The following is a 54,374-nucleotide window of genomic DNA, read 5'->3' as shown; positions in this document are numbered from 1 at the left end:
CGACGACGGCGACGAAGCCGACGACGAACTTCGGGAACGGGCCCCAGAGCCGAGCGAGCGTGCCGCGGTCCTCGCCCGCGCTCTCGACCGGGCGCGTGCTCGCGTACACGCCGGCGTACGCGACCGCGACGAGCCCGATCGCGGCGTTCCGGACGAGCTTCACCAGCACCGCCCACTCGCCCGCCGTCTCCGAGACCGCAAAGCCCGCAGCCGTGACGGGGCCGGTGCTGAACATCGTGAGGCCGGCCCAGATCCCGAAGACGCGGTCCGGTAGCGCGAGCGCGGTCCCCACCGCGGGGTAGGCGACCAGCGTGACCGCGTCGAACAGGAGGATCGTCGTGGCGGCGTACGCGACCGTCGTCTCGTCGGCGTCGATGCTCTCGGCGACGGCAACGACCGCCGAGACGCCACAGACGCCCGACCCCGCCGCGAGCAGCGAGCCCGTCTCGTCGTCGACCCGGAACGCCAGTCTGGCGAGCGACTCGACCAGCAGGACCGTCACGGTCAGCGCCCCGCCCACGAGCACCAGCAGCTTCGGGCCGGCGGCGACCACGCGGTCGAGCGCGACGCTCGCACCCGTGAGGACGATCCCCGTTTTGAGCCAGAGCTTGTGCGTGCCGACGCCGGCCCGGACGGCGTCGGGGACGCCGACGAGGTTCCCGACCGCCAGCCCGAGCAGGATAGCCAGAATCAGGTGGTTCAGCGGGACGAATGCGGCGAGTAGCCGTGCGCCGAGTCCGAGTGCGACGAGCAGCGCGACTCCCGGGAGCAGCGATCGAGACACGGTTACCACGGGACCGTGAGCCCGAGTCGAACCGCGGCGACGAGGAGCAGTCCGAGGAGGACCGCCTGCCACCCCTCACCGAGCTCCATCCAGCGGCGCGCGGCGTCGTCGGCGTCGATCACGTCCGGTCGTGGAGGGTCAGTGATATACGGGTTGTGCTGTCGGCCAGCGGAGCCGGTAGCGGGGTCAGCCGCCGTAGACGGCGTCCCAGCGCATCGCCCGCCGGCGGTTGTCGCAGTCGTTACAGACGAACTCGTCCATCGAGCCGACGCTCACGTCGAGGCTGTCACAGTTCCCGCAGTGCCAGCCGTACTGCTCGCCGCGGTCGTCGTCGAGGTAGGTCGGGTGGAACGGGCCGTCCGATCCGCGTTCGCTCTCGTCGTAGGCGATCACGACCGTCTCCCCGTCCTCGGTTTCGCGGCGTTCGCTGCCCGATCCGGCCCCGCCCGACGAGATCCCGTCGTCGCCGACCAGCGTCAGTTCGGCGACGCGGTCGCCGGCGATCCGCACCTGCCGGGTGTGGTCGTGGTCGTAGCCGTGCTCCTCGTAGAACGCGCGGCCGGCCTCGTTGGCCTCGATCACGCTGGCCTCGATCCGGTCGGCGCCGCGGTCGGCCAGCGCGGACTCGATCCGGTCGAGCAACTGGCTCGCGAGCCCCTCCCCGCGCCGGCCCGGCCGGACGTGGAGCCACTCGATCCGCCCGACTCGGGGGGCGTCGCCGGCGAGGAACGCCTGCGCGAAGCCGAGTATCTCGTCGTCCTCTTCGGCGACGATCACGACCGTCTGGTCGTCCGGGATCTCCTCGGCCAGCGCGCCCGCGGCGGCGCCCTCGGCGCCGTACCACGACTCGACCGCCCGCTGCCGGGTCTCGGCGTCGAGCACGTCGTCGTACGACGCCGCGAGCGAGCGGTTGGCAACGTCCCTGATCCCGGGAACATCGGTCTCTCTGGCGGCTCGAAGGTTCATACCCGTCCGTTGGTCGCGACGCGTGTTCAATCTACGGGCGGAGCGCGTACGCTACGGACGCTCGCCGTCGGCGTCGGCTTTCACGAGTTCGACGACGAACACCGACCCCCGCGGGTCGTTGTCCTCGACCCACACGTCGCCGCCGAACTGCTCGGTGAGCGTGTACACCAAGTAGAGGCCGATCCCCGACCCCGGGCTTTCGAGCCCCTTCTCGCCCTTGCCGAAGACCCGTCGCTTCTGCTCGTCGGGGATCCCGGGGCCGTTGTCGGCGATCCGGATCCGGACGACCTCGTCGGTCTCGACGGCCTCGACGGTGATCTCGGGCGTCTCGCTGTCGTTGTGTCGGACGGCGTTCTCGAAGAGGTTCCGGAACACCGAGGGGAGCATCTCGTTGGCCAGCACGTCCGTCTCCGGGATCTCGCCGTCGACGCGGAACTCCGCCTCGGCGAACGACTCCCGGACCGCCTCCAGTTCGGTCTCGAGGTGGTGGTGGAGGTCGGTCGGCCGCGGCTCGATCGCGTACTCGCCGGAGAGCGACTCGACGAACTCCCGGACCGTCTCGGTGAGTTCGATCACGTGGTCGGACTTCCGGAGCACTCGATCCAGCGCGTCCTGCCCCTCGGCGTCGACGTGGGGCCCGAGCGTCTCGGCCCACCCGCGGATGACGGCCATGTCGTTCCGGATGTCGTGGCGGACGACGCGGTTCAGCGCCTCGAGCTGTTCGGTTCGCTCTTCCAGCTGTCGGCGGTACGCCTCCCGTTCGGTCACGTCGCTGATCGTCATCAGCTGGCCCGTGGTCACGCCGCCGGTAGTGAACGGCGTCGTCGAAATCTGGTAGTACCGGTTCTCCTCGTCCGCCTCGATCTCCAAGATGCCGGGCCCGTCGAGCCGGTCACCGATCGCGGGGACGATGTCGCCGACCGGTTGGCCGATCGAGCCCTCCAGCGACGGGAACAGCGCGGCCGCGGCTTGGTTGTAGTCTCGCACGCGATCGTCCGGATCGAGGAACACGGCCGGTTCGTCGCTGCCGCCGGTGAGCTGGACGGCCTCGAAGCGGTGGACGTAGACGAACAGCGTCCCGACAGCGAAGATCGCGACGCCCGTCGGCTCGTACATCAGCGGCAGGAGCCACGGGACCTGCTCCCCGAACACGGTCGCCGCGGCGGGGACGGCCGTCACGCCGGCCAGCACGACCAGCGGCTGGCTGTCGGTCCCGGTGTGGCGGAACCGCTCGATCAGCATGAAGAAGCCGACGCCGATGACGACGTAGGAGAGTCCCAGCGTGAACCAGTAGAGGACCCCGTGTTGGATCGCGAGATGGGGGAACGGGTCGCTCGCCCACTCGGTCGTGAAGAAGAGGTGGTGGTAGGGGTTGGTGAGCTTGAGGACGACGAACAGGACGAACACCCCGATCATGAGCCGCAGGTACGGCGCCTGCTGTGGCGGGCGGCCCGTGTAGGCGGCACAGAAGTACACCCACGCGGCGACGGCGCCGAACGCGAAGATGAACCCGATCGTGTACGACGCGACCCGGAGCGGATCGGTCGGCGCGATCAGGTAGCCGACGTACCCCAGCGACCAGACCGTGACCGAGACTAGGAGGGCGACCAGCCCCGTCCTGGTACCGGGGTGTTTGATACGTCGTGCCCGCGGAACGGAGAGGAGACACGCGACTGCGGAGACTGCGAACACCCCCACGTGAGCAAGGAGAACGGGGTCCATCAGGTAGGCGTGAGAATGCTTCCCTCGTTCTATAACGTCTTCGGCTCCCCGCCGACGCTGGGCGTCGATAACCGGGTTGTTTCGGTCTGGGCAGTCGGGGACGTCTGGTTGTGGGAGCAGCGCCAACGTTGGCTTCGGTCGTTCACGGTCCGCGACCGGTCGCGGGCCACGACTGGTTTGAACACAGCCGCGGCGTCAAGTTCTGTGGTGCCGACACGGAGGTCGGCACAGGTCACTCGCCGCGGCTGGTTTGAAGGAACAGCTTTAACGACGCCCACGGCGGATTTTCGGCCGATGGGACTCGAGGAGGAGATCGAAGAACTCCGCGAGGAGATCGCCGAGACGCCCTACAACAAGTCCACGGAGGGCCACATCGGGCGGCTGAAGGCGAAGCTCGCGGAGAAGAAGGAGAAGCTGGAGAACCAGTCCTCCTCCGGCGGCGGCCACGGCTACGCGGTCGAGAAGACCGGCGACGCGACCGTCGCCCTCGTCGGCTTCCCCAGCGTCGGCAAGTCGACGCTGATCAACGCGCTCACCAACGCCGAGAGCGAGACCGGCGAGTACGAGTTCACCACGCTGGACGTCAACCCCGGGATGCTCAAACACCGCGGCGCGAACATCCAGATCCTCGACGTGCCGGGGCTGATCGAGGGCGCCGCCAGCGGTCGCGGCGGCGGGCAGGAGGTGCTCTCGGTCGTCAGGACCGCCGACTTGGTGGTGTTCATGCTCTCGGTGTTCGAGATCGACCAGTACGAACGCCTCCGGCACGAGCTCTACCAGAACAAGATCCGACTCGACACCGAGCCCGCCAGCGTCTCGATCACCAAGGGCCACACCGGCGGGCTGCAGGTCACCGTCAGCGACTCGGTGTCGATGGACAAGGAGACGATCAAGGACGTGCTGCGGGAGCACGGCTACGTCAACGCGGAGGTGACGGTCCGGGGCGACCCCTCGATCGACGAACTGATCGACGCGATCATGGACAACCGCGTCTACCTGCCGTCGATCGTCTCGGTCAACAAGGCCGACCTGATCGACCCCGACTACCTCCCGACGGTGAAGGAGGACCTCCGCAGCCACGACATCGACCCCGAGGAGGCCATCTTCATCTCCGCTCAGGAGGAGAAGGGGCTCGACGGGCTGAAAGAGCGCATCTGGGAGGAGCTCGGGCTGATCCGGGTGTACATGGACAAGCCCGGCCGCGGCGTCGACTACGAGGAGCCGCTGGTGCTGCCGCCGGGCTCGACCGTCGAGGACGCCTGTCTGGACATCGGCGGCGACGAGTTCCTGAACCGCTTCCGCTTCGCGCGGGTGAGCGGGCCGTCCGCGAAGCACGACGATCAGCAGGTGGGGAAGGATCACGAGCTGGCGGACGAGGACGAACTCCGGATCATTACGCGGAAGTAGTCGGTTTCTTCGATAGAGTTGCGGTGCGGGAGGTACGCGTGAACGCGGAGACTGGAAGAGTCACCGACAGCAACAGCATCTCGATCGCTGACCACTTGCGACCGCAGTGTGCCGGACACAGGGTCCGGCACAGTCCCGGGTCCCCACCCCTGCCCCCGCGAGCGCCGACCGCTGGCGCTCGCGAGGCGTCCACCGCCACCGTACCGCAGCCGGCTGTGGCGCGCGACGTGAGCAGGGCGAGACCGACGGTCTCGCTGGCAGTGCGAGCGACGCGTGGGTCGCCCGCACGACGCCGACGGCGCGAACGAGCGCGCGAGGGATGAGCGAACGAAGTGAGCGAATCGGTTGGGGAGGTTCGAGGGCTGTGCGGGGCGGCGCGGTCACAAGTGGTCAGGCTCACTCCGCGGTGACGTTCGCGGCTGGGCTGTCGGTCTCGACTTCAACGCAGACTCGGGAGTCCTCGCGCACGGCCACGCGTGCGAGAACGACCACATTTCTCCCGACAACCCATCACCGGCTTCGGTACGCTTTTCGCTCCCACGAACCCAGTTTCGCCCACATGAGCCACGAACTTGACCATGTGATGATGCGGGTCGAGGATCTCGAGGAATCGCTCGACTGGTACACCACCCACCTCGACTACGAGGAGAAGGGGCGCTGGGAGGCCGACACGTTCACGAATGTCTTCCTCGGGCCCGAGGACGTCCACGACGACGGCGCGCTGCTGGAGCTGACGTACAACCACGACGGGCGCTCCTACGAGATGGGCGACGCGTGGGGTCACATCGCCGTCCGCGTCGAGGACGTCGACGAAGCCTACGCCGAGCTGATGGACGAGGGCGTCGAGGACTACCGCCCGCCGGAGGAGAACCCCGGCTACGCGTTCGTCAAGGACCCGGACGGTCACGAGATCGAGATCGTCGAGCGCGACCACGGCGCGCGCTGGAGCCTCGACCACACGATGATCCGCGTCGAGGACGCCGACGCCGCCATCGGCTGGTGGACCCGCAAGATGGGCTACGAGCCGGCTGGCCGCTGGGAGGCCGACACGTTCGCGAACTACTTCCTCGCGCCGGAGGACGCCGCCGAGGAGGCGATGACCGTCGAGCTCACGTACAACTACGACGGGCGCACGTACGAGCTGGGCGACGCGTGGGGCCACCTCGCGGTCGCGTGTGACGACCTCGAAGGCTTCTGGGAGACGCTCCAGACCCGCGAGGCCGAGGACTACCGCGATCCGGAATCGTGTGACTACAACTACGCGTTCACGAAGACGTTCGACGGCCACGAAGTCGAAGTGGTGACGCGGGAGTAGCGTAACTATTCGCTTTCAAGCGATATTTATTCGTCTATAGCCCCGATAATGAGCCATAAGTGAGGGAAACCGCCGGGATCCCGGCGTGGAAAGCGCAGACGACCGGTTTCGATCAACTTCGGTCCGTCGCGGCATCAGCGTCCGACCTGAGGACTACCATGGAGATCGCCGATTATGCGGCCGTTGCAGAGAACATCGTGCGTAACCACTTCGAACGGCCCGTCGAGGTTAACGTACTGCTGCGTGGGTGTGTGCTAGAATCACGTATATGCCTGACCCCTCCGACCCACGTGCTGACTCGATTCGTGAACTGCTCGTTGAGCACCACAACGACGAGCTCGTGCAACTCACGGTGGAGTTGCAGAATCAGGTTGCTGGAGGGCATGCGGAGCAGGAGGTTGACCCCTAGGACGCTCGAGAGCAGGTTACCAGCTCCAAGACGACGTGTCGACTGTCAGCTGACGTGAATGATTGGCTACCAGTCGCAAACCGCTTCGGGATCGTCAAGGAGGCGGTCAGGAACCACACCGCGTATAGTCGCCGGGCAGGCGTACGACTCGGTGGAGGCGTCCTATCGTGCGTTCCAAGTGATTGGACAAGAACTCGAACAGCATTTTGTAGTAATGTCTGCTCTCGAGGTCCCGGAAGGTTTGTACACGAGCGTCGTCGCCGAACCGGATTCGGCAGCCACAGGTGTAGCGGGAGTGACTCTGACAGTCCGGTGGTTCGTAGGCGAGCAGCAGGACGCTGACCCGGAGTTTTTGCGTCACTATAGTGGTCGGACGAGGAATTCGGCCGGCACCACGAGCCCAATTCTTACGTTGAGGGATGAGGGCATTTCCAGCGACGGGAAGAGATGCGTGCAGCTACGAGCTGTACTCGATCGGGTCGATTTCGCCGGTGTGGATGATCTGGGAGGTACTGGCTCGGCTAGGGGTGCGACCCAACGCGTAGGGCGCTGCGGTTCGAGTGTCACGATCGAACACTCGATTACACTGTCGGTGGTTCAGGAGAACCCCGGCGCGAACCGCGACCCGAAGGCCCTGAACGTGAGCAACTCCTCTGACGCGATCACGTTCATCAAGGGCGAGGACACCTACTACCTCGCCATCGACTCGGACAATGCCGAGTGGGAGCAGATGAACGACGATAGCACGCTCGACGGTGAGAGCTAGTCCATCGCGGCTGGCGACGAGTTCAACGCCACCGTGACGGTCGACGACGACCGCCTGTTCAACGGTGACGAGGACGCCAGCGAAGCCGTCTCCACGACGTTCGAAGTACGTCCAGGGCTCGGCTAGCTTCGACAGCACGCCTGTCGAGGTCGCTGCCTCCTCCGCTCAGACGATCACCGGCGAGTCGACGTGGGCGCCGGGCACGGAGTTCACCCTCCGCGTCCGGTCCTCCGGCGACACTGAGCCGCGCTTCTACAAGACGAACGAGAGCGTGACCGTCCAGAACGACGGGACGTGGACGGCAACGTTCAACTTCGCTGAGCAGGCTGCGGGCGACACCTTCACGGTGAGCTCGAACCGCATCAGCCCGGCTCTGAGCGCTGACGGTGAGGTCGTCGAGAGTGTCGGTACCGAGACCGCCACTGCGACGGCAACCGCCACGGCTACTGAGACGGCCACGGCAACGGCCACGGCCACTGAGGCTCCGGACACGGAGACCGAGGCCATGGACACGGAGACCGAGGAGCCTGACACGGAGACCACCACGACGACGACGCCCGGCTTCGGCGTCGCTGTCGCGCTGGTCGCCCTGCTCGCCGCTGCCCTGCTGGCCGGTCGCCGAGAGTAACTGACTCTCGCGACTCCCAGTAGCTAACCGCCGGCTCACGCCGGTCTTCCGCCTTCACTTCTTTCGAACGCTACGCCGGATAGCGACGGCACTGTCACACCGCAGATACCCCACAACGGTAAGGGATTTACCCGCGGGTCGTCTTCTCCCGATATGGCCGGTATCGCGGGCGCCGTTCCGCCGTGGCTTCTCGACGTGACCGACGTGCTGGCGTGGATCGTCGTCGGCGCGTTCGCCCTTGGCGCGGCGCTCGAGATCCTCACGCGACGGGAGAGCGACGACGGAGCGCTGGACGCCGTCGGCGACCCACTCGAGACCGCCCGAACCGTCTCGGCGTCGGCGTGGGGGCTGTTCGCGCTGTTCTGGCTGCTCCTCTTTCCCCACTTCGCGTTCGTCCACAGGAGCTACGTCGAGGGCGTGCTCGCGCTCGTCGCCGTGCCCGCCTGCCTCTACGCGGGCTACCTGCTCTGGACGGGGCGGGACACGCTGTTCCTGCTCTCGCGTGCGACGGCGATCATGGGGCTGATCTACCTCCCCTTCGAGACGATCCCCGCCGTCACCGTCGGCGGGCTGCGCGTCCCCGCGCCGCGGGAGGTGCTGATCGAGATCGTCGCCGCCCAGACGGGCTTTCTGATGAGCCTGTTCGGCTCGAACCCCGAGCTGATCGCGGGCCCGCAGGGGTACCAGAACACCTACGAGTTCGTCGCCAGCGACGGGCAGATCCTCCAGTTCTCCGTCGTGCTCGCGTGTACGGGGCTGGGGAGTATCGCGATCTTCGCGGGGCTGATCGCCGCCGTCCGCGCGCCGCTGGGCCGGAAGCTCCGCGCGTTGGGCGTCGCCGTCCCGATCATCTACGGACTGAACCTCGTCCGGACGACGTTCATCGGGATCGCGTTCGGCGAGCAGCTACTCCACGTGTTCCCGAACCTCGTGTTGACGATGTTCGGCGGCTCGGACCCCTACCGCGTCTCGTGGTACGTCTCCGACCGCATCATCAGCCAGCTGCTCGCGGTGGTCGCGCTGGTCGGCGTCACCTACCTCGTCGTCCGGGAGCTCCCCGAGATCCTCACGATTATCGAGGACGTGCTGTTCATGGTCACCGGCGACGAGTACGACCTCAGCGAGACGCTCGACCTCCCGCGCAGTCAGGCAGCCTCACAGCTGCCCGGCGGCGACGACTGACGACTACTCCTCGACGAGATCTTCCGGCGCGCCCGCCAGCGACGCCAGCGCCTCCGCCTCCAAGTGGTGCGGTTCCGCGGGCACCACCAGCAGGTGGAGCGGGCCGCCGAACGCCCGCTCGGCCAGCGCCGAGAGTCGATCCGCCGCCACGACCGGCTCGGGGCTGCCCGCGCGGGCGACGACGACCGCGAGCTCGTCGCTCCAGTTCTCGGCGAGCAGTTCGGCGGCGTCGTCGCCGGTCATGAACCGTTCGTCGTCGCCCAGCCCTGCTGCGTCGGCGGTCGGATCGTCGACCTTGATGTCCAGATAGACGAGCGTGTGGAGATCGCGTTCGCGGTTGTCCTCGATCGTCTCGATCACGCTGTCGGGCACGTCGCCGCCGCCGTGGGCGCTCGGGAACGGCAGCGTCGTGGCCTTCCCGAAGCGGTAGTTCTGCAGCCCCGTCAGCCCCGCCGCGGCCGACTGCGCGGAGACGCCGTGGATCACGCGCGTCTCGATCCCCCGCTCGTGGGCGCGCAGGCGCAGATCCACGTGCGTGGTCGAGATCATCGTGTCCCCCGCCGTGAGGAAGGCGACGTGCTCGTCTTCGGCGGCGTCGAGGATCGGTCCGGGATCGCGTTCGACCCCCGATCGATCCCGCACGTCGATCTCGGTGTCGTGGTACGTTTCCAGCTCCTCGACGGTCGTGCCGACGAGTCGGCTGGTGTAGAACTCCGCGAACGCGCGGTCGGCGGCGGCCAACGCCTCCCGCCCCTCGACCGTGATCGAGCGCTCGTCGTAGAGCCCCAGTCCGATGAACGTGAGCATGGTGGGAGTCGGCGGTCGCGGCCCATATCGGTGTCCATCGGCGTCGGAGGCGTGCGACGGCGACAAGGACTACGTGGGCTCGGTTCACAGGGGGAGTCATGTCCGAAACGGATCCGGTCGAGGCGTCCGCGGCCGACGACCGCGACCTGTACGACGTGGCGACGTGGGAACCACGGAGCGCCGTCGACCGCGCCGCGGTAGCGGTCCACGGCGCGCTCGCGGGCAACGCTCGCCTGCTGATCGTCCTGTTCGCGGCGCTGGTCTTCCTCGCACAGGTCGGCGGGGTCGTCTGGCTGGCGAGTCGGAACCCCGCGCTGGGTATCGTCGCGCTGCTGTCGGCGGTGCCGGCGTTCGCGCTGGTGGCGTTCGTCTGGCGGCAGGACGTGGTCGAGAAGGAACCGCTGGGCACGCTGGCGGCGACGTTCGTGCTCTCGGTGCTGTTCGCGAGCTTCGCGGCGACGGTCAACACCGCCCTCGGGGGGCTGTTCCGCGCGGTCGGCGTGGGAGGGATGGTGCTGTACTTCTTCCTGATCGTCGGCCCGGGCGAGGAGCTCGTGAAGTGGCTCGCGATCCGGCTGTACGCCTTCGAGCGCTCGGAGTTCGACGCCGTGATCGACGGTGCGGTGTACGGCGCCGTCGCCGGACTGGGGTTCGCGACCATCGAGAACACGCTGTACGTCGTGCAGGGGTTCGTCCGGGCCCAGCAGTCCGGCGCGACGCAGGCGATCGGCGCCGCACTCGGCACCGCGACCTCGCGGGCGCTGGCCGGCCCGGGGCACGTGATCTACTCGGCGTGGGCGGGCTACTACCTCGGGCTCGCGAAGTTCAACCCCGAGAACCGCGGCCCGATCGTCGTCAAGGGGCTGCTGATCGCCGCCCTCATCCACGCGCTGTACAACAGCATCGTCACGGTCGCGCCGCTGGGCGGGCTCTCCCTGCTGGGCTACCTGGGCTTCGTGATCGTCTACGACGGGATCTTCTTCTACCTGCTCTACCGGAAGCTCGCACGCTACCGGGACACCTACGAGGGGATCGTCGACGGCGAGGGGTCGAACGACGACGCCCCCGCCGAGGACGGCGACACCGAGTCGGTGGAGGACGATCGCGAGGAGACTACTGACGAGGCCGAGAGCGAACAGGCGGCCGACGCTACCGACGAGGACGAAAAGCGCCGCTAGCGATCAGACCTCGGGGTCGACTCGCGGGTCGATCACCGAGTAGTACGCCTCTCGCAGTGCGTTCACCGTGGCTACGGCCACGACCGGGAGCAACACCACCGCGAAGATCAGCCCGGGCGCCCGACTCCCCGCGGCGTCGATCGTCAGCGTGCCGAACCCCGGCGTCTGGGTGACCCACTCGACGGCGTACAGCCCAACGAGGACGACGCCGAGCATCTCCGAGGAGAGCAGCGTCAACAGACGGGCGGCCGAGTGGGGGAACACGTGCCGGCAGATCCCCAGCAGGCCGACCCCCTTGGCGCGGGCGGTCTTGACGAACGGCTCGTTGGCGTACTGCTCCAGATCCGTGCCGGCCACCCGGAGCTGTATCGCGAACAGGTACAGCCCCATCGTCGCGCCCGGCCAGATCGCCGCCCGGAGGTTCGTGGGCGAGAACGGCCCCGCCGTGTCGTCGTACCCCATGTCGACGATCTCGCCGGCGGCGTCGATCACGAACACCGGGAGATACACCTGTAGCACGTACGCGACCAGGAACACCGGCACCGAGATCGCGGCCGCGCCGAGCAGCTTCGTCTTCGCGCTCGCGTCGCCGCGCTCGACGGCGACGGCCAGCAGCTGGATCAGCGTTCCGAGCACGACCGCGATCACCATCGCGGGGACGAGGTAGATCAGCGTGACCGTGACCGCCTCGACGACCAGCTCCCGGACGACGGCGGTCCGGTCGCCGAACCCCAGCCGACCCAGATCGAGCGTGAGGACTCGCACGAGCCAGTCGCCGTACTGGGCGAGCAGCGGCTCGCTCCGGGCCGCGAAGCGGGGCTCTCGGTAGAGCCCGGCGAACAGTCGCGGCGCGTAGGCCGGCCTGAGCCTGTGCGGGTTCGGCACGTACGCGAGCGCGACGAACACACCGGTGAACGCGAGCCACAGCGTCAGCCCCAGCCGGGCGAGCCGGCTGGCCAACACGGCGAGAGGGCTACGCATCGTCGCCGGGCGGCCGTCGTCGGTTGGAGGGCGTCACAGTCGGACGGGGGATGGACCGTCGCATGGACGAGTAGTGCCACACGGTCACAAACTATTAGGTCTTGCTCACCACTGTTGGTGCTGTCCCCCCGCAATGAGCGAGCCCTCCCCTCCCGAAGCCGGGCGTTTCGCGACGGTCGACTGGAGCGAGTTCGACGCCGAGCAAGCGGCGCCGACGGTGCCGCGCTGGCTCCCGGCCAGCGCCGTCGCCCTGCTCGCGGTGTTCTGCTATGACTACGTCGCGGACCTCCCGGTACTGATGACCGGTCTCGACTGGCTGCTTGTGTTGGGCCTGTACATGTTCGGTTCGATCGGGCTGGCGGCGCTACTCGGCGCGCCGGAGCAGGTCGCACACTACTGGGGGCAGTACCGAACCGACCCCCTCGCAGTCGCGTGTCTGGCGTTCCTGAGCGCGTTCGTCGCCGTCGGGCTGTTCGGGCCGTTCGTGGTCAGCGAGCCCGAGGTTCGCATCCTCTACTCCGCCCAGCCGCCGGTGTGGGGGAGCATCGACACCGTGTTCGTCCCCAACTGCTACGGCCCCGTCGTCGACGGGCGCTGCCACGGCTCGTGGCGGTTCCCGCTCGGCACGACCGCTATCGGCGGGAAGGACCTGCTCGTGTTGCTGGTGTTGGGGACGCGGACGAGCCTGAGCGTCGCCCTCGGCGCCGCGGCGCTGATCGTCCCCGCGGGCGTCGGCGTCGGCGTCGCGGCGGCCACGATCGGCGGTCGCGTCGAGGCGGCGCTGATGTGGCTGGCCGAGTCGCTCCAGTCGATGCCCGCGATCCTGATCTACCTCGTGCTGTTCTACTGGATGGTCGAGGGGCGGCTCCGGCTCCTGATCGGCGCGCTCGGGCTGGTCAGTTGGGGCGGACTGGCCCGGCTGGTGCGCGACGAGCTCAGAGTCCGCGAGAACGAGCAGTACGCACAGGCCGCCCGGATCGGCGGGGTCGGGGACCGACGGCTGCTGAGCCGGCATCTCCTGCCGAACCTGCTGCCGGCGGTGCTGTCGAACGTGGCGCTGCAGATCCCGCTGTTCGTGCTGATCGAGGCGACGGTCTCGTTCATCCAGATCCCGGTGATGCAGGGCGCCTCGACGCTCGGCGACCCCAGCAACTTCTCGTGGGGGCAGCAGATCTACAACTCCCTGTTCACGGTCGGGCTCCCGACGGCGTGGTGGCTCGCCGGGCTACCGCTGTTGCTGCTGGCGCTGACGGTGTTCGCGTTCAACGTCGTCGGCGACGCGATGGTCGAGGCGCTGGAGCCGCGAGGCGGGTAGCGCTTCCGACACGACCTTTCGGCTCCGGCCCGTCGATCACCCATGACCGAACGCATCGAGGCCGAAGCCATCCACGCAGTCGCGCCCGAAGAGTTCGGCGAGCACGATCTCGATCCCGAACTCGAGTCGTTGGCGGGACAGCGCCACGTCGTCGTCTGCCGGCGCGGCGGCCACCCGTCGATCTTCGAGCTCGCGTGGGCGATGCTCCGCCGGAAGCCGATCGAGCCCGTGACGCTGCTCAGCGAGGAGCGCGTCGAGGAGGGCGAGACCGTCGACGTAACAGTCGAGGAGACGTCGATCGCCGGCGTCTACCGCGTCGTGTAGCGCCGGAGCGGCCGGGCGGCGAGCAGCCACGCCGCGAGCACGTACGCCGCCGTCCCGAGCAGGTACGTCCCGCCGCCGACGGTCGGCGCTGCGCCGATCCCCAGCCCCGCGCCGCCCAGCACGCCCGCGAGGCTCGACACCAGCGGCAGCGCACAGCCCGCACAGGAGCCGAGCGCGACCAGCCCGCCGACACCCGCCGAGAACCCCTCCTCGACGACGTTCCGGACCGACAGCGACACCAGATAGCCGAGCGCGAGCACGCCGGCCGCGCGGTAGGGGACGAGTGTGAACGCGACGCCGGCGCCGCTGTAGCGCAGTACGGGCCCCCACCCGGGCGGAAGTAGCACGAGATCCAGCCCGGCCGACCCCATCGCCGGACCGACGGCGCCGATCAGCCACGCGAGGGCGAGCGCGTACGCGGCGCCGACGCCGGCGGCGATCCACCGCGTCGACCGCCGGACGGCCGGGCGTTCGGCGTGGCGGACGGCGACCGCGGCGACGGTGAGCCAGACGAACGGCACCGCGAGCATCGTCGGCGCCGCGAGGCCGGCGTCGGTCGCGAGCAGGTACGCCAGCGCGAGCGCGGACTGGATGCCGAGCGCGAGCACCGCGGTCCGGATCGGCGCGGGGAGCGCCCACGAGCGCGCGGTCGCGACGCGACTCACTCGCGCTCACCCCCGTCGGCGACCGCGGCGGTCCGACGATCGCCGCTCGCCGTCGCCGGCTCCGGGTCGTCGTCCGGCCCGAGCGAGCGCGTCGTGTTCGCGACGACGAGCAGGCTCGACGCCGCCATCGCGACTGCGGCGACCAGCGGCGTGATCACGCCCAGCGCCGCGGCGGGCACCGCGACCGCGTTGTAGCAGAACGCCCACGCGAGGTTCTCCCGGACGCGCCGGCGCGTGGCCGCGAGCGTGTCGAGCGCGCGGTCGACGGCCGCGAGATCCCGCCCCACGAGCACCGCGTCGGCGGCGTCGGCGGCGAGTTCGGTGCCGGAGGCGACCGCGATCCCCAAGTCTGCGGCGGCGAGCGCGGGCGCGTCGTTGCTGCCGTCGCCGACCATCGCGACGGTGCCCTCGCTCCGGAGCCGGCGGACCGTCTCGGTCTTGCCGGCGGGCGGGAGCCCGGCGTACACCTCGTCGATCCCCGGCACCTCGCGGAAGCGGTCGGCCGCGGCCCCCTCGTCGCCCGTGAGGACGACCACGCGGCGGTCCTCGCTCAGGCGCTCGACCGCCTCGCGCCAGCCGGGCCGTGGGTCGTCGCCGGCGACGAGCACGCCCCGAACCGCGCCCGCCCAGCCGACGTACGCGGCGAGGTGGCCCGAACCCTCGGCGTCGGCGTAGCGCTCGCGGAGCGCGTCGGGGATCGTCGCGTCCCCAAATAGCGACTCGTCGCCGACGGTCACCTGCGGCCCGGCGCCGACACGCCCCGAGACGCCGCGGCCGGGGTGGGCCTCGTACTCGGTGACGGTCGAGTCGGCTCCCGTGTCGGTGTCGGCCTCGTCCGCGGCGTCGACCACCGCCTCGGCGACGGGGTGGTCCGAGCGCGCCTCGACGGCGGCCGCGCGGCCGAGCAGCGTCTCTCGGTCGGTCCCGTCGGCGGTTTCGAGCTCCAGCAGCGCCATCTCGCCGGTCGTGAGTGTGCCGGTCTTGTCGAGCGCGACGGTGTCGACCTCGCGGGCCGTCTCGACGGCGCTCCCGTCGGTCAGGACGACGCCGTCCTCCAGCAGCGAGCGCGTACCCGCCGCGATCGCGAGCGGCGTCGCGAGCCCGAGCGCGCAGGGACAGGAGACCACGAGCACCGTCAGCCCGGTCAGGAGTGCGGCGGTCGGGGTGGCGCCGAGCAGCAGGTGGACGACGAACGCGAGCGCGCCGAGTACGAGCACTGCGGGGACGAAGACCGTCGCGAGCGCGTCGGCCAGTCGCTGTGGGGTGCCCTCGCCGCGCACGTCCCAGAGCAGCGACACCACGCGATCGAGCGTTCGTTCGGCGCCGTCGGCCGCGCGGATCACGAGCCGGCCGTCGGAGACGACCGTCCCGCCCCGGACCTCGTCGCCCTCGCCGCGTCGGACGGGCAGGGATTCGCCGGTCATCAGCGACTCGTCGACCGCGGCGGTCCCCTCGATCACCTCGCCGTCGACCGGGACGCGTTCGCCGGAGCGGACGACCAGTTCGTCGCCGCCCTCGACGGCGTCGACGGAGATCGTCTCCGTTCCGTCGTCGGTTCGTAGCCGAGCCTCCGAGACGCGGTCGCGGGTGAGATCAGCGAGCTCGCCGACCGCACGCTGCTTGATCCGCTCCTCGTAGTAGCTCCCGATCGTGACCGCGAGCACGACGACGATCGTCACGTCGAAGTACACCTCGATCCGGCCGGTGAGCACCGCGAGCCCGCTGTAGAGGTAGGCGGTCGTCGCCGCCAGCGTCACGAGCAGGTCCATGTTGGGCTGGCGCGTCCGGACGGCGACGTACGCCCCGCGGAGCAGCGGCGCGCCGGTGTACCCGAGCACGACCGTCGCCGAGAGCCAGACGTTCGCGAGCAGGAACCGCCCAGCGCCGTCGCCAAGATCGAACAGCAGCGCCTCCGGCGGCAGCCCGAAGTAGACGGGGTAGAGGAACAGGACGTACCACAGCATCGCCATCATCCCGAAGAAGCCGCCGACGAGCAGGCGCCCGACCGTCCCGTCGTCGCTGGCCCTCGGCTCGTCGGTCGTCGGCGCGGCCGCGTAGCCGACGCCGGAGACCGTCTCAGCGACCGACTCGGGGTCGGTCGCCTCGGGGTCGTAGTGGACCCGCATCGCCTCCGCCGGGAAGTTCGCGTCCGCCGCGGCGACGCCGTCGTCGGCGGTCGCGCGGCGTTCGAGGAACGCCTCACAGCTGGCGCAGTGCATCCCGTCGACCTGCAGGTACGCGGTCTCGGCGTCGTCCGGGACCGAACTGGACTCCGATCGAACTGCCTCGCGGGCGTCGCCGGCGTCGGCCGCCGCCGGATCGTCGAGGCTCCGCGCGACTTCGAGACAGCCCCGACAGCAGAACGTCCCGTCCACGTCGTCGTCGGTCAGTGGGGCGTCGGGCGTTTCGAGCCCACAGAGGGTGCACTCAGTCGCGCTCACGGCGTCGGCACCTCCGCGTAGTGGGGCAGATGAATCTCGGGGACCGGGACGCCGAGCAGTCCGAGCCCGTGCAGCAGCGGGAGCAGCCCGAGCAGCAGGAACGCGCCGCCGAGCGCGCGGTGGAGCCGCGAACGGACCGGCGCCGGCACCGCGCCGAGCACCGTGGCCGAACCCACCATCGCCGGCGCGGTGCCGACGCCCAGCGCGCCGAGCGCGAGCGCGCCCGCCAGCGGCGAGCCGCGGGCGAACGCGTAGAGGTACGCCGGGTACAGCAGCGGACACGGCAGCAGCGCGTGGATCGAACCCAGCAGCGCGATCCGCGGCCCCTCGGCCCACGTGCGCGCTCGCTCGACCGCGACCGTGGAGAGGCGTTCGAACACTCTCGAGACGCCGGGGATCGGAGCTCTCCCGGGGTCGATCGGCCGGCCGCGGAGGTAGCCCGCGCCGACGACGAGCACGAGCGTGCCGGCGACGACGCCGAAGATCCCGCGGACCACGTCGACGCCGGCGAACAGGCTGCCGCCGGCGACGGTCGCGCCCCCGAGCGCGCCCAGCACTGCGCCCACGAGCGCGTACGTCCCCACGCGGCCGAGCGTCAGGAGCCCCTGCTGGCGCACGTCCCACAGCGTGACCCGGCCCTGTTGGCTGCCGGCGTCACCCGCGTACGCCGTCACGAGCGGGCCACACATCCCGAGACAGTGGGCGCCGCCGAGCAGCCCGACGAGCAGGAACGCCCCGAGCTCGACGCCGGCGCCGACTCCGGACATGGCTCAGACGCCGCCGGCGACGGGATCCTCCTCGTCGTGCGGGCCGAACATGACGTAGAGCCCGCCGACGACCAGCAACACGCAGGTGGTCGACGCCAGTGCGACAGTGACCCCGCCGCTCACCTGTAGAGCGTACAGCCACACCGGGACGAGCGCCGCGAGCCCGATGGCGGCCAACCGTCGTGCGGATACGGACATACACCCCCGTTCGATCCCGTTCGAGTAGGCACCTCCGCCGATTCCTATCGGCTGGGAACTAGCGGGGTGGGTTAATCAATCGGGAAACAAGGCGCCCCTATGGCACCGAACGCGGATAGACAGCCACGGCCCACACGGCGAGGGCTCCTCGCCGCCGGCGGTGCGGCCGCGACCGGCGCGCTGCTCGGCGCGACCGCCCCCGCGGCGGCCCAGTCGTCGTTTGACGGCTGGTTCGACGGCGTGAGCAACTACGACGGCGTCGTCGACCGGACCGGCCAGTCGGAGGTGACCGTCGAAGTCGGCGTCGACAACGGCGGGCAGCCGTACGGGTTCGGCCCGGCGGCGGTCCGGGTCGACCCCGGCACGACGGTCGTCTGGGAGTGGACCGGCCGCGGCGGCTCGCACAACGTGGTCGAACAGGACGGCACTTTCGAGTCCGACCTCTCCTCGGAGGAGGGGCACACCTTCAGCCACACGTTCGAGAGCGAAGGGACGTTCAAGTACGTCTGTACCCCCCACCAGTCGCTCGGGATGAAGGGGGCCGTCGTCGTCGGCTCCGGCGGGGGCGGCGTCTCCGAGCCGAACTACGACGGCTGGTTCGACGGCGTGAGCAACTACGACGAGACCGTCGACGAGCGCGGCAGCTCGGAAGTCACGGTCGACGTGGGCGTCGACAACGGCGGGCAGCCGTACGGGTTCGGCCCGGCGGCGGTCCGGGTCGACCCCGGCACGACGGTCGTCTGGGAGTGGACCGGCCGTGGCGGCTCGCACAACGTCGTCGCGGAGGACGGCTCCTTCGAGTCAGACCTCTCCTCGGAGGAGGGGCACACGTTCAGCCACACCTTCGAGGAGGAGGGCGTCTACCGCTACGTCTGTACCCCTCACCAGTCCCTCGGGATGAAGGGGGCGATCGTCGTGGGGAACGTCAGCGGTGGCGGCGGCGACGGCGGTGACGGCGGCGGCGAGGGCGACGGTGAGGCCGCGGGCGGCGGCTTCTCGATCCCGATGCCCTCTGACTTCGTCGGCTGGCTGGCGCTGCTGTTCGGCGCCGGCGGCGGGCTCGCGGTGACGATGGTGCTCGGCGCGGAGTCGTACGCGGCCTACCGCGAGCACTCGAAGGCCGAGCAGGCGTACGTCGGCGAGCAGTCGACCGAGGCCGCCGAGACCGAGCCCGTCGAGGAGATCGGCGAGGAGTACGACCCGGTCGGGACGGCGGCGCTGGTCGCGGGCTACTTCGTCCTGATCGCGCTACTGTGGGTGTTCATGTACTTCGTCGAGTTCATCGGTGGACCGACGATCACGGGGTGATTTATGCACGTACATCGATTCGAGAAACTCTGGTTCGGCGCATCGCTCGTCCTGATCGTCGCGTTCATCGGGACCATCATCTACGGCGCGGTCGGTCCCGGCGTCGCGATGGTCGACGACAGCGGCGGAACGGTCGAGCCGTCGGTCATCGCCGACGGGAACTACGAGCAGGTGGAGAACTTCCGGGAGCCGGGGGTGTACGACACCGACGACGGCGTGAACGTGTACGTCGTCGCCCGGCAGTACCTGTTCCAGCCCGGCAGCTCGGAGCCGATCGAGGTGCCCGCGGGCGAACCCGTGACGTTCCACGTCACCACGCCCGACGTGACACACGGGTTCAACCTCGCCGGGACGAACGTGAACTCGATGGTGATCCCCGGGCAGATCGCGGAGTTCACCGTCACGTTCGACGAGACGGGCGAGTACGGCATCGTCTGCCACGAGTACTGTGGCAGCGGCCACCACACGATGGAGGGGCAGGTCGTCGTCGTGGAGCAGTCGGAGTTCGACGGAGGTGACAGCTGATGGCTACTGAACACGGCAGCGAGACGGGGTTCGAGACCGAGCAGGAGTACGTGGAGAGCGACGACGGCACGCGCCGCCGGCTGGCGTTCGTCGACCGCTTCCCCGAGGCGGCCCGGACCGCCCGGATCTGTCTCTGGGTCGCGTTCGCCTCCTTCGGCGTCGGCGCGCTGTTCGGGCTGATTCAGGCGCTGCACCGCACGAACACGCTGCGGATCATCCCGTCGGCGGACTACTACACGATCCTCACCGGCCACGGCGTGCTGCTGGGGCTGGTGTTCACGACGTTCGGCATCACCGGGCTGTTCCACTGGGCGAACACCCGGAGTCTGGGCGTCGCGCCCACCAGCAAGCGGCTGTCGCAGGCCTGGGTCGGCACGATGACGCTCGGGACCGTGCTCGCCGCGGCGACGATCCTCGCGGGGCTGTTCGACGCGATCCCCGCCAGCGCGGACGTGCTGTACACGTTCTACGCGCCGCTCGAGGCTCACCCGCTGTTCTACGTCGGCGCCGCGCTGCTGATCGTCGGCTCGTGGGGCGCCGGGGTCGACTGGTTCCTCCAGTACCGCGAGTGGCGCGAGTCGAACCCGGACAGCCGCATCCCGCTGCAGTCGTTCATGGTGCTGACGACGATGCTGATGTGGTACCTCTGCTCGCTGGGGGTCGCCATCGAGGTCGTCGTCTTCCTGATCCCGTGGTCGCTGGGGCTGATCAGTCAGGTCGACCCGCTGCTGACCCGGACGCTGTTCTGGTACTTCGGCCACCCCGTGGTGTACTTCTGGCTGCTGCCGGCGTACCTGGTCTGGTACACCGTCCTGCCGAAGCTCGCGGGCGGTCGGCTGTTCAGCGACCCGCTCGCGCGGGTGACGTTCGTGCTGTTCCTGCTGCTGTCGACGCCGGTCGGGTTCCACCACCAGTACACCGACCCCGGGATCGCATCCGGCTACAAGCTGGTCGCGATGACGAACACGTTCTTCCTGCTGTTGCCGTCGTTACTGACGCTCTTTACCGTCGTCGCGAGCATGGAACACGGCGCGCGCCAGCAGGGTGCCGGCGGCCGGCTGGCGTGGCTCAAGGAGCTCCCGTGGGAGCGCCCGGAGTTCTCCGGCGTCGCGCTCGCGGGGATCATGTTCGCGGCCGGCGGCTTCTCCGGCATGATCAACGCCGGGATGAACATCAACTACCTCATCCACAACACCATCTGGGTGCCGGGCCACTTCCACCTCACCGTGGGGACGGCGTACGCGCTGACGCTGATGGCGATCTCCTACTGGCTGATGCCCCAGCTCACCGGCAAGCGGCTGCAGTTCCGCGGGCTGGCGTCGATCCAGCCGTTCGTCTGGTTCGTCGGCATGGTGCTGATGTCGAACGCGATGCACCGCGGCGGCCTCGCGGGCATCCCGCGGCGTACCGCCGAACCCCAGTACGAGCAGGTCAGCTTCGACGCCGTCGTCGGGACGGTCGGCGAGATGCGGATCCAGATCGCGATCGGCGGCACGCTGCTGTTCCTCGGCGCCGTCATGTTCCTCGCGGTGATGTTCGGGACGTGGGCGCTGGGCAAGCCGAACAGCCGGCTCCGGGTCAACGGCTCGATCCCCGAGCCGCTCTCGGGCCCCGAGGAGTCGCCGCGGGTGCTCGACAACCTCAAGCTCTGGACGGCGATCGCGGTCGCGCTGGTGCTGCTGGCCTACGGCGTCCCGCTGTACGACATGGTCGCCGACGGGCTCCTCTGGCCCGGTAGCCTCCCGATCCCGGCGTAGCGCACCCTCCCCGCCCTCCGCCTGACTCATGACTGACGCCGACACACCGACTGACACCGACGCCGACACGCCGGCGGACGACGCCCCGCCGGAGGACGACGAGATCGACCGCCGTCGGCTGATCCGCTGGATCGCCCTGCTCGCGTTCGGCGTCCCGGTCGTCGTCGAGGCGCTCACGTTCGGCAACATCATCGGCGACGAACTGCTCGGCGGCGGGGACGACGCGACGCCGACGGCGGCGGCGACGGAGACTGACCACTCGGACGCGGTCGGCGTCGACGACGAACTGCTCGACGAGACGGCGGCGACGGAGACGATCACCACCTCCGAGGTCCGGCAGAGCGACGGCGGGCGGACGTACGTCCTCGGCGTCGACGTGGAGAACACGACCGACGAGTCGGTCGAACTCCGGACTCGACGCCTCCGGCTTCGCGACGGTGAGCTCGTCGACGGCGTGTCGAGCACGGGCAGCATCGACCCCGGGGAGTCGGGGATGGTCACCGCCGCGTGGGGCATCCCCGACAGCGCGATGCCCGGCGCGGTCGAGGTGACGGCTATCCGTGGCGAGGAGACGGTGTTCGCGGGGTTCGTGCTGGTCGAGCAGCCGGTCGTGAAGGGGTAGTGGGCGGTTTTTCGGTTGACTATCTGCCCGCCGGAGGAGGGATTGTGAACTACGCCCGGACTCGCTTCGCTCGTCCGGTCTCGTTCAAATCCCTCTCGGGGCTCTTCGACTCCGCTTCGCTCCGTCAGAAGAGCCGGAGGAGGGATTTGAACCCTCGACCTATTCCTTACGAAGGAATCGCTCTGCCAGCTGAGCTACTCCGGCGCGTCCATCCCCACGTACCGGCAAGGCGGACATAAGGGTTCCGAAACCCGGCGCAGTCAGTCGATCCGGTCCAGCCGTGCGTCGAGGCAGACGTTCAGTTCGTGGGGCGCGTACGACCGCACGACGCGCTCTTCCAGCGTCGTCACCTCGTACTCGTCGCCGGCCGCGTCTTCGAGCGCACCCCGGGCGCGCTCGAAGGGGGCGTCCTCGTGCTGGATGTCGTAGAGGTGGACCACACAGGAGTCGCCGGCGAACGCGACCGCCGCGTCGGCGAACTCCGCGGCGGTGTGCGGGAGGTTCATCACCAGCCGGTCCGCCCAGTTCTCGTACTCGTCGGTCAGCTCCCGCACGTCGCCGACGTGGGTGGTGATGCGGTCGGCGACGCCGTTGCGCTCGGCGTTCTGTTCGAGATAGCGGATCGCGTCGGGGTTGAGGTCGCAGGCCACGACCGCCGCCCCAGCGTCGGCCATCGGGATCGCGTACGGCCCCACGCCGGCGAACATGTCCAGCGCGTGCTCGCCGGGCTCGACCTGCTCGACGACGCGGTGACGCTCGGTCGCGAGCCGGGGGGAGAAGTACACCTCGGCCACGTCGACGGCGAACTCGTGGCCGTACTCGCGGTGGACCGTCTCCGTCGGTGGGCGCTCGCCCTCGTCGGCCAGCACTTCCCAGTCCCGGACGCGAGTCTCACCTTTCACCTTGGAGTCGCGGTTGAGCACGCTCCGGACCGGGATGTCCGACTCGACGATCGCGTCGGCGATCTCGGCGGCGCGCTCGGGGTCGTCCTCGTCGACGAGCACCACGTCGCCCAGTCGCTCGTACGTCGGCTCGAACCCCAGCAGGTCCGCGGGCGTGCGCTGGGGGGTGCGCGCGGGCACGTCGTGGCGGACGACGGGCAGGTCCGCGGGAACCGCGTCGGGGTCGGTGACGGGGATGAACAGCTCGCCGTCGGCGTGTTCGATGCCGTACTCCTGATCCACGAGGTCCGCCTCGGCGAGACGCTGTCGTGTCGCCTCGCCGTCCTCGCGGGCGACGGCGACGCAGGGCCGCTCCATACTCGGATTGGGCGCCGGACCCGAGTAAGGGTAGCGATGGGTCCCGATCAGGTCAGGCTCTCCAGCAGCTCCGGCGTCGTCGCCGCCACGCCGGCCTCGCCGCCGCGGAGGGCGCGGTAGCGTTCGGCGGCGGCCTGCGAGACCGTCCGTTCCGCCAGCGAGCGCTCCTCGACGGCGTACACCGGCGTCGACAGCTCGCCGAGCCGGTCGAACACGGGGACGAGCCCGTCGGTGAGGTCGACGTCCGCGACGATCACCGCGTCGGCGGCCGCCACGTACTCGGCGGTTCGGTCGAGCGTCGCCGCGTCGAGCTCGCCGAAGGCGTCGAACGCGACGACTTCGATCCCGAGCGCGTCGGCCACGTCGGCGTCGCTGTCGCCCGCGGGAACCGGGCCGACCGTCGCTTCCACGCCGGCGCGGTCCAGACGCGTCAGCAGGGGGCCGGCGCGCCCCCCGCCGGCGACCACGTGGACGCGCTCGACCGGCGGGATGTCCGGGTCGTCGGCGGCCGCGAGATCGTCGGGCAGCGCCGTCACGCGGGGGCGCTGGGTGACGGGGTCGGTCGTCACGACCGCATCCACGTCGAACGCGTGGCCGATCGTCGAGCCGGTGAGCACCGCTTCGGGCGGCCCGTCGGCGACGATCCCGCCGTCGGCGACCACGACGATCCGGTCACAGTACCGCGCCGCGGTGTCGAGGTCGTGGATCGCCGCGACCGCGGCCCGCCCCTCGTCGACCAGCGCCGAGACGGTCTCGAAGGTGCGGAGCCGGTGGTTCGGGTCGAGGCTCGCGGTCGGCTCGTCGAGCAGCAGTAGCGGCGTCTCCTGTGCCAACGCCCGGGCCAGCAGCACGCGCGAGCGCTCGCCGCCGGAGACTTCCGTCACGGGGCGGTCCGCGAACTCGGCGACTTCGGTGCGCTCCATCGCCCGGTCGACGGCCGCGTGGTCGGCCTCGTCCATCGATCCGAACCGCGGGACGTGAGGCGTCCGCCCCATCTCGACGATCTCCCTGACGTCGAAGGAGAACGAGATCGAGGTGTCCTGCGGGACGGTCGCGACCCGGCGGCCGACGGCTTTCGCCGAGAGCCCGTCGGCGGGCTCGCCCGCGATCTGGACGCGGCCCGAATCCGGCGAGAGCGACCCGCGGGCCGCCCGCAGCAGCGTCGTCTTTCCCGCGCCGTTCGGCCCCACGAGCCCCACGAGCTCGCCCCGTTCCACGTCGAGGCTCACGCCCGCGAGCACGTCGGTCTCCCCGAGCGTGACCGAGAGGTCGGCGATCGACAGCACTGGTTCGTCGGTCGCGAAGTCGCCGTCGATCGGTTCCTCGTCGGTCGAATTTGCTCGGCTCATAGCTCGTGAACCCTCCGTTTGCGCAGCAGGAACAGGAAGAACGGCGCGCCGACCGCCGCGGTGACGATCCCCACCGGGAGCTCCTGTGCGCCGCTCCGGGCGACCGTGTCGGCCGCGACGAGGAACGCAGAGCCCGCGAGCGCCGCCGTCGGCAGCAGGATGCGGTGATCCGGGCCGACCACGAGCCGCATCACGTGGGGGACGATCAGGCCGACGAAGCCGATCACGCCCGAGACGGCGACGCCGGCGCCGGTCATCACCGCCGACACCGCGAGCAGGAGGCGCTTGGTTCGCTCGACCTCGATCCCGAGGCCGGCGGCCTCCTCCTCGCCCAGCAGCATGACGTTCAGGTCACGGGCGTAGGCCAGCAGGAGGAGGAAACAGCAGCAGACGAACAGCGGCAGCAGCGGCACGCCCGCCACGGGGACGAAATCCCCCCAGCCGGCGTTGTCGAGGTGGCCCATCAGCCAGTACACCACCTGCTCCATGCTCTCCCCGGAGTGGAGCAGGAGGAACGAGGTGACTGCGCCGAGGAACGTCTGGATCGCCACCCCGGCCAAAAGCAGCGTCGCGACGGGCGTCTGCCCGTTCTCGGTCGCGATCGCGTACACGCCGAAGGCGGTGATCAGCGCGCCCGCGAACGCCGCCGGCTCCAGCCCCAGCCCGAACGGGATCATCGCCGGGACGACGATGGACGCGACGGCGCCGACTGCCGCGCCCGAGGAGACGCCGATGATCGAGGGGTCGGCCATCGGGTTCCGGAAGAACCCCTGCATCACCGTCCCGGCCGCCGAGAGCGCGAAGCCGACCAGCGCGCCGAGCAGGATCCGCGGCAGGCGGATCCGCATCACGATCGCGCGGTTTGACTCCCGCAGCGAGAACTCGAAGGGGCGCCGCCAGCCGAGCTCGCCGCCCGCGAGGCTCGGCACCGCGACCGCCTCGAGCACGGCTTTGACCACCGTCTCGGCGGGGACCGGAACCGGCCCGATCCCCGCACTCAGAACGACGGTAACGCCGAGTGCGGCGGCTAAGGCGGCCGACCAGCCGGTCGCGCGCCTCGCGACGCTCATATACTCAAAGCTGAGTTGCGTTAGACAAATACTTGTTGCACTAGACGCGAGTGGGAGGCGATGCGAACGCGAACAACGCTGTTGATCGTACTGTGTACACTTCTCGTGGGCGTCGCGCCGGCCGGCGCCGTCGGGGCGGCAGGCGCGCCGACGGCCCACGCGAGCGTCGACAACGCCGCGGTCCAGCAGTCGGTACCCGACTGCTCCTATCCGCTCTCTTCGACTGACGCCACGGGTACCGAGGTGACGATCGAGGAGGCGCCCGAGACCGTCACCACGCTGGGGCCGAGCGCGGCCCAGACGATGTGGGAGATCGGCGGCAAGGAACAGGTCGTCGGGCTCGACCAGAACGCCCAGTACCTCGCTGGCGCGGAGAGCCGGACCAACGTCTCCGCGGCCGGCTTCGGCTACAGCACCGAGGCGGTCGTCGGCACCGAGGCCGACCTCGTGCTCGCGGCCAACATCGTGAGCAACGACACCGTCGCCGCGCTGCGGAACGCGGGGATGACGGTGTACAAGTTCGAGTCGGCTACCTCGATCGAGGACGTGGCGAACAAGACCGCGCTCATCGGGCAGCTCACCGGGAACTGTGAGGGGGCCGCGGAGGCCAACGCCTGGATGAACGCGAACGTCGACACCGCGGCCGAGGTCACCGCCGACCTCGACCGGCCGCGCGTGCTCGTCCCGCTCGGCGGCGGCTTCGTCGTCGGCAACGAGACGTTCATCGACGCGATGGTGACCGCGGCGGGCGGCGAGAACGTCGCCGCCGAGCGGTACGGCAGCGGCTACACCGAGGCGTCCGACGAGGTGATCGTCGAGCTCGATCCGGAGATCATCGTGTTCCAGCCGTGGATGGCCAGCTACATCGGGCAGGAGCCGTTCTCGCTGACGACCGCGGGCGAGAACAACGCCAGCGTCGTCGTGAACGCGAACTACCTCAGCCAGCCCGCCCCGCGCTCGGTGGTGTACGCCACCCGGAACCTCACCGAGGGGTTCCACCCTGACGCGGCCGCGAACGCGGAGTGGACTGCACGGGGCGACGTGAGTGTCGCGACTGCGACCCCGACGCCGACGGAGACGGTCGCGATGACCGAGACCGCGACGGCGACCGAAACCGCCACGGAGCAGACCACGACTGAGGGGCCCGGCTTCGGTGCGGGCGCCGCCGTGGCTGCCCTCGGCGCGGGCGCGGCGCTGCTCGCCCGACGCGACTGAGCGCCACCAAAACCGCTTTCCCCGCCGACGGTCTCTTCTCGCACATGATCGAGAACGTCGTCTACCCCGCGTACCTCGACGCGGCGTACAGCCGCTCGGAAGGGCGGCGCGTCCCCGAGGACGAGGCCGTCGAAGAGCCGACGGTCGACGAGATCGCGAAGGCGGTCCAGCAGGTCGGCTACGACGCCGTCATCGAGCGGGACAAGACCTACTCCCGGGAGTACGAGCAGCGCGGGCGCGTACTCGTCCAGGGTGCCGAGGACGCGACGAAGAACGACCTCGTGCAGGCGATCGCGGCGTACGTCGCGATCCTGCGGGACTGATGGAGCGAGTCGGCACGGTCGCCCGGACCGCACAGGGGCTCGCGATCGCGCGCTGTCCGGACGCCGACCACCCCCCGATCGGCCGGTCGGTCGTCGACGAGAACCTCGATACGGTCGGGCGCGTCGTCGACGTGTTCGGGCCCGTCGAACGCCCCTACGTCGCGGTGACGCCGAACGATCGCTCGGGACTCGCCGCGCTCGTGGGACAGAAGCTGTACGCCCGCTGACGCCGCGGGACCACAACGGCCAAACCGCTCCCGGGAGAACGCCCGCCAATGAGTTCTCGTGCGTTCCGCGGGACGGCCTTCGCCGCGTTCGTCTTCCTGCTCGTCCAGCTGGGTGCGCTGGCGTTGGTCCCCTCCTTCGAGGCTAGCGGCTACCAGCAGTTCGAGAACCCACAGGACCCCACGAACAGCCTCGTCTACATCCTGCTGATTCTGGTGATGACGGTGCTGATGCTCGCGGCGTTCAAGTACGACTTCGACTGGGTCGTCCGCGCGTTCGTCGTGTTCACCAGCGGCCTGCTGGCGTGGTACGTGCTGGGCGTGTTCCTCCCCGCGATCGCCGCGATCCCGCTGTCGGCGCTGATCGCGGTCGCGCTGTGGGTGTACCCCGAGTGGTACGTCATCGACGCCGCGGGGGTGGTGATGGGCGCCGGCGCCGCGGGGCTGTTCGGTATCAGCTTCGGCGTCCTGCCGGCGATCGTCCTGCTCGCCGTGCTGGCGGTGTACGACGCCATCTCGGTGTACGGCACCGAGCACATGCTCGAACTCGCGGAGGGCGTGATGGACCTCCGCGTCCCGGTGGTGCTGGTGATCCCGCTCACGCTGGGGTTCTCGATCCTGCCCGAGGACGACGACGAACCTGACACGGCGGCCGACGAGGGTACCGCCACGGACGACGACAGCGAGTCGTCGGTCTCCGACGAGGCTGCCGTCGAGGGCGACGCCCCCGAAGTCGCCGACCGCGACGCCTTCTTCATCGGACTGGGCGACGCGGTGATGCCGACGGTGCTCGTCGCCAGCGCCGCCCACTTCTCGCCCGCCGCGCCGCTCGATCTCGGGATCGACCTCGCGCTGAACCTCCCCGCGCTGACGGCGATGGTCGGGACGTTCCTCGGCCTGTTCGTCCTCCTGCGTATGGTCTTTGCGGGGCGCGCTCACGCCGGCCTCCCGCTGCTCAACGGTGGCGCCATCGGCGGGTATCTCGTGGGCTCGGTCGCCGCCGGCGTGCCGATCTTGACGGCGCTGGGGCTGTAGAGACTTTTTGGAAATTGTGAACTTGGCGCGAAGCGCTCGCGCCTCCGTGCGCGAGCCAGCGCGAGGGACGACTGACCGAGCGAAGCGAGGGAGGGAGTCGGCTGGGGAGGTGTGTGGGCTGTACGGGGGGTGGGACCGAAAGGGGCTGCTGGCTCGACGACGGCGGACGACGCAAGCACCGCAGGCGAGCAACGCGAGCCGAGGAGCGCAGCGAGTCCCCCGAGTCGAGCCAGCAGGGGCTTTCACGGTGTTGCTGACCCAGTAGCGACTCTCGATCTCACAGCCCGAACCGAGCCAAACACAAAAGTCTACGAAGAGGAATCCACGTACTCGTCGACGCCCTCCCGGACCATCACCGCCATCCCCGTCTCGAAGTCGAGCATCTCCGTCGCCGCCAGCTCCGCCCGCCCGACCCCGAGCAGCTCCCCGCTCTCGTGGACCACCAGCACCTCGTCGCCCGCCCGGATCTCCTCGCCGCACCGATCCACGAACTTCGCGAACGTGTTCTCGCCGTCGCGGACGAACGGTTCGGACTCGTCGCCGACGTAGACGCGGTACGCCGGCGCGTCGAGCTGGTCGTGGAGCCGCCGCCCGCCCGCGAAGCCGAGCGTGAAGCGGCCGTCGGTGCCCATCGACGCCAGCCGGCCGTCCGGGGCGTGGATCTGACTCGGTCGGCCGCCGGTGGAGTAGTCGATCTCGAGGTGGGCCTCCGCGGGGAACAGCGCCTCGCCGGCGCCGCGGCCGAACTGGTAGTCGGCGGTGGTCCGCAGGTCCGCACGCGAGGTTTTGGCCATACGTCACGGACGCGGCTGGACGGAAAAAGCGTCCCGGAACGGCCGGGCACTACAGCAGGAACTCCTCCTCCCGCTCGGCCATGTCGTGGAACGCGTCGGCGGCCTCGATCAGCTCCTCGGCGGTCGAACTCTCGAAGCAGAACACCTCGACGCGGACGCCCTCGTGCCGGAGATGGGTACAGAGCCGGGCGAAGTCGCCGTCGCCGCTCGCGAGCACCAGCGTGTCCACCTTCTCCGCCAGCGTCACCGCGTCGAGCACGATTCCCACGTCCCAGTCGGCCTTCTGGGAGCCGTCGCCGAACGTCTTGATCTCCTTGATCTTGCGCTCGAAGCCGATCTCCTCCAGCGCCTCGAAGAACGACTCCTCTTCGGGCGAGTCCGCGCGGATCACGTACGCCAGCGCCCGCACGAGCTCGCGGTCCATCACCGCCTTCTCCAGCAGCCCCGAGTAGTCGATGTTCCGCGAGTAGAGACTCTGGGCCGTGTGATAGAGGTTCTGCGCGTCGGCGAGCACCGCGACGCGCTGGCCCTCGTGGATCTCCGTCATTATCCGTTCGTTGCTCGGCGTTCGTTAAAAAATGCCGTCTCGACGCCGGCCGGAGGCAGAACCGTTATGTGGGTCGCTGCCTCTCTCCCAACTGTGACGCGACTGTCCGGGTTCGACGGCGCCGCCGCCCGCGGAGCCCCGGCTGTCGCAGCCTGCCGCGGTAAACGCAGCAAACGCTGATTTCTCCCGCCTTCGGCCGGCGTAGCGCCCGGTCGCTGGCGGACTCCCGACCGCACCGCGCAGCGACTGCCACACGCGCCGACCCACCACACCAATGACGACACCGTTCAGCGGGGTGTACCCCGCCATGACCACGCCGTTCCGGGAGGACCGAAGCATCGACCACGACCGACTCGCCGCCGACGCGCAGCGGCTCGAAGCCGCCGGCGTCGACGGGCTCGTCCCTGTCGGCTCCACCGGCGAATCCGCGACCCTGACCCACGACGAGCACGCGCAGGTCGTCGAAACCGTCGTCGACGCCGTCGATGACGTGCCCGTGATCGCCGGCGCGGGCTCGAACGCGACCCACGAGGCCGTCAGCCTCGCCGAGGACGCCCAAGAAGCGGGCGCCGACGCGATCCTGCTGATCTCGCCGTACTACAACAAGCCCGAGGCCGCGGGCTACCTCGACCACTACCGCACTATCGCCGACAGCGTCGACCTGCCGGGGATCGTCTACAACGTCCCCTCGCGCACGGGCCGGAACGTCCCCGTCGACGTGGTCGCCGAACTCGCCGAGCACCCCAACGTCCAGGGGTACAAGGCCGCCAGCGGCGATCTCGGCCGCGTCTCCGAAGTGATCGAGCGCACCCGCGACGAGGCGTTCTCGGTGCTCTCGGGCGACGACGGGCTGACGCTCCCCATCTGCGCACTCGGCGGCACGGGGACGATCAGCGTCGTCGCCAACGTCGAGCCCGAGCGCACGGGCGCGATGGTCGGCGCCGCCACCGCCGACGATATGGCTCGCGCCCGCGACCTCCACTACGAGCTCGAACCGCTGATCCGCGAACTGTTCGTCGAGACCAACCCCATCCCGGTGAAGGAGGCCATGGCGATCCGCGAGAACCACCCGCCGTACGTCCGCTCGCCGCTGACGCGGCTCTCCGAGGAGCACCGCGAGCAACTCCGGGAGACGCTCGCCGACCTCGCCGGCGACGAGCCGGAGGTGCCCGCCTGATGGCGGGCGACCCGACCCGGATCGTCGTCACGGGCGCGACCGGCCGGATGGGCGAGGAACTGCTCGACGCCGCGGGCGACCGGACCGACGTGCTGGTCGTCGCCGCCGTCTCGCGAACGCCGGGCTCCGTGACCGCCGAAGCAGCGGTCGGGACCCACCTCGACGCGACGCTGGCCGACGAGGACGACATCGACGCTGTCGTCGACTTCACCGCGCCGGAAGCGACCGCGGAGTACGCCGAGATCGCCGCCGACCACGGCGTCGCGTTCGTGACGGGGACGACCGGGCTGGAGGGCCACGACGCCGACCCGCTGGGCGCGCTCGACGCCGCCAGCGAGTCGGTGCCGGTACTCCACGCCAGCAACTTTTCCCGCGGGATCGCGGCGCTCCGGGGAGCGATCCGGGAGGCCGCGGCCTCCCTGCTGGGGTACGACGTGGAGGTCACCGAGACCCACCACAACGGCAAGCGTGACGCACCCAGCGGCACGGCGCTCACGCTCGTCGAGGACGTGGAGGCCGAGCGGCCGGATCTGACCGACCGCCAGCACGGCCGCGAGGGCGAGCAGCCCCGCGAACCCGACGAGATCGGCGTCCACGCCCGCCGCGCGGGCGACGTGACTGGCGAGCACGAGGTGCTGTTCGCTGGCAACCGCGAGACGCTCTCGCTGTCGCACTCGGCGGGTGACCGAGGGGTCTTCGCGGAGGGCGCGCTCGACGCCGCCGTCGCCCTCGCGGACCGCGATCCGGGCCGCTACGAGTTCACCGAACTGCTGCAGGACTGATCAGCGACACACCCTACCTACCAATGAGCCTCGAAACCGAGATTTCGGACCTGTGGAACCGCTACGACGACGGACTCACCGCGGAAGGCGCCGGCAGCAGCGAACTGGAGACGCTCGACGCGTTCCTCGCCGCGCTGGAGGCCGGCGAGTACCGCGCCGCCGAGAAGGTCGGCCCCGCGGAGTGGGAGGCCGTCCCGTGGGTCAAGCGGGGCGTCCTGCTCAACTTCGGCCTGCGCGAAACCCAACCCCGGACGTACGGCGGCGTCGACTACTACGACGTGCTGCCGCTGCGTTCGACCGACGACCTCGCGGACCGCGGCGCGCGCAACACGCCCGACGGGACGGTCCTCCGCCCCGGCTCCTACCTCGGCGAGGACGTGATCATGATGTCGCCGAGCTTCGTCAACATCGGCGCCCGCGTCGGCGACGACAGCCTCGTCGACTCCAACGACGTGGTGGGCTCCTGTGCCCAGATCGGTGACGGCGTCAAGCTCGGCGCCAACACGCTGATCGGCGGCGTGCTCGAACCGGTCGAAGACGCGCCGGTGGTCGTCGAGGACGGCGTCTCGCTGGGTGCGGGCTGTCGCGTCACCTCGGGGTTCGTCGTCGGGGAGAACAGCGTCGTCGCCGAGGACACCCTGCTCACCCCACGGATCCCCGTCTACGACCTCGTGGAGGAGGAGGTCCACTACGGTCGGCTGCCGCCGGAGCGCCGCGCGTTCCAGCGCTACGTCGAGTCTTCGGTCTCGGAGGAGGAGCTGATCCCCGGGAAGGCGTACAAGCCTGCAGTGGTCGCGACGGGGCTGGAACAGGAGACGCTCGAAGCCACCCAACGGGAAGGAGCGCTCCGGGAATGAGCACGGACGAGCGCCCCGGGGCAGCGAGCGACGCGCCCGACGGCGGCCCCGCGGTCCGACGGCTCGACGACTGGGACCGCGACACGCTGGACGCGCTCGCCGACGAACACGGCACGCCGCTGTACGTGTTCGACCCCGCGCGGGTCCGCGAGAACTGCCGCCGGCTCGGCGCGGCGTTCCCCGACGCCGAGATCCAGTACGCGGCGAAGGCCCACACCGCCCGCGAGACGCTCCGGACCGTCCACGACGAGGGGCTCGCGATCGAGTGCGCCTCTGCGGGCGAGGTCCGGCGCGCACTCGACGCGGGCGTTCCCGGGCGGGACGTGACCTACACCGCGGTCAATCCGCCGGCTCGCGACCTCGACGCCGTCGTCGAGGCGTGGCGGAACGAGCCCGACCTCACGATCACGGCCGGCGCGGCGGACACGGTCGACCGCCTCGCCGAACGCGGGTTCGACGGCCGTCTCCGCCTGCGCGTCAACCCCGGCGTCGGCGCCGGCCACCACGAGAAGGTCGTCACCGGCGGCCACCCCAAGTTCGGGGTCGGGCTCGACCGCGCGCCGGAGCTCGCCGCCCGGATCGACCGGGAGTTCGCGTTCGCGGGGATCCACGCCCACGCAGGCTCCGGTATCTCGGGCGACGACCTCGAGAACCACCGCGAGCTGGTCCGCCGGCTGGGCGAACTCGCCCGCGATCTCGAAGCCGACGGTATCCCCGTCGAAACGGTCGACGTTGGCGGTGGTTTCGGCGTTCCGTACCGCGAGGACGCACCGGCGCTCGACCTCGCGACCGTCGCCGACGCGACCCGCGAGGCACTGGGAGCGATCGAGGGCCGGCTCGCGATCGAGCCCGGGCGCTACGTCGTCGCCGACGCGGGCGTGCTGCTGACCCGGGTGAACACCGTGAAGGACGCCCCCTCGACCGTCGTCGCGGGCGTCGACGCCGGGATGACGACGCTGCTTCGGCCGGCGATGTACGACGCCTACCACGCGGTGCGGGACCTCGGGGCGGAGGGCGGCGAGAACCGCGACACGGTCGGCGTCACCGTCGCCGGCCCGGTCTGTGAGACCGCGGACCTGCTCTGTGAGAACCGCCCGCTTCCCGCACCTGAACGCGGCGACCTGCTCGCGATCGGCAATGCGGGCGCGTACGGCTACGAGATGGCGTCGACGTACAACTCACGCCCCCGGCCGGCGGAGGTGACCGTCGACGGCGAAACCCTCCGGCGGCGCGAGACGCTCGCGGACGTGAGCCGGCTCGACGCGGCGAGGGACTCAAACCGTCGGAACGACGAGGAGGACACATGACGGTCGCGTTCGAGAAGTACGACGGCGCGGGCAACGACTTCGTGGTCGTCGACGCCGACGGCGATCCCGTCGAGGACCGCGCCGCGTTCGCTCGCGTCCACTGCGACCGCGAGGTCGGCGTCGAGGACGAGGCCAGCGCGCGCCACGGCGCCGACGGCGTGCTGTTCCTCTCACTGGACGTGACCGCCACCCCGCCGCGGGTGACGATGACGCTGGTCCAGCCCGACGGCTCGATCGCGGAGATGTGCGGCAACGGCGCCCGCTGTGTGGCCGCGTGGGCCGCCGACCGCACGGACGCGTCGACGTTCGACATCGACACGCCAGCCGGCACTCGCCGCGCGGTCGTGGACGACGAGGTGGCCGTGGAGATGGGGGTGCCGACGGTCGATCCCGCGGAGGTACCACTCGCTGCCGACGAACCGCTCGTCGACACGGTGCTCGACGAACTCGACGGCACGCCCGCCGCGGGGCTGGCCGTCACGGCGGTGAACACCGGCGTTCCACACGCGGTCGTCTTCGTCGACGACGTGGACGCAGTCGAGATCGACGCCGTCGCGCCGCCGATCCGGCACGCCGAGGCGTTCCCGGAGGGGGCGAACGTCACGTTCGCGTCGGCGGACGGCGAGGGGTTCCGCCAGCGCACCTACGAACGCGGCGTCGAGGGGGAGACGCGAGCCTGCGGCACCGGCGCCGTCGCAGTCGCCGCCGCGGCGAAGCGGCTCGGCCGGCTCGACACCGACGACGAGTGGGTCACCGTCTCCCCGCCGGGCGGCGATCTCGCCGTCTCGGTGCCCGACGACGGCCCCGCACGACTGCGTGGCCCCGCGAGGAAGCGCTTCGAGGGGGCGCTGCCCGTCCCCGAGGACGACCGCATCGCGGGCGTCACCGGCGAGGCCGCGCTGGGCGCGGACCGGCTCGACGACACCCCGGCCGGAGGACGCGACCAGTGAGTTTCGACCCCGTTGCGTTCCTCGAACGCGCCGTCCGGGACGACAGCACCGAAGCGGTGGCCGGCACTCGCGAACTGTTGCTCGACGCGCTTCGGGCGGCTGGTCACGAACCGCGCGTCGACGCGGCCGGCAACGTCCGCGCCAGCCGGGGGTCGGGCTCTCCCCACCTCGTGTTCAACACCCACATCGACACCGTCGCGCCGCACGTCCCCTTCGAGCGTGAGGGGGAGACGATCCGCGGCCGCGGCGCCTGCGACGCGAAGGGACCGCTGGCCGCGCTGCTGTCGGCGTTTCTCGACGCCGAGATCGAGCGCGGGACGCTCACGCTCGCGGTCACGCCCGACGAGGAGACGCTCTCGACCGGCGCGCACGCGCTGATGACCGGCGAAGTGGCGCCCGGCGGCCCGGGCGAGACGGGTGCGAGCGTCGAGCCGCTCTCCGCGTCCGATCCCGAGCCCGACGCCTTCGTCGTCGGCGAGCCGACCGGGCTCGACGTCTGCACCGCTGCCCGCGGGCGATTCGAGGGGACGATCGTCGTCGACGGCGTCGCGGCCCACGCCGCCAGCCCCGCGTCCGGCGTCAACGCCGTCTCGGCCGCGGGCAGACTGCTGAGCGCGCTAGACTCGTTCGACAACGTCGACGCCCACCCGCAGTTGGGCGATGCGACCCTCGTACCGACGGGGATCGAGGGCGGCGAGTCGACGAACCAGGTGCCCGCCCGCTGTGCGATCACCGTCGACCGCCGGAGCGTGCCGCCCGAGACGGCCGAAGGATTCCGTACGGCGCTCGAAACGCATCTCCGGTCGGAACTGGACGGCGAGGACGCGACGGTCTCGTTCTCGCTGACCGAACGGGAGACGCCGTTCCTCGAGGCGTTCGCGACCGACACCGACGACGCGATCGTCGGCGCGCTCGCGGCCGCGGCGCGGAGCGCGAGCGAGGCGTCGGGACTGGGCGAGCGCGGCGAGATCAGGCCGTTCGGTGCGGCGACGGAGGCGTCGTACTTCGCGCCGGCGCCGACGGTCGTGTTCGGCCCGGGCCACCTCGCGGACGACGAGGGTGCGGTCGCCCACGCCGAGCGGGAGTACGTCGACGTGGCGGCGGTGCGGGCGGCGGCGACGGCGGTCCGCGATGCGACCGAGCGGCTGCTGGCCGGCGACGGCACGCGCTGACGGTCGGAGCCGGCGTCACACGCGGATTTTTGTCCGAGCCCGCCGTTCTCACCTGGACATGGCAGGCTCCGTCGACGGCGCCCGGCTGGGCCGACTCCTCGCGCTGGTGCTCGGCTCGACGCTCGCGTTGACCGCGAGCTTCGTGGGGATCGTCGCGCTCGCCCGCGGCGAGGCCGGGGGGGATCGGGGAGCGCCTGCCGATCTACGCGGCGGCGGCCGCGGTCGTGTTCGTCGGCCGAATCGCGTGGTCCGGCGGCGACGGCCGGGAGGAGCGGTCGCTCGGCGCGGCGATCGCGGGAGCGTTCGCCGTGTTGCTCGCCGTCGGCCTCGGCGCGGAGGGGGTCGTCTACGCGTGGGCACACCCCGCGGCGGTGTTCGAACTCCAGCTGCTGGGCTACCTGCTGTCGGCGGCGTTGATGGGCACCGGCGTCGGCGTCTGGGCGGTGCGGCGCCTCGACGCCCTCCGGGCTGGCGATTTCCGCGACGCGCTGTGAGGCTCGAACAGCCGAGAATTGGCGGAAATTGTGGCTTGCGCCGGTCGTGGAGGAATTACTGCGGGCCGCTTATGTGGATGGGAGCAGACGGTTGGAGCATGGGTGAGGATGGGACCCCCGGCGGTCGACCAGTGTTGGGGACGCTGCTCGACCCCGCGGGGGACACACAGGCACGCGAGCTCTCCTTCGCGTTGGCGCGGGAAGCCGGCGCGCCGGTTCGCCTGCTCGCCCCACAGCGTGCGCCCGACGCGCAAGCCGCGTCGATGCCGGCGATGTCGGCCGACGGCCCGCCGGTCCAGTTCACGTGCGCCGAGAGCGCGGCCGGCACCGGGCGCTCGCCGGCCGACACGGTCGTCGAGGAGGCGGCCGACGTCGACGCCGACGTGGTCGTGCTCGAACGGCCGGCGTCGGAGTCCTCCGGCGCCGGGATCCGTCGGGGGACGACCGACCGTATCGTCGCGAACAGCCCGACCGACACGGTGCTCGCCAACGGCACCGGGGAGCTGACGGATCTCGCGTCGATCCTCGTGCCGGTCACCGGCGGGCCGAACACCGAACTCTCGGTCCGGGTGGCGCGCGCGCTGGCCGAACACGAGAACGCGTGGATCGAGCTGTTCACCGTCGTCCCGGCGGACGCCGACGCCGAGCAGCGTTCCGAGGGCGCGGAGCATCTCGCGGAGGCGCGGCGCTACCTCGGCGAGTTCGAGGAGTTCGACACGTGGCTGTACGAGGCCGACGACCCGACCGCGGCGATCGCCGAGCAGTCGGCGTACTACGACGCCGTCGTGATCGGCGCGCCGACGGAGAGCCGTCTCGAACGCGTGCTGTTCGGCTCAATGCCGGACAGCGTCGACGAGCGCGTCGATATCCCCGTCGTGATGGCGGCCTCGAAGTAGCTACCCGAGGAACAGGTCGACCATGTTCCCGGAGCTCGTCCCCTTGTACAGCTCGGAGTAGCCGCAGTTCGCACAGGTCACCACCTTGAAGCTGCGGTTCTGTACGTCGAACATCTTCGAGAGCCCGGTGCCGCTGGTCGCGATCTCGTCGATCTCTGTCTCGCCGTGGCCACATTTGGGGCAGCCACTCTCGTCACTGTCGCCGAAATCGTCGGTCGGAGGGCACATGCGGCCGGGCGTTCGACCGACGCCAGCAAAAAGCTACCGCGGGCGGCGAAACCTCTAACGGCCCCGCGGCCCGTCGCTCGGGTATGGCCGCCGTCGGAGCGCTGTTCGCCCTCCTGTTCGCCGCGACGATCGCCGGCACGATCGGCCTCTGGTACGCGATCGACCGCGAGACCGACGATCCGCCCCGGATGGATCGGGCCGACGCCGAACACGCCGCTCGACAGGACACCGACCAGCGTGACGAGAGCGCCACCGGGGATCGGTCCACGGAGGACGGTGACGACTGGGGGACCGACGCGGAGTGGGGCGTCGAGGAGGATCGACGGTAGCGTTCGCGGCTACTCCAGCTCGTCGACCAGTTCGTCGGCGACGCCGGTGTAGCCCGCGGGCGTGAGCGCCCGGAGCTCCTCGCGGACCGACTCGTCCACGTCGAGCTCGTCGAACAGGTCGCGGAAGTCTTCGAGCGTCACCCGGCGACCGCGCGTGAGCTCCTTCACGCGCTCGTACGCCTCGGTGTCGCCCTCGCGGCGGAGGATCGTCTGGACCGCTTCGCCGACGATCTCGGGGGTGTCTTCCAGCGCCTCGCGCATCACCTGCTCGTTGGGAACGACCTTCTCCAGCCCCGCCGCGGTCTTCCGGTAGCCGATCAGACAGTGGGCGAACGCGGCGCCGACGTTGCGCTTGACCGTCGAGTCCGAGAGGTCGCGCTGCAGCCGCGAGGTGGTGACGTAGTCCCGGAGGAACGTGAGGTCGGCGTTGGCCTTCGAGAGGTTCCCCTCGCTGTTCTCGAAGTCGATGGGGTTGACCTTGTGAGGCATCGTCGACGAGCCCGTCTCCGAGTCGTCGCTCTCCTGCCCGAGGTAGCGATCCGAGACGTAGCGCCACACGTCCCGGTCGAGGTCGAGCAGGACGTTGTTCACGCCGGCGAGCGCGTCGAACAGCGCCGCGAGATCGTCACAGGGGTTGATCTGGGTCGAGAGTGGCGTGTGGTCGAGGCCGAGGTCGTCGACGAACGCCGCCGAGAACGCGCGCCAGTCGATCTCGGGGTAGGCGGCGACGTGGGCGGCGTACGTGCCCGAGGCGCCGGCGAGCTTCCCCGAGAGCGCCTCGCTCGCCTCGCGGACGCGCGCCTCCGTGCGGCCGAGCCGGGCGGCGAAGACGGCCAACTCCTTGCCGAACGTCGTCGGCGTCGCGGGCTGGCCGTGGGTGCGCGCGAGCATCGGCACGTCGCGGTGCTCGCGGGCCATCGCAGTCAGCGATTCACGGACGTCCTCGATCGCGGGCAACAGCACGTCTTGGACGGCGCCTTTCGCATTCAGTCGGTGCGCGAGGTTGTTCACGTCCTCGCTGGTGAGCCCGAAGTGGATCCACGGGTGGAGGCGATCGGGCGTCTCCGTCCGGAGGAAGTACTCGACGGCTTTCACGTCGTGGTTGGTGGCCGCGAACTCCTCGGTCCCCTCGGTCTCGATCCGTTTGACGAGCGCGGCGTCGTCGGCGTCGAACTCGTCGACGACCGCGCGGAGGTGGGCGTGCTCCTCCGCGGTGACCTCGCAGTCGACGCCGTCGTGGGCCGCGAGCGCGAGCAGGTACTCGACCTCGACGCGCAGACGGGCCTCGATCAGCGCGGCCTCGCTGGCGTACGGCACCAGATCCGCGGTCCTGCCGGCGTACCGGCCGTCGAGCGGCGAGACGGCCGCGAGCGCCGACTCCCGGGACAGCTCCTTCATGTCGAACGCTCGCCCGGGCAGTCACAAAACCCTGCCGGAGCGCCGCCGCGCGCATCGCACTACCGTGCATACGTGTGCCGCTCTATTCGTGAACTACCCCGGTATCTATGCTCGAACGTGCGTATCGGCGCTCACACGATCGCAACGCTCTTTGCGCGTTCGGCCCCGGGAACGCACATGAAGATCGCCGGCATCGCGGGCAACCGCGGTCGAAACCTTCTGCACATTGCGGACATCGCGCCCGGCGGCGCCGAGCTCTCGGTCGTCGTCGCGAACGGCGAGGACGCGCCGGCGCTGGACGGCGCCGACGAGCGCGGCATCCCGAACGTCGCGGTCGAACGCGCGGACGGCGAGTCCCGGGAGTCCCACGAGGAGCGCATCCTCGACGCGCTGGCGGAGTACGAGTTCGACGTGCTCTGTCTCGACGGGTTCATGCGGATCCTGACCCCGGAATTTCTGGACAGCGTGGACACTGTACTCAACGTCCACCCGTCGCTGCTGCCGGCGTTCCCCGGCGCCGACGCCCACGGGCAGGTCCTCGAAGCGAACGTTCGGACCACCGGTGCGACGGTCCACGTGGTCACCGAGGGGCTCGACGAGGGGCCGATCGTCGCGCAAGAGTCGGTGCCCGTGTTCGAGGACGACGACGAGGCGTCGCTGAAGGAGCGCGTGCTGTACGAGGCCGAGTTCGAGGCGTACCCCCGCGCGATCCGGTGGTTCGCCGAGGGGAAAGTCGAGATCGAACGCGACGAGTCGGGCGAGCCGGTCGACGTGGACATCGCGACCGACACGAAGGGTGACCTACCGACGCGGCGCACGGTCGCGAACCGCCGCGAGGAGACGCTCCGGTACGGCGAGAACCCCCATCAGGACGCCGCGGTGTACGCAAGCGACGCGAGCGAGGAGCCGAGCGTCGTCCACGCCCCGCAGCTGAACGAGGGGGCGAAGGACCTCTCCTACAACAACTACAACGACGCCGACGGCGCGCTGAACCTGATCAAGGAGTTCGAAGAGCCGGCCGCGGCGGTGATCAAACACACCAACCCCGCGGGCTGTGCGACCGCGGACACGCTCGCCGACGCGTATCGCGACGCGCTCGCGACCGACGCCAAGTCCGCCTTCGGCGGCATCGTCGCGCTGAACCGTGAGTGCGACGCCGAGACCGCCGCGGAGATCGTCGACTCGTTCAAGGAGGTCGTCGTCGCGCCGGGGTACACCGACGACGCGCTCGACACGCTGACCGAGAAGGACAATCTGCGCGTGCTCGACGTGAGCGAGCGCTCCGAGGACGGAACGCTCGGGCCCGCGGATCGCACCGAGCGATTCACCGAGAAGGCGCTCGTCGGCGGCCGGCTCGTGCAGGAGCGCGACCGCTCCACGCTCACCCGGGAGGATCTAGAGGTCGTCACCGAACGCGAGCCCACCGACGAGCAGATCGAGACGATGCTGTTCGCGTGGAAGACGCTCAAACACGTCAAGTCCAACGGGATCCTGATCGCCGACGGCACAGAGACCGTCGGCGTCGGGATGGGGCAGGTGTCCCGCGTCGACGCGGTGACGCTGGCGGCGATGAAAGCAGAGAACGACGCCGAGGGGAAGTCCGCCGACGGCGCGGTCGTCGCTTCGGACGGCTTCTTCCCGTTCCCGGACGCCGTCGAGGAGGCCGCGGAGGCGGGCGTCGAGGCGGTGATCCAGCCCGGCGGCTCCGTCAACGACGACGACGTGATCGAGGCCGCGAACGAGCTAGGGCTGGCGATGGTGTTCACGGGCCAGCGCGCGTTCCGGCACGACTGACCGGCCGCGTCCGAAACGGCCAAACGGCCACCGGTCGCAACGTCGACCATGCAGTACCACGAGGCCGCGAACTTCCTGTTCGACCTCCGGCGGTTCGGCGTCGACCCTGGGGTCGAGGCGGTGCAGGACCTCCTCGCGGCGATGGACGTCGATACAGGCTCGCCGGCAACGGGAGCCGGCGAGGACCACGAGGCCGAGAGGTCGGGCCCCGCCTACGTCCAGGTCGCCGGCACCAACGGGAAGGGGAGCACCGCCCGCATGGTCGAGTCGGCCCTGCGGGAGGCCGGCCTCTCGGTCGGCCTGTACACGTCGCCCCACCTCGAACGCCTCACAGAGCGCATCCGGATCGACGGCCGGGAGATGCCTCGCTCGGCGGTCGCGGAGTTCGTCGACCGCGCGAAGCCGTGGCTGGTCGACCGCGCGGCCGACGGCGCGCCGCTCACGTTCTTCGAGGTCGTCACCGCGATGGGAATCTGGCAGTTCGAACGCGCCGAGGTGGACGTGGCCGTCCTCGAGGTCGGCCTCGGCGGCGAGCTCGACGCCACCTCCGCGGTCGACCCCGTCGCCAGCGCGGTCACGAACGTCTCGCTCGAACACACCGGCGTCCTCGGCGAGACGGTCGAAGAGATCGCCGAGACGAAAACACACGTCGCCCCCGAGGGACGCCGGCTCGTCACCGGCACCGAGGGCGCGGCGCTCTCGACGGTCCGTGACGTTGCTGGACAGGTCGGCGCCAGCGGCGTGATCACGGTCGGGGACGTTCACGGGAGCGAAGCTCCCGTTAGCCAACCGGAAACGCGCCGCGTTTCCGGTGACGACGACTGGATGGGCGAGGGCGCGACGGAGAACGAAACCCACCCCGACGTGACGGTGAGCTACGACGGCCGCGTCACCCACCAACAGGCCGCAGTGAGTATCGCTGCCGACGACTGGGCCGTCGACGCGGAGATCCCGCTGCTGGGCGAGCACCAAGCACAGAACGCCGGGATCGCCTGTGTCCTCGCCCGGCAGGTCGGCGACGAACTCGGCGTCGCGGTGGACCGGACCGCGCTGGAGCGAGGGCTCGCCCGCGCGGACTGGCCCGGCCGGTTCGAGGTGATGGGCCAGTCGCCGCTGACCGTGCTCGACGGCGCGCACAACCCCGAGGCCTGCGAGACCGTCGGGGAGACGCTCTCGACGTTCGAGTACGACGACTGCCACCTCGTCGTCGCCGCGATGCACGACAAGGACACCGCCGCGATGGCGGCTGCGCTGCCCGACGGCTCGGTGACCACCTGCGCGCCCGCGACCGACCGCGCGGAGGACCCCGAGGTGCTCGCCCGGACGTTCGAGAACGCCGGCTACGACGACGTGCGCTCGACCGGCTCGGTCGCGAACGCGCTGTCGCTGGCCCGCGAGGCCGCCGACGAGAACGACGCGTTGCTCGTCACCGGCTCGCTGTACGCCGTCGCGGAGGCTCGTGCGACGTGGACCAGACTCCAGATTCCCAAGCGCGTCGACGGAATCGACGAGGCCGAGACGGTCCTCCGGAACGCGCAGGTCTCCGAGCCCGGCATCTGGCGGATGCGCGGGAAGGCCGACCACCGCGTGCTCCACACCCGCGTCCAGCAGCGGCAGGCCGAGTACCTCAAACAGGAGATGCTCTCGCTCGACGGCGAGTGCTCGGCGTCGGCGCTTCGCTCCGGCGGCGAACTCCACGACGTGGTGCTCTCGGGGACGATGGCGCAGTTCAAACGGCTCGCGGAGAAGCTCGAGGGCCAACCGTGGGGGCTCGCCGAACTCGGCGCGGAGATCCGCGAGTCGCTGGGCATCCAGTACACCCCCCCGGAGCGCGACCTCCCGTGGCCCGAGGACGGCACCGCGGTGATGGGCGTGCTGAACGTCACACCCGACTCGTTCCACGACGGCGGCCAGTACGAGCGCGTCGAGGACGCGGTCGCTCGGGCCGAGGCGATGGTGGAGGCCGGCGCGGACGTGATCGACGTGGGCGGGGAGAGCACCCGCCCCGGCGCCGACCCCGTGGAGATCGAGGAGGAGCTCGATCGCGTGCTCCCGGTCGTCGAGGAGCTCGCCGAACTCGACGTGCCGATCTCCGTCGACACGCGCCGACCCGAGGTCGCTCGCGCGGTCGTCGACGCCGGGGCGGACGTGCTCAACGACGTGGAGGGGCTGCAGGATCCGGCGATGCGCCGCGTCGTCGCCGAGACGGGCGTTCCGGTGGTGCTGATGCACTCGATCGAGGCGCCCGTGGACCCGAGCACGGAGGTCGAGTACGACGACGTGGTCGAGGAGACGATCCGCGCGCTCGGCGACCGACTGCTCGCCGCCGAGAAGGCGGGCGTCGACCGCGAGCAGGTGATCGTCGACCCCGGGATCGGCTTCGGGAAGACGGCGCGGGAGTCGTTCGAACTGCTCGACCGGCTCGACGAGTTCGAGGCGCTGGGCTGTCCCCTGCTGTTCGGCCACTCCCACAAGTCGCTGTTCGAACTGACCGGCGAGCAAGCGGGCGACGCGCCACACTCGACGGTCGCCGCGACGGCGCTGGCGGCCCGCAACGGCGCGGATGTCGTCCGCGTGCACGACGTGGCCGAGAACGTCGCCGCGGTGAACGTCGCCGACGCGACCGACGATCCGGAGGGGTTCGAGCCGTGAGCGACGGAGAGGGGGAAGCGGGCGGCGCCGAGTTCGGCCCGTACGAGGCCGTCTACGCCCACCCCGAGGGCGACGCCACGGCCGCGAGACAGGTCAAAACCGCCGCGGAGTACGGGTTCGAGGGAGTCGTGATCCGCACGCGCGAGGCCGAGTACGACCCCGGAGCGTTGGCGGGCCGCCACGGGATCGACGTGGTCCGCGGGATCGAGATCGACGCCGCGGACCCGCAGGAGGCCAGCGGCGCCGTCGGGAACTTCCGGAGCGACTGCACCCTGCTGTTGGTCCGCGGCGGCACGGACGCGGTGAACCGCTTCGCGGTCGAGCAGGATCGCGTCGACGTGCTCACCCGGCCGTTCGACGACGGGGGCGACGTGAACCACGTGCTCGTGAAGGAAGCGATCGACCACGACGTGCGCATCGAGTTCGACCTCGGGCCGGTGCTGCGCGACGACGGTGGGACCCGGGTCCGCCGGCTCCGAAAGCTCCGGAAGCTCCGGGAGCTGATCGACGACTTCGACGCGCCGTACGTCGTGAGCGCGACGCCCGGGAGCCACCTCGGGCTGCGCGCGCCGCGAGCGCTCGCGGCGGTGGGTGACCAGATCGGGCTCGGCGCCGAGGCCGTCCGCGAGGGGTTGGCCGAGTGGGGCCGGCTCGCTGCCCGGAACCGGGAGCGACGCTCCGATTCCTTCATTTCTCCGGGGGTCCGAGAGGGACGGTACGAGAAATGAAACGCTCGATCGAGGAACACGCCGAACGGTTCTCCGCCGCCGCCGAGGAGTACGACGAACAGCAGGACAGCGAGGAGTACGCCGCCTGCGCCTCGATGGTGATCGAGGCGGCCGACCCCGGGCCCGACGAGACGGTGCTCGATCTCGGAACGGGGACGGGCGCGATCGCGCTCGCGCTCGCCCCCGAGGCCGGCCGCGTGATCGGCCGGGACATCAGCGAGGGGATGCTCGCCGAGGCCCGGCGGAAAGCCGAGTCGGCGGGCCACGAGAACGTCACGTTCGGCGAGGGCCGCTTCCGCGACCCGAACGTCGACGAGCCGGTCGACGTGGTGGTCTCGAACTTCGCGATGCATCACCTCGCGGACGAGGAGAAGCGCGAGGCGATCCAAGTCATCGCGGATCTCGAACCGCGGCGGTTCGTGCTCGGCGACGTGATGCTGTCGGCCCCGATCCCGGAGGGGGAAGAGCAGTACTCGCCGGAAGTCGACGACCCCGCGACCGTCGGCGTGCTCGTCGAGGCGCTGACCGACGCCGGCTTCACCGTCGCCGACGCGACGCTCGTGAGCGAGCAGTACGGGGTGCTCGTCGCCGACCGATGAAACACCTCCCCAAACACCTCCAGCCGCGCTGGCGCTACCTCGCGGTCGCGATCGAGAGCTGGCCCGACGCCGACATCGGGCGGCGGGCGTTCCAGCGCGAACTCTGGTACGCCGGGCAGAACCTGCTCGGCGACCCGGGCAGCGCCGACGCCGACCTGCGCGTGATGCGCTTCGTCCTCGGGGAGGGGAGCGGCGGGACGATCGTCCGCGCCCGGCGGGGCGAGGTCGACGCCGCCCGCGCGGCGATCGCCTGCGTCGACGAGGTGGACGGCGAACCTATCGGCCTCCGCGTCTCCGGCGTCTCGGGCAGCGTCGACGCCGCTTCGGAAAGCTATTTAGGCGATCCAGCCGGCAGTTCGACACAGGAAGAGGTCGCGTTCGCGGGTGCGGATCACCCGGCCCGATCCCGCGACGGCGTCGTCGACGTGGCGGCGCCGGCGGGGTGGATCGGCGCGACCGTTCACGACATCGAGTGACCATGCAAGGACAACAACAGCAGGCCTACGACCGCGGCATCACCATCTTCTCGCCCGACGGGCGACTGTACCAAGTCGAGTACGCCCGCGAGGCGGTCAAACGCGGCACGCCCAGCGTCGGCGTCCGCACGCCGGAGGGCGTCGTGCTCGCGGCGGACAAGCGCCGGCGCTCGAAGATGATCGAGCCGGACTCCGTCGAGAAGCTCCACAAGGCCGACGACCACATCGGGATCGCCAGCGCCGGCCACGTCGCCGACGCGCGCAAGCTGATCGACGTGGCCCGGCGGGAGGCACAGACCAACCGCCTGCGCTACGGCGAGCCGATCACCGTCGAGACGCTTTCGAAGACGGTGACGGACTACATCCAGCAGTACACCCAGTACGGCGGCGCCCGGCCGTTTGGCGTCTCGCTGATCGTCGGCGGCGTCACGAACGGCCGGCCGCGCCTGTTCGAGTGTGACCCCAGCGGCACCCCCTACGAGTGGCAGGCGCTGTCTGTCGGCGCGAACCGGAGCGACATCCGCGACCACCTCGAAGCCGAGTACGAGGAGGAGATGAGCCTCGAGGCGGGGGTCGACCTCGCGCTCTCGGCGCTGTCGGTCCACGACGACGAGGAGATGACGCCCGACGGCGTCGACATCGCAACGATCGACGTCGACACCGAGGAGTACGTCCACCTCCCCCCCGAGGAGGTCGAGACACACCTCGAGAAGCGGGATCTGCTGGCCGACGACGCCGACGACGGCCAGTAGTCGCCGCGATGGCGTACGAGCTCCGCGAGTCGCCGCCGACGGTCGAGCGTTTTCTCGAACTCCGCGACGCCGCGGGGATGGCCGAACGTTCGCGCGAGGCAGTCGAACGAGGGCTCCCGAACAGCCTGTACGCCGTCACCGTGGTCGACAGGGCGGGCGAGACGGTCGGGATGGCTCGGATCGTCGGCGATCGGGGGAGCGTGTTCCACGTCTGCGATATGGCGGTCCATCCCGACCACCAGCGACGGGGGCTGGGGAGCCGGATGATGGACGCGCTGATGGACTGGATCGAAGCGAACGCCCCGCCGAAGGCGTACGTGAACCTGATGGCGGACGTCGACGGCTTCTACGAACGGTGGGGGTTCAAGCGGACGGCGCCGGCGTCGAAGGGGATGTACTACCGCGTTCCCGAACCGTAGGGCGTCGACGCTCGGCGATCTCGCTCTCCTGCGTGATCGAGGGAGAAAACGCCCGCGGCGGAGACTCCGTGGTCTCGACCCGGAGGTCCCAGCAGCCCACTCGCCGCGATCGGTTGGTAGTACGATCGTGGCGTAGGTTCCGTGCTCTCGACACGGAGGTCGAGACAGGTCACGAGCCACGATCTATCAGAAACACGATCACGGCGTAGGTTCGGTAGCTGGGACACGGAGGCCCCAGCAGCTCACTCGCCGCGATCGGTTGGTAGTACGATCGCGGCGTAGGTTCCGTGCTCTCGACCCGGAGGTCGAGACAGGTCACGAGCCGCGATCTATCAGTACTCCTCGTACGCGAGGTTCATCAGCCACTGCGAGAACGCGTCCGACTGCGGATCGATCTCCTCCTCGCCGATGAAGGGGGTGAGCTTGTCCCCGGCCATCAAAAGCGAGAAGTCGAGATCGCGGGTTCGGGGCTTCAGCAGGTACGTGTTGTGCCCGTCGTACACCGCCTCCTCGCGCTGGATCAGTCCCTCCTCCGCGAGGCCTTCCGCGATGCGGCTCCCCTTCCGGGAGGAGATGTCCAGTTCCTTCCAGAAGTCGCTCTGGTAGATGCCGCCGGAGTCACGGATCAGCTCCAGGGCCCGCCGCTCGTCGTCGCTGAGGTCGTACTCGGCCGCGCTCATGTGTGTTCGCGTTTACGGGCCGGAGGTTAAAGGCTACCGTCCCCACGGCGCAACCGTTATCCGAGCAAGCCCCCTACCTCGTACCGAAATGAGCACTCAGAGCGAACTCACCGAGGAGGAAGTCCGGGAGCAGGTCCAGGAGGTTCTCGACGAGAACGAGGTCGTCCTGTTCATGAAGGGGAACCGGCTGATGCCCCAGTGTGGCTACTCCCAGCGTGCGGTCCAGCTGCTCTCCCAGCACCGCGCGGAGTTCGAGACCGTCGACGTGCTGCCGGCGCTCCCGCAGTACCGGGCCGTGCTCGAGGAGGAGTCCGGCTGGGAGACGATCCCGCAGACGTTCGTCGACGGCGAGTTCGTCGGCGGCAGCGACATCCTCGCCGAACTCGACGAGCGCGGCGAGCTCGCGGAGACCGTCAACGCCTGAACACCGGTAACAACAGCTAAAAGGCTCGCCAGCCTACCAACCGACGTACTATCGCGGTTTCGCCGCCCGCCGCCACCGAACTCCCACACAACCCCATCCCACACCTACAAATGACTGGTCGCGTATTCCGACTCCACTCGACCCTCGAACTGCCACTCGAAGACCTCGAAGCGTTCCTCGAGGATCCGGATCTTCCGCCCGAGCTCGACGACGTCGAGCTCACACGCCGGAACAACACCCTGATCCTGAAAGCGGTCGCGGAGGACGCCGACATCGGGAAGTACACCCCGACCGCCCAGCTCAAAGCCAGCGTCAGCGAGACGCGAGTGTACGAGGAGGAGCCGCCAAAGACCGCCCCGACGTGGGGCCAGGAGGAGGAAGAGGAGGAGATCCCCTCCGAACTCGTCGAGTTCGCCTGCTTCAAGGGCGACCGCGAGACGGTGCTCCAGAACAGCGCGCTGCGCTTCCCGATGTTCCTCGTGCTCCGGGAGCTCGCGCTCATCTCCGAGAAAGGAACCCTCACCGCCGTCCTCGAGAAGGACGGCGACCTGCAGGCCGTCCGCATCGTCGAGGGCGAGGAGCGCCCCGCCAGCGTCGAAGTCGTCGAGAACCCCCGTCAGGGCGACGGCGAGGACGGCGGCGTCAACTGGCGCGACAACGAGTTCATCAGCTGATCGGTCCCCCTTCTGCGGATGCGGTGTGCGGTCGTCGCCGGCTGTGAACCCCTCCACCCGCGAGGCCGACGGACTTCCCGCCATCGAACAAAAGAGATTTGACGCTCTCTAATTACATCTAATTACGGATGAGCGAGTTCCCCGACTACTTGGACGTCGACTACACCGACGGCGAGGGCGAGTCCCCCGAGGACTACCCGAGCCTCGAACACAAGATCGAGAAGGCGATCGAGGTCACCCGGCAGGGGCTGGAGCAGTACGAGAACCCCGCGATCATGTGGACCGGCGGGAAGGACTCCACGCTCACGCTGTACTTCGTGAAGGAGGTCGCCGAGAAGCACGGCCTCGAGATGCCGCCGGCCGTCTTCCTCGACCACTACCAGCACTTCGACGAGCTCATCGACTTCGTCGACCACTGGGCCGAGGAGTGGGACCTCGACGTGCACTTCGCGCGCAACGAGGACGTCGGCGCCTACGTCGACGAGCACGACCTCACGCCGGGCGATGACATCGAGATCTCGGAACTCAACGAGCAGAACCGCCACCACATCCGGAACATCCTCGAGTACGAGGAGGACACGTTCCCGTTCCTGCTCGACACGTACGTCGGCAACCACCTGCTGAAGACGGTGCCGCTCAACAACGCTATCGAGGAGCTGAACATCGACGGCATCGTCTCCGGCGTCCGCTGGGACGAGCAGGAGGCTCGCGCCGACGAGACGTTCTTCAGCCCGCGTCACGACCCCGACATCTACCCGCCCCACGACCGCATCCAGCCGATCCTGCAGTTCGACGAGCGCGCGGTCTGGGACTGCTTCTGGCACTACGTCGTGCCGGACACCGTCGAGGGGTACCCCGACGACGGCTACGTCCCCGACGACGCCGACGACCTGCCCAACGGGCTGACCCAGGACGACATCCCGGTGTCGCCCAAGTACTTCGCCGGCTTCCGCTCGCTGGGCTCGGAGGTCTCCACCGAGAAGAGCGAGGCGAAGCCCGCGTGGCACCAGGATCTCGAGAACACGACCGAGCGCGCCGGCCGCGCCCAGGACAAGGAGGACCTCATGGAGCGCCTCCGCGACCTGGGCTACATGTAGACGGCGGCGACCCTTCACACCCTTCTTCGATCGCCGCTCCCGAAACCAGAAGTCCCCCGAGCTCCAGCTGGGCCCATGGGCTCGTTCGCGGACGACGTGGGGGCGTATCTCCGCCGGGAGCTCTCGGCGCGCCGCCCCGCCGTCCCGTGGGAGACGGAGTACGCTGTCGGCGGCACCCCCGTCGATCTCGGCGGCGCCGCCGGCGATCGGCTCGTCCTCGTCGAACTGGAGTGGCGCCGGGCCGACCCCGCGGACAACACCGCGAAGCTCTGCAGACACGTCGCGGAGGGGAGCATCGACGCCGACGCAGTCGTCGTGTTCCAGCCCTTCACCCGCTACTACGACCTCGCCGACGGCGGCGTCTCCTCGAAGCGGAAGAACGCCGAGTTCGTCGGTCGGACCGCCGCCGACCTGTTCGACCACGTGACGTACCACCCGCTCGACTTCGACGTGGCGCCGCCCAAGCGGGGCGGCGACCGCCCGGACGGGTGGCGCGACGCCGCGGACGCGATCGCCGCGGCGATCTGTGACCGCTTGGCCGGGAACCCCCCGGCCGACGAGTAACTTCGGGGGCGATTCAGCCGCCGAGCCAGCTCCGAACAGTCTTTTCGAACACAGTTACCTATCTGAACTCTTAAGATAAATTATTAATTGAACGGATTCATGCCCGGAACATGGTATCCGACAGTTCCAGCACGGCGGCGTACCTCGCAGAGCACCCGAAGATGGTCGGCGTCCTGTTCACGGCTCTGCTGTTGCTCTCGCAGGCCGGCAGTGTCGCGGGCGGGACGGGCACTACGGTCGGTCCGTAATCGACTCGAACCGCAGCGAGTTCGTCCAGCGCAGCTCACCGTCGACGACGATCGGGGTGCGCTGGTCCGCGAGTCCTTCTTCGTACATCTCCGCCGAGAGCAGGTACTCCGCCACGTCGCCCACGGAAACGTACTGCGTTCCGGTCTCCTCGACGTAGGGGTGGGTCATCGCGCCGACCTGATACCGCGAGGTGGGGTAGGTCCGGTAGGTGACGCGGGCCCGCTCACCGACGACCTCCTCGAGTTCGAGCAGTAGCGGGGTCCCCGTCTCCGACTGCGAGATCGTCACCCGGCCGTCGCCGACGACGACGTAGTTCTGCCGCGAGATCCGCATCCGCCGGATCACGTCGAGCGCGCCGTGGAAGTCGAAGCCGATGTCGAGCAGTCGCGCCAGGTGGCGCCCGGTTTCGGTGGCTTTCGTGTTGCTCACGCTGGTCAGCGTCACCACGCCGCCGAACGCGCCGGCGTCGACCAGCGCTTGGCCCTGCTCGTAGGAGGTACAGCCGTTGAGCAGGAACGCCTCCACCCCGGTCCCCGAGAGCGTCCGCAGGTCGAGGTGGCCGTCGGCGCACTGGACCCCCTCGTCCTCGACGTGGCCGACGTAGTGGAGGAAGCTCGTCTCCGCCCGGAGCACCTCGCGGAGCTCCGCGGTCGTCAGGTCGTGGTGGCTCCGGATCTCGAACCGGAGCATGTCGAGGAAGCCGTACAGCTCCTCGTCGACCTCCTCGAGCATCTCCTCGTCGTTACAGACCAGCGTCACCGTCGTCGTGCTGTCGTCGGCGGGCTGGCGGTCGAGCCGGCGCCGGTAGGCGTCGACGGTCGGCTTCGAGGCGCCCATCGGGAACCCCTCGCCGATCCAGACGTGGCCGTACGTCTCGGTGTCGATCGGCGAGCGGACCGAGTCGTCGACGGCCTCGGCGTTCTGCGTGGTCCGTGTCGACCGCAACAGCCCGCGGTCGTCGTCGGTCCGGAAGAACTCCTCGAGCTCGTCGGGCTCGCCCGGCGCGTTCCCCCGATCGGACAGCGGCGTCGGCGACCGCACCATCGCGAGGTCGTCGACGACGAACGGCAGGATCTCGGCGTTCCGGACCGTCGGCTCGACGTCGGCTGTCAGATGCCACTCCAGCAGGTCGTCAGTCGCGGACCGTGGCACCGAAAGGTACGCCGCGGTCCGCTGGTCGACGGGCATTTCGTACCACCGTTCGGGCGCGATCGAGGTCCGTTCGGCCAGCATCTCCCGCTCGTGGAGATCGACGGGGTAGAGCCCCTCGGTCCGGGTGATACAGTCGAGCAGGAAGCAGTGCCGGAGCGTGTCGGCCGCGGCCGCCGGCAGCTCGCCGGGCAGCGGGAACGACTCGCCGTCGGCGACGATCCGCGGCGTCTCGGCGCCGGTCCGGACCGTCGCGCCGAGGTAGTACGACAGCGGCGCGACGGTGAACACGCTGCTGTACTCGTCGGGGACGTGGATCTCGATCCCCGTCTCCGGCCGTTCGAGCCCGTCCGCGTCGAACGTGTCGCCGAACTCGATCAGGGGCGGGTGGCCTCTGAGCGTCGGGAACGAGCGCTCGGGCGAGGTCGTTTTGAGCGCCGACGAGAACAGCGAGACGCCCCGCGCGACGCCGGCGGGCGTCCGCGGGACGGTGACGGTGCCGGCGGGCCGCTGGTGGAGCGAGCGCGCGCCGACGACCACCGTCGACTCCGTCTCGAAGCTGACTCGGATCCCGTGGTCGCCCTCCGCGATCGTCGCGGGCCCGTCGACGCGGAGGTAGAGCTTCATCGGTGTGTTCGTCGCTTCGAGGAACGTGGTTCCGGTCACCGACTGCTCGCCGTCGACGACCAGCTGTCGCGCCCCGTCCTCCTCCCGGAGGTGGTAGTCGACCACCGTCGGGAGGTACAGCCGCCCGGTCCGGATCCGAGCGGCGTCGTCGACGGGGACGGGGAAGGGGGCGGTCGGCGCAGGCCGGGGATCGACGGGGCCGGCTTCGACGACGTACTCGACCTCCTCGACCGTATCGACTACGCGGAGCCCGCGGTCGACGGCGTCGAACTCGATCACTGCTCGTCGAGCGCGACCCAGTTCGTGGTGCCGCGACCGGGGAGATGCCACCGCTGTTCGGGGCCGGCGGCGCCGGTCCGGAGCTCCAGCCGGGCGTCGAACACGAACTGGAGGTCGGCCACCGCGTCGGCGTCGGCCGCACGCGGGAGGTGGTAGTGGCCCATCCCTCGGGCCCGCCGGACCTCGCCGGTCAGCCGGTAGGCCAGCCGCCGCACCGTCTCGATCCCGTGAGCCTCGAGCAACGTCTCGAGCGAGTAGAGCCCGACGCGGAGCATCGCCGGCGGGAGCGTGTCGCCGTCGGGGCAGCGGCTCCGGATCTCGCCGTCGATCTGCCGGACGAGCGTATCCTCGGCCCGGTCGCCGTCGGCCGGGTCGACGACCGCGCTGCTCCGGAGTTCGCCCCCGCTGATCAGCGTCGCGCGGTCGTCGGCGGGCGACCGATCACCGGGGAACCACCGCTCGGCCGCGGCGTCGCCGTCGGTGAGCGCGAACACGCGGTGGCGCTCCTCCTCGGGGTGGCCCAACAGCCGTCGGGTCGCTCGCCGTGAGATGGCCTCCGGCACGTCGCCGGTCACGAGCACCTGGGGCCCGCGCTGTTTGAGTTCGCGGAACGTCTCCCGGAGCCCCCCACCCTCCCCCCGGGACGATCTGGCCGGACTGCTCATGCGTGTCGATCGGCCCCCGAGGTGAAAAAGTTCGCCCCGATTCGGGCTGAAACCGCCGGCGAACCGGTGCCCGTATGTTTCCGGCCCGGCTGGTGACGCCCATGAGTTGGGTGAGCCTGTTCTCGGGCGGGAAAGACTCCTCGTGGGCGCTCTACCGGGCCCAGCAGGAGGGGCTGGACGTCGGCCGCCTCCTGACGGTCCACCCGGCGGGCGACTCGTACATGTACCACACGCCGGCGACACACCTCGCGCGGCTGGCCGCCGAGAGCGTCGGCCTGCCGCTCGTGGAGGTCGAACCCGACGACTTCGGCGCCGACGACGTGCCCGACGCGGGCGCGCAGGGCGACGCCGAACTCGAACCGCTGGAGGCCGCGCTCCGGGAGATCGCGGCCGACACCGACCTGACGGGCGTCACCGCCGGCGCCGTCGAGAGCGAGTACCAGACCTCCCGGATCGAGGGGCTCTGTGACCGCCTCGGGATCGACCTGTTCGCGCCGCTGTGGCAGCGCGACCCCGAGACGCTCGCGACCGAGATGCTCGACGCCGGCTTCGAGATCGTGATCGTCCAAGTCGCGGCCGCAGGGCTCGACGAGTCCTGGCTCGGCCGAACCCTCGACGCCGACGCGCTCGCGGAGCTTCGGGCGCTCAACGACGAGTACGGCGTCCACCTCCTCGGCGAGGGCGGGGAGTTCGAGACGTTCGTCGTCGACGGCCCACACATGGACCGCCGGATCGACCTCGACCTCTCGACCGAGTGGGAGGGCACGCGCGGGCACGTCGTCGTCGAGGACGCCCGGCTCGAGTAGGCGACCGGACCCTTTCTCGCTGTCTTCTCCGCCGGAGGATTTATGTAGACTTCCCCGTGAGAGACTAGCCGTCACGGTAAGAGGTAACATATGTCACTAAATATAATCGTAGGCGGCACGGGTACCGGGCGGAACCAGACCGCGTATCGTTCGGAGGGAACCACCGATGTCTGAACTGGGGGCGATCGCGCTCCAGACGTCGGAGTTCGGGGCGCTCTCGTTGCTGCCACCGCTGTTGGCGATCGTGCTCGCGATGGTCACTCGCCG

The 54,374-nt window shown here is 70.0% G+C and carries 58 protein-coding genes, 1 tRNA gene and 1 pseudogene (2 of these 60 running past the window's edge); 40 read left to right on the top strand and 20 right to left on the bottom strand.

The genetic code is table 11. The features are described 5' to 3' along the window. From ACQUSM_RS05465 to ACQUSM_RS05455, 3 genes are all read right to left on the bottom strand, one after another. Positions 1-793, bottom strand: partial view of a YeiH family protein gene (locus tag ACQUSM_RS05465; protein ID WP_435116525.1) — the 5' portion only. The gene continues 212 nt to the left of window position 1, outside the view; only the first 793 of its 1,005 coding nucleotides appear in the window; the start codon lies at positions 791-793; the stop codon falls past the left edge of the window. A 177-nt stretch (positions 794-970) separates the two neighbouring features. Continuing rightward, positions 971-1,750, bottom strand: coding sequence for a GNAT family N-acetyltransferase (locus tag ACQUSM_RS05460; RefSeq protein ID WP_435116523.1), 780 nt, complete (start codon positions 1,748-1,750; stop codon positions 971-973). Positions 1,751-1,801: 51 nt separating this feature from the next. Further along, complete coding sequence (locus ACQUSM_RS05455; RefSeq protein WP_435116521.1) at positions 1,802-3,472, bottom strand: histidine kinase N-terminal 7TM domain-containing protein; 1,671 nt, start codon at positions 3,470-3,472, stop codon at positions 1,802-1,804. A gap of 294 nt (positions 3,473-3,766) precedes the next feature. Here ACQUSM_RS05455 and ACQUSM_RS05450 point away from each other — a divergent pair, with 294 nt between their 5' ends. From ACQUSM_RS05450 to artA, 6 genes and pseudogenes are all read left to right on the top strand, one after another. Beyond that, positions 3,767-4,879: an OBG GTPase family GTP-binding protein gene (locus tag ACQUSM_RS05450; protein WP_435116519.1), complete on the top strand. Its 1,113-nt coding sequence runs from the start codon at positions 3,767-3,769 to the stop codon at positions 4,877-4,879. A gap of 559 nt (positions 4,880-5,438) precedes the next feature. Beyond that, a complete protein-coding gene (locus tag ACQUSM_RS05445; protein ID WP_435116517.1) occupies positions 5,439-6,194 on the top strand; it encodes a VOC family protein in 756 nt (251 codons plus the stop codon). A 623-nt stretch (positions 6,195-6,817) separates the two neighbouring features. Beyond that, positions 6,818-7,369, top strand: a complete 552-nt coding sequence (locus ACQUSM_RS05440) for a hypothetical protein (RefSeq protein ID WP_435116515.1) — start codon at positions 6,818-6,820, stop codon at positions 7,367-7,369. Positions 7,370-7,520: 151 nt separating this feature from the next. Continuing rightward, positions 7,521-7,754 (top strand): annotated as a pseudogene (locus ACQUSM_RS05435) (BGTF surface domain-containing protein); the annotation flags it as partial. A 120-nt stretch (positions 7,755-7,874) separates the two neighbouring features. Beyond that, positions 7,875-7,997 carry a PGF-CTERM sorting domain-containing protein gene (locus tag ACQUSM_RS05430; RefSeq protein ID WP_435118290.1) on the top strand — a complete coding sequence of 41 codons (123 nt, stop codon included), beginning with the start codon at positions 7,875-7,877 and terminating at the stop codon, positions 7,995-7,997. Positions 7,998-8,150: 153 nt separating this feature from the next. Next, positions 8,151-9,179 (top strand): archaeosortase A, encoded by a 1,029-nt coding sequence (artA, locus tag ACQUSM_RS05425; RefSeq protein WP_435116513.1) that lies wholly within the window; start codon positions 8,151-8,153, stop codon positions 9,177-9,179. A gap of 3 nt (positions 9,180-9,182) precedes the next feature. Here artA and dph5 read toward each other — a convergent pair whose 3' ends face one another. Then, a complete protein-coding gene (dph5, locus tag ACQUSM_RS05420) occupies positions 9,183-9,986 on the bottom strand; it encodes a diphthine synthase (protein ID WP_435116511.1) in 804 nt (267 codons plus the stop codon). Between the two features lie 98 nt (positions 9,987-10,084). Between dph5 and ACQUSM_RS05415 the strand changes: the two genes are divergently transcribed. Continuing rightward, positions 10,085-11,164, top strand: a complete 1,080-nt coding sequence (locus ACQUSM_RS05415; protein ID WP_435116509.1) for a PrsW family intramembrane metalloprotease — start codon at positions 10,085-10,087, stop codon at positions 11,162-11,164. A gap of 3 nt (positions 11,165-11,167) precedes the next feature. Here ACQUSM_RS05415 and ACQUSM_RS05410 read toward each other — a convergent pair whose 3' ends face one another. Beyond that, positions 11,168-12,145, bottom strand: a complete 978-nt coding sequence (locus ACQUSM_RS05410; RefSeq protein ID WP_435116507.1) for an ABC transporter permease subunit — start codon at positions 12,143-12,145, stop codon at positions 11,168-11,170. Positions 12,146-12,278: 133 nt separating this feature from the next. Here ACQUSM_RS05410 and ACQUSM_RS05405 point away from each other — a divergent pair, with 133 nt between their 5' ends. Together ACQUSM_RS05405 and ACQUSM_RS05400 are read left to right on the top strand one after the other, a co-directional pair. Then, positions 12,279-13,460, top strand: coding sequence for an ABC transporter permease (locus tag ACQUSM_RS05405; RefSeq protein ID WP_435116505.1), 1,182 nt, complete (start codon positions 12,279-12,281; stop codon positions 13,458-13,460). Between the two features lie 42 nt (positions 13,461-13,502). Beyond that, positions 13,503-13,784, top strand: a complete 282-nt coding sequence (locus ACQUSM_RS05400) for a DUF7526 family protein (RefSeq protein ID WP_435116503.1) — start codon at positions 13,503-13,505, stop codon at positions 13,782-13,784. On the opposite strand, the gene ACQUSM_RS05395 is transcribed toward ACQUSM_RS05400, so the two are convergent. From ACQUSM_RS05395 to ACQUSM_RS05380, 4 genes are read right to left on the bottom strand one after another with little or no spacing between them, the layout of a single operon-like run. After that, positions 13,769-14,449 carry a DUF7546 family protein gene (locus tag ACQUSM_RS05395; protein WP_435116501.1) on the bottom strand — a complete coding sequence of 227 codons (681 nt, stop codon included), beginning with the start codon at positions 14,447-14,449 and terminating at the stop codon, positions 13,769-13,771. The genes ACQUSM_RS05400 and ACQUSM_RS05395 overlap by 16 nt on opposite strands. Beyond that, on the bottom strand, positions 14,446-16,890 hold the full coding sequence (locus ACQUSM_RS05390; protein ID WP_435116499.1) for a heavy metal translocating P-type ATPase: 2,445 nt from the start codon (positions 16,888-16,890) through the stop codon (positions 14,446-14,448). The genes ACQUSM_RS05395 and ACQUSM_RS05390 overlap by 4 nt, the downstream gene beginning before the upstream one ends. Beyond that, a complete protein-coding gene (locus ACQUSM_RS05385; RefSeq protein WP_435116497.1) occupies positions 16,887-17,657 on the bottom strand; it encodes a sulfite exporter TauE/SafE family protein in 771 nt (256 codons plus the stop codon). Before ACQUSM_RS05385 ends, ACQUSM_RS05390 begins: the two co-directional genes overlap by 4 nt. A 3-nt stretch (positions 17,658-17,660) precedes the next feature. Further along, positions 17,661-17,855, bottom strand: coding sequence for a hypothetical protein (locus ACQUSM_RS05380; protein WP_435116495.1), 195 nt, complete (start codon positions 17,853-17,855; stop codon positions 17,661-17,663). 99 nt (positions 17,856-17,954) lie between these two features. Between ACQUSM_RS05380 and ACQUSM_RS05375 the strand changes: the two genes are divergently transcribed. The 4 genes from ACQUSM_RS05375 to ACQUSM_RS05360 all read left to right on the top strand — a co-directional run bounded on the left by ACQUSM_RS05375 (position 17,955) and on the right by ACQUSM_RS05360 (position 22,067). After that, on the top strand, positions 17,955-19,163 hold the full coding sequence (locus ACQUSM_RS05375; RefSeq protein ID WP_435116493.1) for a halocyanin domain-containing protein: 1,209 nt from the start codon (positions 17,955-17,957) through the stop codon (positions 19,161-19,163). 3 nt (positions 19,164-19,166) lie between these two features. Next, positions 19,167-19,688, top strand: a complete 522-nt coding sequence (locus ACQUSM_RS05370) for a cytochrome c oxidase subunit II (RefSeq protein WP_435116491.1) — start codon at positions 19,167-19,169, stop codon at positions 19,686-19,688. 80 nt (positions 19,689-19,768) lie between these two features. Further along, positions 19,769-21,445 carry a b(o/a)3-type cytochrome-c oxidase subunit 1 gene (locus tag ACQUSM_RS05365; protein ID WP_435118288.1) on the top strand — a complete coding sequence of 559 codons (1,677 nt, stop codon included), beginning with the start codon at positions 19,769-19,771 and terminating at the stop codon, positions 21,443-21,445. A gap of 28 nt (positions 21,446-21,473) precedes the next feature. Then, positions 21,474-22,067, top strand: coding sequence for a hypothetical protein (locus ACQUSM_RS05360; protein ID WP_435116489.1), 594 nt, complete (start codon positions 21,474-21,476; stop codon positions 22,065-22,067). A 131-nt stretch (positions 22,068-22,198) separates the two neighbouring features. Here ACQUSM_RS05360 and ACQUSM_RS05355 read toward each other — a convergent pair. The 4 genes from ACQUSM_RS05355 to btuC form a co-directional block, all read right to left on the bottom strand. Further along, a tRNA-Thr gene (locus ACQUSM_RS05355) sits at positions 22,199-22,271 on the bottom strand. Between the two features lie 56 nt (positions 22,272-22,327). Beyond that, a complete protein-coding gene (locus tag ACQUSM_RS05350) occupies positions 22,328-23,326 on the bottom strand; it encodes a class I SAM-dependent methyltransferase (protein ID WP_435116487.1) in 999 nt (332 codons plus the stop codon). 47 nt (positions 23,327-23,373) lie between these two features. Continuing rightward, positions 23,374-24,675: an ATP-binding cassette domain-containing protein gene (locus tag ACQUSM_RS05345; RefSeq protein WP_435116486.1), complete on the bottom strand. Its 1,302-nt coding sequence runs from the start codon at positions 24,673-24,675 to the stop codon at positions 23,374-23,376. Further along, positions 24,672-25,745 carry a vitamin B12 ABC transporter permease BtuC gene (btuC, locus tag ACQUSM_RS05340; protein ID WP_435116484.1) on the bottom strand — a complete coding sequence of 358 codons (1,074 nt, stop codon included), beginning with the start codon at positions 25,743-25,745 and terminating at the stop codon, positions 24,672-24,674. Before btuC ends, ACQUSM_RS05345 begins: the two co-directional genes overlap by 4 nt. Before the next feature lie 60 nt (positions 25,746-25,805). Between btuC and ACQUSM_RS05335 the strand changes: the two genes are divergently transcribed. Genes ACQUSM_RS05335 through ACQUSM_RS05320 form a run of 4 tightly spaced genes read left to right on the top strand, consistent with a single transcriptional unit; the run spans position 25,806 to position 28,542 of the window. Continuing rightward, entirely contained in the window at positions 25,806-26,960 is a 1,155-nt protein-coding gene (locus ACQUSM_RS05335) for a PGF-CTERM-anchored ABC transporter substrate-binding protein (RefSeq protein ID WP_435116482.1), read from the top strand. Positions 26,961-27,004: 44 nt separating this feature from the next. After that, a complete protein-coding gene (srp19, locus tag ACQUSM_RS05330) occupies positions 27,005-27,283 on the top strand; it encodes a signal recognition particle subunit SRP19 (RefSeq protein ID WP_435116480.1) in 279 nt (92 codons plus the stop codon). After that, entirely contained in the window at positions 27,283-27,510 is a 228-nt protein-coding gene (locus ACQUSM_RS05325; RefSeq protein ID WP_435116478.1) for an H/ACA ribonucleoprotein complex subunit GAR1, read from the top strand. Before srp19 ends, ACQUSM_RS05325 begins: the two co-directional genes overlap by 1 nt. Positions 27,511-27,558: 48 nt before the next feature. Next, positions 27,559-28,542 carry a presenilin family intramembrane aspartyl protease PSH gene (locus tag ACQUSM_RS05320; protein WP_435116476.1) on the top strand — a complete coding sequence of 328 codons (984 nt, stop codon included), beginning with the start codon at positions 27,559-27,561 and terminating at the stop codon, positions 28,540-28,542. A 308-nt stretch (positions 28,543-28,850) separates the two neighbouring features. Here ACQUSM_RS05320 and ACQUSM_RS05315 read toward each other — a convergent pair whose 3' ends face one another. Then, the gene (locus tag ACQUSM_RS05315; protein WP_435116474.1) at positions 28,851-29,336 is read right to left on the bottom strand and encodes a PUA domain-containing protein; all 486 of its coding nucleotides are present in this window, start codon (positions 29,334-29,336) and stop codon (positions 28,851-28,853) included. 49 nt (positions 29,337-29,385) lie between these two features. Beyond that, entirely contained in the window at positions 29,386-29,883 is a 498-nt protein-coding gene (locus ACQUSM_RS05310) for an NYN domain-containing protein (protein WP_435116472.1), read from the bottom strand. 274 nt (positions 29,884-30,157) lie between these two features. On the opposite strand from ACQUSM_RS05310, the gene dapA reads away from it, so the two are divergent. The 8 genes from dapA (at position 30,158) to ACQUSM_RS05270 (ending at position 37,518) form a co-directional block, all read left to right on the top strand. Next, positions 30,158-31,060, top strand: a complete 903-nt coding sequence (gene dapA, locus ACQUSM_RS05305) for a 4-hydroxy-tetrahydrodipicolinate synthase (RefSeq protein ID WP_435116470.1) — start codon at positions 30,158-30,160, stop codon at positions 31,058-31,060. Further along, entirely contained in the window at positions 31,060-31,842 is a 783-nt protein-coding gene (gene dapB / locus ACQUSM_RS05300; protein ID WP_435116468.1) for a 4-hydroxy-tetrahydrodipicolinate reductase, read from the top strand. Before dapA ends, dapB begins: the two co-directional genes overlap by 1 nt. Before the next feature lie 23 nt (positions 31,843-31,865). After that, complete coding sequence (locus ACQUSM_RS05295) at positions 31,866-32,699, top strand: 2,3,4,5-tetrahydropyridine-2,6-dicarboxylate N-succinyltransferase (protein WP_435116466.1); 834 nt, start codon at positions 31,866-31,868, stop codon at positions 32,697-32,699. Further along, entirely contained in the window at positions 32,696-34,006 is a 1,311-nt protein-coding gene (gene lysA, locus ACQUSM_RS05290; RefSeq protein WP_435116464.1) for a diaminopimelate decarboxylase, read from the top strand. The genes ACQUSM_RS05295 and lysA overlap by 4 nt, the downstream gene beginning before the upstream one ends. Then, on the top strand, positions 34,003-34,956 hold the full coding sequence (gene dapF, locus ACQUSM_RS05285) for a diaminopimelate epimerase (RefSeq protein ID WP_435116462.1): 954 nt from the start codon (positions 34,003-34,005) through the stop codon (positions 34,954-34,956). The genes lysA and dapF overlap by 4 nt, the downstream gene beginning before the upstream one ends. Continuing rightward, entirely contained in the window at positions 34,953-36,128 is a 1,176-nt protein-coding gene (locus tag ACQUSM_RS05280) for a M20/M25/M40 family metallo-hydrolase (protein ID WP_435116460.1), read from the top strand. The genes dapF and ACQUSM_RS05280 overlap by 4 nt, the downstream gene beginning before the upstream one ends. Before the next feature lie 224 nt (positions 36,129-36,352). Then, positions 36,353-36,622: a hypothetical protein gene (locus ACQUSM_RS05275; protein ID WP_435116458.1), complete on the top strand. Its 270-nt coding sequence runs from the start codon at positions 36,353-36,355 to the stop codon at positions 36,620-36,622. Between the two features lie 98 nt (positions 36,623-36,720). Further along, positions 36,721-37,518, top strand: coding sequence for a universal stress protein (locus ACQUSM_RS05270; protein ID WP_435116456.1), 798 nt, complete (start codon positions 36,721-36,723; stop codon positions 37,516-37,518). Here ACQUSM_RS05270 and ACQUSM_RS05265 read toward each other — a convergent pair whose 3' ends face one another. Then, positions 37,519-37,746 carry a zinc ribbon domain-containing protein gene (locus ACQUSM_RS05265; protein WP_435116454.1) on the bottom strand — a complete coding sequence of 76 codons (228 nt, stop codon included), beginning with the start codon at positions 37,744-37,746 and terminating at the stop codon, positions 37,519-37,521. A gap of 83 nt (positions 37,747-37,829) precedes the next feature. Between ACQUSM_RS05265 and ACQUSM_RS05260 the strand changes: the two genes are divergently transcribed. Next, positions 37,830-38,075 (top strand): hypothetical protein, encoded by a 246-nt coding sequence (locus ACQUSM_RS05260; RefSeq protein ID WP_435116452.1) that lies wholly within the window; start codon positions 37,830-37,832, stop codon positions 38,073-38,075. A gap of 9 nt (positions 38,076-38,084) precedes the next feature. On the opposite strand, the gene purB is transcribed toward ACQUSM_RS05260, so the two are convergent. Continuing rightward, on the bottom strand, positions 38,085-39,473 hold the full coding sequence (purB, locus tag ACQUSM_RS05255; protein ID WP_435116450.1) for an adenylosuccinate lyase: 1,389 nt from the start codon (positions 39,471-39,473) through the stop codon (positions 38,085-38,087). 177 nt (positions 39,474-39,650) lie between these two features. Here purB and purH point away from each other — a divergent pair, with 177 nt between their 5' ends. The 7 genes from purH to ACQUSM_RS05220 are packed head-to-tail and all read left to right on the top strand — an operon-like array spanning position 39,651 to position 46,893. After that, on the top strand, positions 39,651-41,267 hold the full coding sequence (purH, locus tag ACQUSM_RS05250) for a bifunctional phosphoribosylaminoimidazolecarboxamide formyltransferase/IMP cyclohydrolase (RefSeq protein ID WP_435116447.1): 1,617 nt from the start codon (positions 39,651-39,653) through the stop codon (positions 41,265-41,267). Positions 41,268-41,315: 48 nt separating this feature from the next. Further along, complete coding sequence (gene folP / locus ACQUSM_RS05245; RefSeq protein ID WP_435116445.1) at positions 41,316-43,919, top strand: dihydropteroate synthase; 2,604 nt, start codon at positions 41,316-41,318, stop codon at positions 43,917-43,919. Continuing rightward, on the top strand, positions 43,916-44,647 hold the full coding sequence (locus ACQUSM_RS05240) for an RNase P subunit p30 family protein (protein WP_435116443.1): 732 nt from the start codon (positions 43,916-43,918) through the stop codon (positions 44,645-44,647). Before folP ends, ACQUSM_RS05240 begins: the two co-directional genes overlap by 4 nt. Further along, positions 44,644-45,246 carry a class I SAM-dependent methyltransferase gene (locus tag ACQUSM_RS05235; protein ID WP_435116441.1) on the top strand — a complete coding sequence of 201 codons (603 nt, stop codon included), beginning with the start codon at positions 44,644-44,646 and terminating at the stop codon, positions 45,244-45,246. The genes ACQUSM_RS05240 and ACQUSM_RS05235 overlap by 4 nt, the downstream gene beginning before the upstream one ends. Further along, positions 45,243-45,722 carry an Rpp14/Pop5 family protein gene (locus ACQUSM_RS05230; RefSeq protein WP_435116439.1) on the top strand — a complete coding sequence of 160 codons (480 nt, stop codon included), beginning with the start codon at positions 45,243-45,245 and terminating at the stop codon, positions 45,720-45,722. The genes ACQUSM_RS05235 and ACQUSM_RS05230 overlap by 4 nt, the downstream gene beginning before the upstream one ends. Before the next feature lie 2 nt (positions 45,723-45,724). Then, positions 45,725-46,474, top strand: coding sequence for an archaeal proteasome endopeptidase complex subunit alpha (psmA, locus tag ACQUSM_RS05225; protein WP_435116437.1), 750 nt, complete (start codon positions 45,725-45,727; stop codon positions 46,472-46,474). A gap of 8 nt (positions 46,475-46,482) precedes the next feature. Next, positions 46,483-46,893, top strand: coding sequence for a GNAT family N-acetyltransferase (locus ACQUSM_RS05220; protein WP_435116435.1), 411 nt, complete (start codon positions 46,483-46,485; stop codon positions 46,891-46,893). Between the two features lie 332 nt (positions 46,894-47,225). On the opposite strand, the gene ACQUSM_RS05215 is transcribed toward ACQUSM_RS05220, so the two are convergent. After that, on the bottom strand, positions 47,226-47,573 hold the full coding sequence (locus tag ACQUSM_RS05215) for a helix-turn-helix transcriptional regulator (protein WP_435116433.1): 348 nt from the start codon (positions 47,571-47,573) through the stop codon (positions 47,226-47,228). A gap of 88 nt (positions 47,574-47,661) precedes the next feature. Between ACQUSM_RS05215 and ACQUSM_RS05210 the strand changes: the two genes are divergently transcribed. The 5 genes from ACQUSM_RS05210 to ACQUSM_RS05190 all read left to right on the top strand — a co-directional run bounded on the left by ACQUSM_RS05210 (position 47,662) and on the right by ACQUSM_RS05190 (position 50,580). After that, entirely contained in the window at positions 47,662-47,997 is a 336-nt protein-coding gene (locus ACQUSM_RS05210; RefSeq protein ID WP_435116431.1) for a glutaredoxin family protein, read from the top strand. A 110-nt stretch (positions 47,998-48,107) separates the two neighbouring features. Beyond that, the gene (locus ACQUSM_RS05205; RefSeq protein WP_053947699.1) at positions 48,108-48,671 is read left to right on the top strand and encodes a DUF7110 family protein; all 564 of its coding nucleotides are present in this window, start codon (positions 48,108-48,110) and stop codon (positions 48,669-48,671) included. Between the two features lie 128 nt (positions 48,672-48,799). Further along, a complete protein-coding gene (locus ACQUSM_RS05200) occupies positions 48,800-49,768 on the top strand; it encodes a phosphoadenosine phosphosulfate reductase family protein (protein ID WP_435116429.1) in 969 nt (322 codons plus the stop codon). 75 nt (positions 49,769-49,843) lie between these two features. Next, a complete protein-coding gene (locus ACQUSM_RS05195) occupies positions 49,844-50,332 on the top strand; it encodes a hypothetical protein (protein WP_435116427.1) in 489 nt (162 codons plus the stop codon). Positions 50,333-50,442: 110 nt separating this feature from the next. Beyond that, a complete protein-coding gene (locus ACQUSM_RS05190) occupies positions 50,443-50,580 on the top strand; it encodes a DUF7503 family protein (protein ID WP_435116425.1) in 138 nt (45 codons plus the stop codon). On the opposite strand, the gene ACQUSM_RS05185 is transcribed toward ACQUSM_RS05190, so the two are convergent. Both ACQUSM_RS05185 and ACQUSM_RS05180 read right to left on the bottom strand, forming a co-directional pair. After that, positions 50,564-52,636, bottom strand: coding sequence for a hypothetical protein (locus tag ACQUSM_RS05185; RefSeq protein ID WP_435116423.1), 2,073 nt, complete (start codon positions 52,634-52,636; stop codon positions 50,564-50,566). The two genes, ACQUSM_RS05190 and ACQUSM_RS05185, sit on opposite strands and share 17 nt — an antisense overlap. Then, positions 52,633-53,301, bottom strand: coding sequence for a DUF7504 family protein (locus ACQUSM_RS05180; protein ID WP_435116421.1), 669 nt, complete (start codon positions 53,299-53,301; stop codon positions 52,633-52,635). Before ACQUSM_RS05180 ends, ACQUSM_RS05185 begins: the two co-directional genes overlap by 4 nt. 101 nt (positions 53,302-53,402) lie before the next feature. On the opposite strand from ACQUSM_RS05180, the gene ACQUSM_RS05175 reads away from it, so the two are divergent. Next, positions 53,403-54,107, top strand: coding sequence for a diphthine--ammonia ligase (locus ACQUSM_RS05175; RefSeq protein WP_435116419.1), 705 nt, complete (start codon positions 53,403-53,405; stop codon positions 54,105-54,107). Between the two features lie 166 nt (positions 54,108-54,273). After that, on the top strand, positions 54,274-54,374 hold the 5' portion of the coding sequence (locus tag ACQUSM_RS05170) for a Na+/H+ antiporter NhaC family protein (RefSeq protein ID WP_435116417.1). It continues 1,534 nt past the right edge of the window; only the first 101 of its 1,635 coding nucleotides appear in the window; the start codon lies at positions 54,274-54,276; its stop codon lies off the right edge, out of view.

Source organism: Halolamina sp. C58, from assembly GCF_051195095.1.
Lineage (GTDB): Archaea > Halobacteriota > Halobacteria > Halobacteriales > Haloferacaceae > Halolamina.
Note: the sequence above shows the minus strand (reverse complement) of the source record. Positions and strands in the feature narration are given on the sequence as shown.

Bases quoted from the DNA above. Each gene is read 5' to 3' on its own strand.
- ACQUSM_RS05215 (WP_435116433.1), bottom strand. From the start codon at position 47,573: ATGAGCGCGGCCGAGTACGACCTCAGCGACGACGAGCGGCGGGCCCTG.
- ACQUSM_RS05415 (WP_435116509.1), top strand. From the start codon at position 10,085: ATGTCCGAAACGGATCCGGTCGAGGCGTCCGCGGCCGACGACCGCGAC.
- ACQUSM_RS05205 (WP_053947699.1), top strand. From the start codon at position 48,108: ATGACTGGTCGCGTATTCCGACTCCACTCGACCCTCGAACTGCCACTC.
- ACQUSM_RS05175 (WP_435116419.1), top strand. From the start codon at position 53,403: ATGAGTTGGGTGAGCCTGTTCTCGGGCGGGAAAGACTCCTCGTGGGCG.
- ACQUSM_RS05265 (WP_435116454.1), bottom strand. From the start codon at position 37,746: ATGTGCCCTCCGACCGACGATTTCGGCGACAGTGACGAGAGTGGCTGC.
- ACQUSM_RS05310 (WP_435116472.1), bottom strand. From the start codon at position 29,883: ATGACGGAGATCCACGAGGGCCAGCGCGTCGCGGTGCTCGCCGACGCG.
- ACQUSM_RS05210 (WP_435116431.1), top strand. From the start codon at position 47,662: ATGAGCACTCAGAGCGAACTCACCGAGGAGGAAGTCCGGGAGCAGGTC.
- ACQUSM_RS05230 (WP_435116439.1), top strand. From the start codon at position 45,243: ATGAAACACCTCCCCAAACACCTCCAGCCGCGCTGGCGCTACCTCGCG.
- ACQUSM_RS05385 (WP_435116497.1), bottom strand. From the start codon at position 17,657: ATGTCCGGAGTCGGCGCCGGCGTCGAGCTCGGGGCGTTCCTGCTCGTC.
- ACQUSM_RS05410 (WP_435116507.1), bottom strand. From the start codon at position 12,145: ATGCGTAGCCCTCTCGCCGTGTTGGCCAGCCGGCTCGCCCGGCTGGGG.
- btuC (WP_435116484.1), bottom strand. From the start codon at position 25,745: ATGAGCGTCGCGAGGCGCGCGACCGGCTGGTCGGCCGCCTTAGCCGCC.
- ACQUSM_RS05195 (WP_435116427.1), top strand. From the start codon at position 49,844: ATGGGCTCGTTCGCGGACGACGTGGGGGCGTATCTCCGCCGGGAGCTC.
- ACQUSM_RS05260 (WP_435116452.1), top strand. From the start codon at position 37,830: ATGGCCGCCGTCGGAGCGCTGTTCGCCCTCCTGTTCGCCGCGACGATC.
- purB (WP_435116450.1), bottom strand. From the start codon at position 39,473: ATGAAGGAGCTGTCCCGGGAGTCGGCGCTCGCGGCCGTCTCGCCGCTC.
- ACQUSM_RS05295 (WP_435116466.1), top strand. From the start codon at position 31,866: ATGAGCCTCGAAACCGAGATTTCGGACCTGTGGAACCGCTACGACGAC.
- ACQUSM_RS05370 (WP_435116491.1), top strand. From the start codon at position 19,167: ATGCACGTACATCGATTCGAGAAACTCTGGTTCGGCGCATCGCTCGTC.
- ACQUSM_RS05445 (WP_435116517.1), top strand. From the start codon at position 5,439: ATGAGCCACGAACTTGACCATGTGATGATGCGGGTCGAGGATCTCGAG.
- ACQUSM_RS05180 (WP_435116421.1), bottom strand. From the start codon at position 53,301: ATGAGCAGTCCGGCCAGATCGTCCCGGGGGGAGGGTGGGGGGCTCCGG.
- psmA (WP_435116437.1), top strand. From the start codon at position 45,725: ATGCAAGGACAACAACAGCAGGCCTACGACCGCGGCATCACCATCTTC.
- ACQUSM_RS05335 (WP_435116482.1), top strand. From the start codon at position 25,806: ATGCGAACGCGAACAACGCTGTTGATCGTACTGTGTACACTTCTCGTG.
- dapF (WP_435116462.1), top strand. From the start codon at position 34,003: ATGACGGTCGCGTTCGAGAAGTACGACGGCGCGGGCAACGACTTCGTG.
- ACQUSM_RS05375 (WP_435116493.1), top strand. From the start codon at position 17,955: ATGGCACCGAACGCGGATAGACAGCCACGGCCCACACGGCGAGGGCTC.
- purH (WP_435116447.1), top strand. From the start codon at position 39,651: ATGAAGATCGCCGGCATCGCGGGCAACCGCGGTCGAAACCTTCTGCAC.
- ACQUSM_RS05350 (WP_435116487.1), bottom strand. From the start codon at position 23,326: ATGGAGCGGCCCTGCGTCGCCGTCGCCCGCGAGGACGGCGAGGCGACA.
- ACQUSM_RS05455 (WP_435116521.1), bottom strand. From the start codon at position 3,472: ATGGACCCCGTTCTCCTTGCTCACGTGGGGGTGTTCGCAGTCTCCGCA.
- dapA (WP_435116470.1), top strand. From the start codon at position 30,158: ATGACGACACCGTTCAGCGGGGTGTACCCCGCCATGACCACGCCGTTC.
- ACQUSM_RS05405 (WP_435116505.1), top strand. From the start codon at position 12,279: ATGAGCGAGCCCTCCCCTCCCGAAGCCGGGCGTTTCGCGACGGTCGAC.
- dapB (WP_435116468.1), top strand. From the start codon at position 31,060: ATGGCGGGCGACCCGACCCGGATCGTCGTCACGGGCGCGACCGGCCGG.
- folP (WP_435116445.1), top strand. From the start codon at position 41,316: ATGCAGTACCACGAGGCCGCGAACTTCCTGTTCGACCTCCGGCGGTTC.
- dph5 (WP_435116511.1), bottom strand. From the start codon at position 9,986: ATGCTCACGTTCATCGGACTGGGGCTCTACGACGAGCGCTCGATCACG.
- ACQUSM_RS05360 (WP_435116489.1), top strand. From the start codon at position 21,474: ATGACTGACGCCGACACACCGACTGACACCGACGCCGACACGCCGGCG.
- ACQUSM_RS05315 (WP_435116474.1), bottom strand. From the start codon at position 29,336: ATGGCCAAAACCTCGCGTGCGGACCTGCGGACCACCGCCGACTACCAG.
- ACQUSM_RS05235 (WP_435116441.1), top strand. From the start codon at position 44,644: ATGAAACGCTCGATCGAGGAACACGCCGAACGGTTCTCCGCCGCCGCC.
- ACQUSM_RS05400 (WP_435116503.1), top strand. From the start codon at position 13,503: ATGACCGAACGCATCGAGGCCGAAGCCATCCACGCAGTCGCGCCCGAA.
- artA (WP_435116513.1), top strand. From the start codon at position 8,151: ATGGCCGGTATCGCGGGCGCCGTTCCGCCGTGGCTTCTCGACGTGACC.
- ACQUSM_RS05380 (WP_435116495.1), bottom strand. From the start codon at position 17,855: ATGTCCGTATCCGCACGACGGTTGGCCGCCATCGGGCTCGCGGCGCTC.
- ACQUSM_RS05220 (WP_435116435.1), top strand. From the start codon at position 46,483: ATGGCGTACGAGCTCCGCGAGTCGCCGCCGACGGTCGAGCGTTTTCTC.
- ACQUSM_RS05200 (WP_435116429.1), top strand. From the start codon at position 48,800: ATGAGCGAGTTCCCCGACTACTTGGACGTCGACTACACCGACGGCGAG.
- srp19 (WP_435116480.1), top strand. From the start codon at position 27,005: ATGATCGAGAACGTCGTCTACCCCGCGTACCTCGACGCGGCGTACAGC.
- ACQUSM_RS05440 (WP_435116515.1), top strand. From the start codon at position 6,818: ATGTCTGCTCTCGAGGTCCCGGAAGGTTTGTACACGAGCGTCGTCGCC.
- ACQUSM_RS05320 (WP_435116476.1), top strand. From the start codon at position 27,559: ATGAGTTCTCGTGCGTTCCGCGGGACGGCCTTCGCCGCGTTCGTCTTC.
- ACQUSM_RS05450 (WP_435116519.1), top strand. From the start codon at position 3,767: ATGGGACTCGAGGAGGAGATCGAAGAACTCCGCGAGGAGATCGCCGAG.
- lysA (WP_435116464.1), top strand. From the start codon at position 32,696: ATGAGCACGGACGAGCGCCCCGGGGCAGCGAGCGACGCGCCCGACGGC.
- ACQUSM_RS05270 (WP_435116456.1), top strand. From the start codon at position 36,721: ATGGGTGAGGATGGGACCCCCGGCGGTCGACCAGTGTTGGGGACGCTG.
- ACQUSM_RS05190 (WP_435116425.1), top strand. From the start codon at position 50,443: ATGGTATCCGACAGTTCCAGCACGGCGGCGTACCTCGCAGAGCACCCG.
- ACQUSM_RS05345 (WP_435116486.1), bottom strand. From the start codon at position 24,675: ATGAGCCGAGCAAATTCGACCGACGAGGAACCGATCGACGGCGACTTC.
- ACQUSM_RS05460 (WP_435116523.1), bottom strand. From the start codon at position 1,750: ATGAACCTTCGAGCCGCCAGAGAGACCGATGTTCCCGGGATCAGGGAC.
- ACQUSM_RS05325 (WP_435116478.1), top strand. From the start codon at position 27,283: ATGGAGCGAGTCGGCACGGTCGCCCGGACCGCACAGGGGCTCGCGATC.
- ACQUSM_RS05430 (WP_435118290.1), top strand. From the start codon at position 7,875: ATGGACACGGAGACCGAGGAGCCTGACACGGAGACCACCACGACGACG.